The sequence below is a fragment of the Streptomyces sp. NPDC059668 genome, assembly GCF_042734135.1.
In the GTDB taxonomy this organism is placed as follows: domain Bacteria; phylum Actinomycetota; class Actinomycetes; order Streptomycetales; family Streptomycetaceae; genus Streptomyces.
In genome coordinates, this window is record NZ_JBHWEL010000011.1 from 56,926 (window position 1) to 113,919 (window position 56,994).

Annotated in this window: 48 protein-coding genes and 3 pseudogenes (2 of these 51 cut by a window edge); 31 read left to right on the forward strand and 20 right to left on the reverse strand. The window is 72.8% G+C overall.

Translation table 11 applies throughout. From position 1 onward, the window contains the following. The 3 genes from ACFV2J_RS11380 to ACFV2J_RS11390 form a co-directional block, all read right to left on the reverse strand. Positions 1-108: the beginning of an SAV2148 family HEPN domain-containing protein gene (locus tag ACFV2J_RS11380; RefSeq protein WP_385082529.1), read on the reverse strand. 1,131 nt of this gene lie to the left of the window's left edge; only the first 108 of its 1,239 coding nucleotides appear in the window; the start codon lies at positions 106-108; its stop codon lies off the left edge, out of view. Between the two features lie 114 nt (positions 109-222). After that, entirely contained in the window at positions 223-1,539 is a 1,317-nt protein-coding gene (locus ACFV2J_RS11385) for a copper amine oxidase (RefSeq protein ID WP_385082528.1), read from the reverse strand. A gap of 93 nt (positions 1,540-1,632) precedes the next feature. Next, complete coding sequence (locus ACFV2J_RS11390; RefSeq protein WP_385082526.1) at positions 1,633-2,451, reverse strand: Tat pathway signal sequence domain protein; 819 nt, start codon at positions 2,449-2,451, stop codon at positions 1,633-1,635. 178 nt (positions 2,452-2,629) lie between these two features. Here ACFV2J_RS11390 and glgX point away from each other — a divergent pair, with 178 nt between their 5' ends. From glgX to ACFV2J_RS11405, 3 genes are all read left to right on the forward strand, one after another. Continuing rightward, positions 2,630-4,747 (forward strand): glycogen debranching protein GlgX, encoded by a 2,118-nt coding sequence (glgX, locus tag ACFV2J_RS11395; RefSeq protein WP_385082525.1) that lies wholly within the window; start codon positions 2,630-2,632, stop codon positions 4,745-4,747. Between the two features lie 292 nt (positions 4,748-5,039). Continuing rightward, positions 5,040-7,490, forward strand: coding sequence for a malto-oligosyltrehalose synthase (gene treY, locus ACFV2J_RS11400; RefSeq protein WP_385438271.1), 2,451 nt, complete (start codon positions 5,040-5,042; stop codon positions 7,488-7,490). Positions 7,491-7,865: 375 nt separating this feature from the next. After that, the gene (locus ACFV2J_RS11405; RefSeq protein ID WP_385082028.1) at positions 7,866-9,116 is read left to right on the forward strand and encodes a M14 family zinc carboxypeptidase; all 1,251 of its coding nucleotides are present in this window, start codon (positions 7,866-7,868) and stop codon (positions 9,114-9,116) included. 1 nt (position 9,117) lies between these two features. On the opposite strand, the gene ACFV2J_RS11410 is transcribed toward ACFV2J_RS11405, so the two are convergent. From ACFV2J_RS11410 to ACFV2J_RS11420, 3 genes are all read right to left on the reverse strand, one after another. After that, positions 9,118-9,456, reverse strand: a complete 339-nt coding sequence (locus ACFV2J_RS11410) for an SSI family serine proteinase inhibitor (RefSeq protein WP_385082027.1) — start codon at positions 9,454-9,456, stop codon at positions 9,118-9,120. Positions 9,457-9,758: 302 nt separating this feature from the next. Next, positions 9,759-11,126, reverse strand: a complete 1,368-nt coding sequence (locus ACFV2J_RS11415) for a M14 family zinc carboxypeptidase (protein ID WP_385438274.1) — start codon at positions 11,124-11,126, stop codon at positions 9,759-9,761. A 266-nt stretch (positions 11,127-11,392) separates the two neighbouring features. Next, positions 11,393-11,944 (reverse strand): FHA domain-containing protein, encoded by a 552-nt coding sequence (locus ACFV2J_RS11420; protein WP_385082024.1) that lies wholly within the window; start codon positions 11,942-11,944, stop codon positions 11,393-11,395. 193 nt (positions 11,945-12,137) lie between these two features. On the opposite strand from ACFV2J_RS11420, the gene treZ reads away from it, so the two are divergent. Further along, entirely contained in the window at positions 12,138-13,895 is a 1,758-nt protein-coding gene (gene treZ / locus ACFV2J_RS11425) for a malto-oligosyltrehalose trehalohydrolase (RefSeq protein ID WP_385082022.1), read from the forward strand. Between the two features lie 300 nt (positions 13,896-14,195). On the opposite strand, the gene ACFV2J_RS11430 is transcribed toward treZ, so the two are convergent. The 3 genes from ACFV2J_RS11430 to ACFV2J_RS11440 all read right to left on the reverse strand — a co-directional run bounded on the left by ACFV2J_RS11430 (position 14,196) and on the right by ACFV2J_RS11440 (position 17,164). Then, a complete protein-coding gene (locus ACFV2J_RS11430; protein ID WP_385082021.1) occupies positions 14,196-15,125 on the reverse strand; it encodes an aminoglycoside phosphotransferase family protein in 930 nt (309 codons plus the stop codon). 29 nt (positions 15,126-15,154) lie between these two features. Beyond that, a complete protein-coding gene (locus ACFV2J_RS11435; protein ID WP_385082019.1) occupies positions 15,155-16,270 on the reverse strand; it encodes an aminopeptidase P family protein in 1,116 nt (371 codons plus the stop codon). Between the two features lie 219 nt (positions 16,271-16,489). Next, positions 16,490-17,164 carry a PDZ domain-containing protein gene (locus ACFV2J_RS11440; protein WP_385082018.1) on the reverse strand — a complete coding sequence of 225 codons (675 nt, stop codon included), beginning with the start codon at positions 17,162-17,164 and terminating at the stop codon, positions 16,490-16,492. 190 nt (positions 17,165-17,354) lie between these two features. On the opposite strand from ACFV2J_RS11440, the gene ACFV2J_RS11445 reads away from it, so the two are divergent. Continuing rightward, positions 17,355-18,896, forward strand: a complete 1,542-nt coding sequence (locus ACFV2J_RS11445; protein WP_385082016.1) for a hypothetical protein — start codon at positions 17,355-17,357, stop codon at positions 18,894-18,896. Here ACFV2J_RS11445 and ACFV2J_RS11450 read toward each other — a convergent pair. Further along, on the reverse strand, positions 18,861-21,341 hold the full coding sequence (locus ACFV2J_RS11450) for a germacradienol/geosmin synthase (protein WP_385438279.1): 2,481 nt from the start codon (positions 21,339-21,341) through the stop codon (positions 18,861-18,863). The two genes, ACFV2J_RS11445 and ACFV2J_RS11450, sit on opposite strands and share 36 nt — an antisense overlap. 179 nt (positions 21,342-21,520) lie before the next feature. Between ACFV2J_RS11450 and ACFV2J_RS11455 the strand changes: the two genes are divergently transcribed. Further along, positions 21,521-22,321, forward strand: a complete 801-nt coding sequence (locus ACFV2J_RS11455; RefSeq protein ID WP_385082013.1) for an alpha/beta fold hydrolase — start codon at positions 21,521-21,523, stop codon at positions 22,319-22,321. After that, positions 22,318-23,583, forward strand: a complete 1,266-nt coding sequence (locus ACFV2J_RS11460; RefSeq protein WP_385082012.1) for a cytochrome P450 — start codon at positions 22,318-22,320, stop codon at positions 23,581-23,583. The genes ACFV2J_RS11455 and ACFV2J_RS11460 overlap by 4 nt, the downstream gene beginning before the upstream one ends. 24 nt (positions 23,584-23,607) lie before the next feature. Here ACFV2J_RS11460 and ACFV2J_RS11465 read toward each other — a convergent pair whose 3' ends face one another. Then, on the reverse strand, positions 23,608-24,810 hold the full coding sequence (locus ACFV2J_RS11465; RefSeq protein WP_385438282.1) for a damage-control phosphatase ARMT1 family protein: 1,203 nt from the start codon (positions 24,808-24,810) through the stop codon (positions 23,608-23,610). Between the two features lie 363 nt (positions 24,811-25,173). Between ACFV2J_RS11465 and ACFV2J_RS11470 the strand changes: the two genes are divergently transcribed. Next, complete coding sequence (locus tag ACFV2J_RS11470; protein ID WP_385082009.1) at positions 25,174-26,112, forward strand: lytic polysaccharide monooxygenase; 939 nt, start codon at positions 25,174-25,176, stop codon at positions 26,110-26,112. 18 nt (positions 26,113-26,130) lie between these two features. On the opposite strand, the gene ACFV2J_RS11475 is transcribed toward ACFV2J_RS11470, so the two are convergent. Next, positions 26,131-26,781, reverse strand: coding sequence for a Tat pathway signal sequence domain protein (locus ACFV2J_RS11475; RefSeq protein ID WP_385082007.1), 651 nt, complete (start codon positions 26,779-26,781; stop codon positions 26,131-26,133). 661 nt (positions 26,782-27,442) lie between these two features. Here ACFV2J_RS11475 and ACFV2J_RS11480 point away from each other — a divergent pair. The 3 genes from ACFV2J_RS11480 (at position 27,443) to ACFV2J_RS11490 (ending at position 31,086) form a co-directional block, all read left to right on the forward strand. Further along, entirely contained in the window at positions 27,443-28,102 is a 660-nt protein-coding gene (locus tag ACFV2J_RS11480) for a DUF6230 family protein (protein WP_385082006.1), read from the forward strand. Continuing rightward, positions 28,102-28,521, forward strand: coding sequence for a DUF6114 domain-containing protein (locus tag ACFV2J_RS11485; protein WP_385438287.1), 420 nt, complete (start codon positions 28,102-28,104; stop codon positions 28,519-28,521). The genes ACFV2J_RS11480 and ACFV2J_RS11485 overlap by 1 nt, the downstream gene beginning before the upstream one ends. Positions 28,522-28,698: 177 nt before the next feature. Next, complete coding sequence (locus ACFV2J_RS11490) at positions 28,699-31,086, forward strand: SpoIIE family protein phosphatase (RefSeq protein ID WP_385082004.1); 2,388 nt, start codon at positions 28,699-28,701, stop codon at positions 31,084-31,086. 171 nt (positions 31,087-31,257) lie between these two features. On the opposite strand, the gene ACFV2J_RS11495 is transcribed toward ACFV2J_RS11490, so the two are convergent. Further along, on the reverse strand, positions 31,258-31,437 hold the full coding sequence (locus ACFV2J_RS11495) for a hypothetical protein (RefSeq protein ID WP_385082003.1): 180 nt from the start codon (positions 31,435-31,437) through the stop codon (positions 31,258-31,260). Between the two features lie 268 nt (positions 31,438-31,705). Here ACFV2J_RS11495 and ACFV2J_RS11500 point away from each other — a divergent pair, with 268 nt between their 5' ends. The 5 genes from ACFV2J_RS11500 (at position 31,706) to ACFV2J_RS11520 (ending at position 36,903) form a co-directional block, all read left to right on the forward strand. Beyond that, complete coding sequence (locus ACFV2J_RS11500) at positions 31,706-32,719, forward strand: substrate-binding domain-containing protein (protein ID WP_385082001.1); 1,014 nt, start codon at positions 31,706-31,708, stop codon at positions 32,717-32,719. A 190-nt stretch (positions 32,720-32,909) separates the two neighbouring features. After that, entirely contained in the window at positions 32,910-35,474 is a 2,565-nt protein-coding gene (locus ACFV2J_RS11505) for a nitrate- and nitrite sensing domain-containing protein (protein ID WP_385082000.1), read from the forward strand. An 11-nt stretch (positions 35,475-35,485) separates the two neighbouring features. Then, positions 35,486-35,914 carry a roadblock/LC7 domain-containing protein gene (locus ACFV2J_RS11510; RefSeq protein ID WP_385081999.1) on the forward strand — a complete coding sequence of 143 codons (429 nt, stop codon included), beginning with the start codon at positions 35,486-35,488 and terminating at the stop codon, positions 35,912-35,914. Between the two features lies 1 nt (position 35,915). After that, a complete protein-coding gene (locus ACFV2J_RS11515; RefSeq protein ID WP_385081998.1) occupies positions 35,916-36,272 on the forward strand; it encodes a DUF742 domain-containing protein in 357 nt (118 codons plus the stop codon). Further along, positions 36,259-36,903 carry an ATP/GTP-binding protein gene (locus ACFV2J_RS11520; RefSeq protein WP_385081997.1) on the forward strand — a complete coding sequence of 215 codons (645 nt, stop codon included), beginning with the start codon at positions 36,259-36,261 and terminating at the stop codon, positions 36,901-36,903. The genes ACFV2J_RS11515 and ACFV2J_RS11520 overlap by 14 nt, the downstream gene beginning before the upstream one ends. Before the next feature lie 11 nt (positions 36,904-36,914). Here ACFV2J_RS11520 and ACFV2J_RS11525 read toward each other — a convergent pair whose 3' ends face one another. Next, entirely contained in the window at positions 36,915-37,472 is a 558-nt protein-coding gene (locus ACFV2J_RS11525; RefSeq protein WP_385081995.1) for a cysteine hydrolase family protein, read from the reverse strand. 206 nt (positions 37,473-37,678) lie between these two features. Here ACFV2J_RS11525 and ACFV2J_RS11530 point away from each other — a divergent pair, with 206 nt between their 5' ends. The 3 genes from ACFV2J_RS11530 to ACFV2J_RS11540 are packed head-to-tail and all read left to right on the forward strand — an operon-like array spanning position 37,679 to position 41,357. Then, positions 37,679-38,329, forward strand: a complete 651-nt coding sequence (locus tag ACFV2J_RS11530; RefSeq protein WP_385081994.1) for a hypothetical protein — start codon at positions 37,679-37,681, stop codon at positions 38,327-38,329. Beyond that, the gene (locus tag ACFV2J_RS11535; protein WP_385081992.1) at positions 38,323-40,569 is read left to right on the forward strand and encodes a CHAT domain-containing protein; all 2,247 of its coding nucleotides are present in this window, start codon (positions 38,323-38,325) and stop codon (positions 40,567-40,569) included. The genes ACFV2J_RS11530 and ACFV2J_RS11535 overlap by 7 nt, the downstream gene beginning before the upstream one ends. Beyond that, entirely contained in the window at positions 40,566-41,357 is a 792-nt protein-coding gene (locus ACFV2J_RS11540; protein WP_385081991.1) for a hypothetical protein, read from the forward strand. Before ACFV2J_RS11535 ends, ACFV2J_RS11540 begins: the two co-directional genes overlap by 4 nt. A 97-nt stretch (positions 41,358-41,454) precedes the next feature. On the opposite strand, the gene msrB is transcribed toward ACFV2J_RS11540, so the two are convergent. The 4 genes from msrB to ACFV2J_RS11560 form a co-directional block, all read right to left on the reverse strand. Next, on the reverse strand, positions 41,455-41,862 hold the full coding sequence (gene msrB / locus ACFV2J_RS11545; RefSeq protein ID WP_385081990.1) for a peptide-methionine (R)-S-oxide reductase MsrB: 408 nt from the start codon (positions 41,860-41,862) through the stop codon (positions 41,455-41,457). A 13-nt stretch (positions 41,863-41,875) separates the two neighbouring features. Beyond that, positions 41,876-43,276 carry a UDP-N-acetylmuramate--L-alanine ligase gene (murC, locus tag ACFV2J_RS11550; protein WP_385081989.1) on the reverse strand — a complete coding sequence of 467 codons (1,401 nt, stop codon included), beginning with the start codon at positions 43,274-43,276 and terminating at the stop codon, positions 41,876-41,878. A gap of 111 nt (positions 43,277-43,387) precedes the next feature. Next, the gene (locus tag ACFV2J_RS11555) at positions 43,388-43,861 is read right to left on the reverse strand and encodes an indole-3-glycerol phosphate synthase (protein WP_385081988.1); all 474 of its coding nucleotides are present in this window, start codon (positions 43,859-43,861) and stop codon (positions 43,388-43,390) included. 132 nt (positions 43,862-43,993) lie between these two features. Continuing rightward, positions 43,994-44,830 carry a pyrimidine reductase family protein gene (locus tag ACFV2J_RS11560; protein WP_385438297.1) on the reverse strand — a complete coding sequence of 279 codons (837 nt, stop codon included), beginning with the start codon at positions 44,828-44,830 and terminating at the stop codon, positions 43,994-43,996. Here ACFV2J_RS11560 and zapE point away from each other — a divergent pair. Both zapE and ACFV2J_RS11570 read left to right on the forward strand, forming a co-directional pair. Continuing rightward, complete coding sequence (zapE, locus tag ACFV2J_RS11565) at positions 44,829-45,971, forward strand: cell division protein ZapE (protein WP_385081985.1); 1,143 nt, start codon at positions 44,829-44,831, stop codon at positions 45,969-45,971. The two genes, ACFV2J_RS11560 and zapE, sit on opposite strands and share 2 nt — an antisense overlap. Before the next feature lie 180 nt (positions 45,972-46,151). Further along, positions 46,152-47,063 (forward strand): slipin family protein, encoded by a 912-nt coding sequence (locus tag ACFV2J_RS11570; protein WP_385081984.1) that lies wholly within the window; start codon positions 46,152-46,154, stop codon positions 47,061-47,063. A gap of 368 nt (positions 47,064-47,431) precedes the next feature. Here the strand turns inward: ACFV2J_RS11570 and ACFV2J_RS11575 are convergent, their stop codons facing one another. Next, positions 47,432-47,740 carry a hypothetical protein gene (locus tag ACFV2J_RS11575; protein ID WP_385081983.1) on the reverse strand — a complete coding sequence of 103 codons (309 nt, stop codon included), beginning with the start codon at positions 47,738-47,740 and terminating at the stop codon, positions 47,432-47,434. 852 nt (positions 47,741-48,592) lie between these two features. Here ACFV2J_RS11575 and ACFV2J_RS11580 point away from each other — a divergent pair. The 5 genes from ACFV2J_RS11580 (at position 48,593) to ACFV2J_RS11600 (ending at position 52,591) form a co-directional block, all read left to right on the forward strand. Further along, positions 48,593-49,510, forward strand: a complete 918-nt coding sequence (locus ACFV2J_RS11580; RefSeq protein WP_385081982.1) for a PPK2 family polyphosphate kinase — start codon at positions 48,593-48,595, stop codon at positions 49,508-49,510. Positions 49,511-49,656: 146 nt separating this feature from the next. Continuing rightward, the gene (locus ACFV2J_RS11585) at positions 49,657-50,481 is read left to right on the forward strand and encodes an SDR family oxidoreductase (protein WP_385081980.1); all 825 of its coding nucleotides are present in this window, start codon (positions 49,657-49,659) and stop codon (positions 50,479-50,481) included. Positions 50,482-50,612: 131 nt separating this feature from the next. Beyond that, positions 50,613-51,515, forward strand: a complete 903-nt coding sequence (locus tag ACFV2J_RS11590; RefSeq protein ID WP_385082030.1) for a polysaccharide deacetylase family protein — start codon at positions 50,613-50,615, stop codon at positions 51,513-51,515. Further along, entirely contained in the window at positions 51,512-51,691 is a 180-nt protein-coding gene (locus tag ACFV2J_RS11595) for a hypothetical protein (RefSeq protein WP_385081979.1), read from the forward strand. The genes ACFV2J_RS11590 and ACFV2J_RS11595 overlap by 4 nt, the downstream gene beginning before the upstream one ends. 171 nt (positions 51,692-51,862) lie before the next feature. Further along, positions 51,863-52,591 carry a peptidyl-tRNA hydrolase gene (locus tag ACFV2J_RS11600; RefSeq protein ID WP_385081978.1) on the forward strand — a complete coding sequence of 243 codons (729 nt, stop codon included), beginning with the start codon at positions 51,863-51,865 and terminating at the stop codon, positions 52,589-52,591. A gap of 117 nt (positions 52,592-52,708) precedes the next feature. Here ACFV2J_RS11600 and ACFV2J_RS11605 read toward each other — a convergent pair. Continuing rightward, positions 52,709-52,783: pseudogene (locus ACFV2J_RS11605) on the reverse strand (darcynin family protein); the annotation flags it as partial. Positions 52,784-52,884: 101 nt separating this feature from the next. Here ACFV2J_RS11605 and ACFV2J_RS11610 point away from each other — a divergent pair. The 5 genes and pseudogenes from ACFV2J_RS11610 to ACFV2J_RS11630 all read left to right on the forward strand — a co-directional run. After that, positions 52,885-53,151, forward strand: a pseudogene (locus ACFV2J_RS11610) (LysR family transcriptional regulator); the annotation flags it as partial. Positions 53,152-53,313: 162 nt separating this feature from the next. Continuing rightward, positions 53,314-54,705 carry a DUF692 domain-containing protein gene (locus ACFV2J_RS11615; protein WP_385081977.1) on the forward strand — a complete coding sequence of 464 codons (1,392 nt, stop codon included), beginning with the start codon at positions 53,314-53,316 and terminating at the stop codon, positions 54,703-54,705. A 263-nt stretch (positions 54,706-54,968) separates the two neighbouring features. Continuing rightward, positions 54,969-55,724, forward strand: a complete 756-nt coding sequence (locus ACFV2J_RS11620; RefSeq protein ID WP_385081976.1) for a DUF4142 domain-containing protein — start codon at positions 54,969-54,971, stop codon at positions 55,722-55,724. A 127-nt stretch (positions 55,725-55,851) separates the two neighbouring features. After that, a pseudogene (locus ACFV2J_RS11625) lies at positions 55,852-56,645 on the forward strand (TIGR04222 domain-containing membrane protein). 120 nt (positions 56,646-56,765) lie between these two features. Beyond that, a protein-coding gene (locus tag ACFV2J_RS11630) for an alpha/beta hydrolase (RefSeq protein WP_385438305.1) crosses the window boundary here: on the forward strand, positions 56,766-56,994 show its beginning. 1,436 nt of this gene lie beyond the right edge of the window; 229 of the gene's 1,665 nt are visible here — the first part of the coding sequence; the start codon lies at positions 56,766-56,768; its stop codon lies beyond the right edge, outside the window.

Below are 56,994 nucleotides of genomic sequence, written 5' to 3' on the forward strand. Positions count from 1 at the left end.
TCCCATCTCCATCGGCCGTGCCAGGGACACCGCGCCGGGTGGGACATCTGTGGAGTTCCCCTCGTGACCCTCGTCACCAGGAGGCAACTCCAGCCCTCCCGAGCCCACCCGCGCACCGCCTTCCGCTCCCCCGAGCTCTCCCGTGGGGCCAGCCCCACTCAACGATCAAGGAAGGGTACTCCGGGAGCGGCGGGCGGTGCAGCCCGATGGACAGGCTGTTTCTCAACTACCGTTTTCCACATGCCCGTTCTGGTCGGCCAGCTCCGGCGGAGTGAGCGGATTCATAGCCGTGACGTCACGCGGAGCGATGGAGAAGCCCTGCCAGTGGACCGGCATGGGCTGCTGGTCCTCGTCGCGCGCGATGTGGTGGAAGCCCACGTTGACCCAGACGATGGGGTGGGTGAGGGTCTGTCCGTTGACGTACTTGTCGACGGACTTGCCCGCTCCCGCTCCGCAGTTGAGCAGGTTGTTGCTGGCGAACTGCTCGCACTTCTTGTACTCGGTGAAGTACAGGTCGTGCTTGGTGAAGCTGCGGCCGAGGTACTTGGTGGTCGCGCCCGGGACGATCTCGTAGGAGCGCGAGTGGTTGTCCTTGTTCTTGCCGGTGGCGCTGACCACGCGCCACCAGCGCTGGTTCTTGGCGTCGCCCGCGAGTTCCTTGGTGATCTTGGTGCGGGTGGTCTTGTTGGTCGGGCCCTCGTTGCCGTTGCGGGGCGGGCTGACCACCGAGTCGTACTGCTCGATCTTGTTCTTGGAGGAGCCGTCCAGGCCGAAGTCGAGCCGCCAGAACACGTTGTGGCTGTGGCTGGTGGCGTACGCCTTCGCGCCCTTGCCGATGGGCCAGCCGCGGCCGTCGCCCGCGTCGTAGTCACCGGGCGAGAGGCTTCCGGTGGCACCGATGTTCATGCTGACGGCGCCGTCGTCCTGGAAGCGCCACTCGGTGATGTACTCGTACCAGCCGACCTTGTTGACGGTGTAGATCAGCAGGTCCTTGCCCTGGGCCTGGTAGACCTTGTTCCCGGTGTCGGCCTCCATGCGGTAGGCGTGACCACGCGAACGGGTCGTGGTGCACAGGCCGTTGACGTTCGGGTGCTGCGGGTCCCAGGCGTTGGGGATCTTCACGTTCTTGATGGTGCCGCCGGGGCACTCTCCCGGCGCCATCTTCATCAGGCCCTGGCCGAAGCCGGCGCCCGTGAGGTCGTCGTACTCGGCCTTGCCGTCGTCGTAGGGGACGTGGATCTGGCCGAGCTTGGCGCTGGTGAGGACCTTGATCGGCTGGGCCTCGCCCTTGGGCTGGTACGAGATGTTCTCCAGGACGAGCCCGGCCTCGCTCTCGTAGTGCCAGCACATGCGCCAGGTGGTGCCGGTGGAGAGCTTCTGCTCGATCTTGTAGGCCGTGCTGCAACTGGCGGCCGCCGGGGCGGACTTCGGCTGGGCGACGGCCGGACCCGCGGCCGTCGTCGCGCCGACGGCCAGCGCGGCCACCGAAAGGCCCACCGCCGACCGGCTGCGGGCACGGCTGATTCTGTTCACGCGCATGACGAAGGGACTCCTCGCGAAAGCATGCAGAAGTTGGGAGTTGGACAGGGTGAGGGTGAAGGCGGCGCCGCCTCGGAGCGGCGGACGCGGGCGTCAGCCGAGCGTGCCGACCTTGCGGGCGCTCAGATCGACCACCAGGTCACGGCTGTCGATCCAGGACCCGTTCCTGACCTTCGGGAAGAGCCTCACGCAGCGGTGCTCGCCGCACTTCGCGAGGAGTCCGGGCTGGGCGCCCGGGGTCGCCCGGTAGACCATGCTGTTCAGCGTGAGCTGGTCGGGCGAGGTGAGTTCCTTGCCGGTGGCGTCCTTGTAGTCGGCCCGCAGGCCCGCGCCGAGCGGGTCGGCGATGAGCAGCTTGGCCGCCTCGGTCATCTCGTCACGGCCCAGCGGCGGCTGGGTCCCGTGCTGGGTGTCCGTCCTCTCCACCTTCCCGGTGTCGAGGTTGACGGTCCTGGTGACGAGCGTGTCGTCGCGGTAGTCGTAGAACGTGACGTTCGCGCGGCGCGGTGCCCCGGGGTCGTCGAGTTCGTTCTCCTCCGGCTCGGCGAGGTCGACACCGATGCGCTGCGGGCCCCGGCCTCCCTCGACGTTCTCGGCGGAGCCGGACAACTGCCGGTTCACCGCCATCCGTTCGGCCCGTGCCGTCTCGTCGTCGGTCAGCGGGTCACGGCCGGTGCCCTTGTCGCCCTGCGCCGGAGCCTGCTCGACGACGCCGGGCCGTACGGCCGCCTGTCCCTGTTCCTGTCCCGGTGCCGCCTGCTGCGGACCGGCTCCGCCGGCCGAGCCCCGGGCCGAGTCGTCGGCCCCCGCCGAGCCCGGCAGGGTGATCCCGACCATCACGGCCGTCCCGGCCACCGCGATGGCCGCACCCGCCACCACTTTTCCCAGATGGCGGTGCACTATCTTGCGCACATTTCCCCCTACTCCCCCTGTTTCTCTAGGAGCGACTTGAGTACCTCTGGTTCGGCACACCACGTATGCCTGGTCAGCGGGTAAGAGGGACGTAAGTCATAGGAGGTTCCATCACTTTCGGGGAGACTCGCTTCGGAGTCGCCCCCCGGGGCGCGGCACTACTGGGAGAGTCGTATCCATGCAGGTCTGGCCTGGTGAGGCATATCCACTCGGTGCCACGTACGACGGCGCCGGTACCAATTTCGCGGTCTTCTCGGAGGCCGCCGACCGGATCGAGCTGTGTCTGCTGCACGACGACGGCTCGGAGACGGCGGTGGAACTGCGCGAGAGCGACGCGTTCGTACGGCACGCGTACCTGCCCGGGATCATGCCCGGACAGCGGTACGGGTTCCGGGTGCACGGGCCGTACGCGCCCGAGCGCGGACAGCGCGTCAACTCCGCCAAACTGCTGCTTGATCCGTACGCGCGTGCGATAAGTGGCTCGATCACCTGGGGCGAGGAGGTGTACGGCTATCCCTTCGGGTCCCCCGACAAGCGCAACGACCTGGACTCGGCGCCGCACACCATGACGTCGGTCGTGGTCAACCCGTACTTCGACTGGGGGGACGACCGGCGCCCGCGCACCGAGTACCACCACACCGTGATCTACGAGGCCCACGTGAAGGGCCTCACGATGCAGCATCCGGCGCTGCCCGACGAACTGCGCGGCACGTACGCGGCACTCGCACACCCCGCGATCATCGAACACCTGACGGAACTGGGGGTGACGGCACTGGAGCTGATGCCGGTGCACCAGTTCGTGAACGACCACCGTCTGGTGGAGATGGGGCTCAACAACTACTGGGGCTACAACACCATCGGCTTCTTCGCCCCGCACAACACCTACGCCTCCTGGGGCGACCGCGGTCAGCAGGTCCTGGAGTTCAAGTCGGCGGTCCGGGCGCTGCACGAGGCCGGCATCGAGGTCATCCTGGACGTGGTCTACAACCACACGGCCGAGGGCAACCACCTGGGCCCGACGCTGTCCTTCAGAGGCCTCGACAACGCCTCGTACTACCGTCTGGCGGACGATCCCCGCTACTACATGGACACCACGGGGACCGGCAACTCCCTCCTGATGCGCTCCCCGCACGTGCTCCAGCTGATCATGGACTCGCTGCGCTACTGGGTCACCGAGATGCACGTCGACGGTTTCCGCTTCGACCTCGCGGCCACCCTGGCCCGGCAGTTCCACGAGGTGGACCGGCTGTCGTCCTTCTTCGACCTGGTGCAGCAGGACCCGGTGGTCTCCCAGGTGAAGCTGATCGCCGAGCCCTGGGACGTCGGCGAGGGCGGCTACCAGGTGGGCAACTTCCCGCCGCTGTGGACGGAGTGGAACGGCAAGTACCGCGACACCGTGCGCGACCTGTGGCGCGGCGAGCCCCGCACGCTCGCCGAGTTCGCCTCCCGGCTGACGGGTTCCTCGGACCTCTACCAGGACGACGGCCGCCGCCCGCTCGCCTCCATCAACTTCGTCACCTGCCACGACGGGTTCACCCTCAACGACCTCGTCTCCTACAACGACAAGCGCAACCAGGCCAACGGGGAGGACAACCGCGACGGCGAGGGCCACAACCGCTCGTGGAACTGCGGGGCCGAGGGCGAGACCGACGACGAGAGCGTGCTCGCCCTGCGGGCCCGCCAGAAGCGCAACTTCATCGCGACGCTGATGCTCTCCCAGGGTGTGCCGATGCTCAGTCACGGCGACGAGTTCGCCCGCACCCAGGGCGGCAACAACAACGCGTACTGCCAGGACAGCGAGCTGGCCTGGGTGCCGTGGCCCGAGGACGGCGGCGAACTGCTCGACTTCACGCGCGCGATGGTGTGGCTGCGCCGCGACCATCCGGTCTTCCGGCGCCGCCGCTTCTTCCACGGCCGTCCCGTCCAGGGCACGCACGACGAACTCTCCGACATCGCGTGGTTCACCCCGGCGGGCACCGAGATGACCCAGCAGGACTGGGGGGCGACGCAGACGCACGCGCTGTCCGTCTTCCTCAACGGCAACGCGATCTCCGAGCCGGGCCCGCGCGGGGAGCACATCGCCGACGATTCCTTCCTGCTCATGTTCAACGCCTCGCCGAGACCACTGGAGTTCGTGGTGCCCGTCGACCACGGACGGCAGTGGCAGGTGGTGGTCGACACCGCCCTCCCGGAGGGGCCGGTGCCGGGCACCGGAGCCAAGGTCCAGGCCGGGGACCGGCTGACGCTGATCGACCGGAGCGTGACGGTGCTGCAACGCCCGGCCCAGGACCTCTGACCGATCACGCCGCACCGCCGGGGCGGCCGGGCGCGGCCCGGGGACCGACCGTGCCCGGGGACCGTCCGGCCGATCCCGGCCGGTCGGCCCCTTCGGGCGGTCGGCCCCGGGCGGTTCCGGCCGAGAGCGCCGAGAACGCCGAGGACCCCGCGCACGCGAAGGTGCGCGAGGGCACGCGAAGGCCCGCGAGGGCACGCGCACCGAGCTTCCCGTGTCCGGGAACCGGCGCCGCAGGAACCCGTATGCGGGCGTCGATGTCACGAAACCGGGCGAGAGGGGTACGTAGGTTCCCATGACACCTGAGCGTCCCGAACGGGAGATCCCGGACTCGATGGTTCCCGCCACGCCGACCGCCACGTACCGGCTCCAGCTGCAACCGGGGTTCCCCTTCGCGGCCGCCGAGGCCGCCGTGCCGTACCTCGCCTCGCTCGGGGTCTCCCATCTGCACCTGTCCCCCGTCCTGGAGGCCGTCCCGGGCTCGGCGCACGGCTACGACGTGGTCGACCACACGCGCGTACGGGAGGAGCTGGGCGGTGAGCGGGGACTGCGCTCGCTGGCCCGCGCGGCGCGCGCGCACGGGCTCGGTCTGGTCGTGGACATCGTGCCCAACCACATGGCCATGGCCCCGCGTCACAACCGCCCGCTGTGGGAGGTCCTGCGCGAGGGACCCGCGTCGCCGTACGCGCGCTGGTTCGACATCGACTGGGACGCGCAGGGCGGCCGGCTGCTGCTGCCGGTGCTCGGGGGCCGCCTCGGCACGGAGATCGACCGGTTCAAGGTGGACGGCGACGTGCTGCGCTACCACGACCACGAGTTTCCGCTGCGCGAGGGCACGCGGGAGCTGCCGATGCCCGAGCTCCTGGACGCGCAGTGGTACCGCCCGGCCTGGTGGCGACTGGCCCGCACCGAACTGAACTACCGCCGCTTCTTCAGCATTTCGGAACTCGTCGGGGTGCGTGTCGAGGACCCGGAGGTGTTCGCGGCGACCCACGGCAAGATCCTGGAGCTGCTGGCCGACGGCGTGGTCGAGGGACTGCGCGTCGACCACCCGGACGGCCTGGCGGACCCGGACGCGTATCTGCGCCGCCTGCACGAGGCGACCGGCGGACGCTGGACGGTCGTCGAGAAGATCCTCGCGGACGGTGAGCCGCTGCCCGCCGCCTGGCCCGTCGCGGGCACCACCGGCTACGACGCGCTGCGGCACGTCGACGGTCTCTTCACGGACCCGGCGGGCGCGGAGGAACTCCTGCTCCAGTACCGGCGGTTCGCGGCCCCCCGGGACGATCTGGGCGGCTCCTGGGAAGCGACGGTGCGCCGGGCGGCGTACCAGGTGATCACCCACGAGCTGGCCACCGAGTTCGACCGCCTCACACGGGTGGCGGAGCGCCTGTGCGCCCGCTCCTCCGACCCCGCGCTGCGCGATCACGCCCCCTGGGCCCTGGGCGCCGCGCTGCGCGAGCTGCTCGTGCGGGTCGGTGTGTACCGGCCGTATCCCTCCACGGACGCCGCCGCGGTCGTCACCGAGGAGGCCGCCGCCGAGGCCCGGGCGGTCTTCACCGTGCCGGAGGAGGCGCACGCCGTGGAGGTCGTACGGGACCTGGTGCTCGGGCGCGGCGGGGACGGGCCCGGGCACGCGGAGTTCCGGGCCCGGTTCGCCCAGACCTCGTCCGCGCTGCGGGCCAAGTCCATGGAGGACACGGCGTTCTACCGCTACGTGCCCCTGCTGTCGGCCAACGAGGTGGGCGGCGCCCCCGGCGCCCCGGCCGTGTCCCCGGAGGACTTCCACGCCTACTGCGCGCGCGTGCAGCGCGACTGGCCCGGCACCGGGACGGCCCTGTCCACCCACGACACCAAACGCAGCGCCGACGTACGCGCGGCGCTGTCCGTGCTCACCCAGTGCCCGCACCGGTGGGCCGACCTCCTCACCGAGGTGACGACGCCGGGAGCGGCGGGCGCGGCCGGTCCCCAGGTGGCCTGGGCCGCCTGGCAGACGGTGTTCGGGCTGGGCCCCGCCGACGCGGACCGTGTCCAGGGCGCGCTGCTCAAGCACGTCCGGGAGGCCGGCCTGCACACCGCCTGGACCGAGCAGGACCCCGCGTACGAGGCGGCGGTCGCGGCGTTCGTCGCGGCGGGTCCCTGCGGGGCGCCCGGAGAGCAGGTGGCCGACTTCAGGGCCGGCCTCGCGCCGCACGTCCGGGCGAACGTCCTGGGGGCCGCGCTGGTGCAGCTGACCATGCCCGGGGTGCCGGACGTGTACCAGGGCACCGAGGACGAGTACCTGGCGCTGGTGGACCCGGACAACCGGACGCCGTTCGCACCGCCGCGGCCTTCGGCACGGGGCACCGCGGAGGCCGCCCAGGAAGTCTCCGAGAGCGTCTCCGAGAAGGCCGCGCTCACCACGGCGGCGCTCCGGCTGCGCGGGCGGCGCCCCGACGTCTTCGGCGACACGGCGGCCTACGCGCCGCTGGCCGCGGAGGGTCCGGGTGCCGCGCACTGTGTCGCGTTCGTACGGTCCGGTGAGGTGGTCACGGCCGTCACCCGGCTGTCGTTGCGGCTGGCGGACGACGGCGGCTGGCGGGACACGCGTCTCACGCTGCCCGCGGGACGCTGGACGGACCTGCTCGCCCCGGGACGGGAGTTCACGGGCCACGCTCGCGTGGCGGAGCTCTTCGAGCGGGCGCCGGTGGCGCTGCTGGAGCGCGTCCGTGAGGACGGACCCGCGCACCGGGCGGCGAGCGGCTGACCGGGCCTCGGCGGCGGACCGGGGACCCGGGCCGGGCGAAGGTCCGTGAGCACGGCCGGAAGGGCGCGCCGTTCGGGGCGCGTCGGCGCGTCCGGGAGCGGCACTCGGCCGCCTCCACCGGATCTCGATGGCCGGTGGCGCACGGCGGGCGGCCCGCGTACACCCTTTCGGGTGACGCCTGGGTTTCACCGCCGGGCGCCGGCACGGGCGGGTGTCCCCGGACGCCCCGGCGGGACCTCGCGCTTTCGGCGGTCCGCGCCCCGCCGCCGACGGTGGACGCCACCCGGCGCCGCCGAGGCCACCCCGCCCGCCGCTTGACAGTTGACCCGCTCCGTGGAGTACTGCGGGAAGCGACGCAGGGCGGACGAGTCGGGGGTGAGTCTCCTGCAGGAGCTGCGCTACCCCAGTGTGACCGAAATCGTCGCGTCCGCACGCGCGTTGGCGGTTCACCGCCCCGGTCTGTGCACGCTCAGACAGATCGGTGTCTCCCGCGCGGGCAGACCGCTCCACCTGCTGTCCGTCGGTCACGCGCGGCGCGCGGTCCTCGTCGTCGCGGGCGCCCACGCCAACGAGCCGGCCGGTGGTTCGACGCTGCTGTCGCTGGCCGAACGTGTGCTGTACGACGTGGAGTTACGGACGGACACCGCGTGGCACTTCCTGCTCTGCGCGGACCCGGACGGGGCGAGCCTGCATGTGACGCCGGCGCCGCGCACCCTGCTCGACTACCACCGCGGATTCTTCCGTCCGGCCGGACCCGAGCAGCCCGAGTGGTCGCCGTCGGTCCTGCCGCCCGACCGGCTGCCTCCGGAGACCCGTGCCCTCACCCGGGTCATCGACGAAGTGCGGCCCTACCTCCAGGCGACCCTGCACGGCACCGATCTCGGCGGCAGCTGGGTGCAGTTGACCAAGGACATCCCGGGGCTGGCCGAACCGTTCGCCAAGTCCGCGGCGGAGCTGCACATCCCGGTGGAGACGGGCGCGTCGGACGCCGCGGGCTGGCCGGCCTCCGGGCCCGGGGTGCATGTGATGCCGGCCCCCGGCTCGGACGCGGCCTACCCGAGCATGCCCGACGACGCGCGGCACAGCACCTGGTACCACGCGCACCGGTACGGCGGTCTGACCGCCGTCGTCGAGGTCCCGATGTGGGCCAGCGACCTGGTCGACGACCCCGCGCCGCACCCGGCGCCGGCCGCGGCGATGCGGGGCCTGGCACGGCGGCTGCGACAGGACGCGCGTCAGGTGGAGGCGGTGCTGACGGAGGTCGTGCCACGGCTGCCCGGCCCCGACGGGCCCCTCCTGCGGGCCGCCAAGTGGGCGCTGGAGCTGGTGCCGGGGCTGGCCGACGACTGGGTCCGGACGCCGCCGGCGGACACCACTAGGGCGTACGTCGGCAGTGTGGACGCGTTCGGGCGCCGGCTGCCGCTGCGGGCGGCGGCGATGCTGCTGCGCGTCCTCCAGGAGGCCGACGACCGGTCCGCGCCGCGCCTGGAACGCCTCGTCGCCTCCTGGAGCGACGCCTTCGCCGAGCGCTTCAGCGCCCGCTGGGTCCCCCTGGAGCATCAGGTCGAGCACCAGTCCCGCACGGTGGTCGCGGCGGCCCTGCACGCACGCGACCACGCGGCCTGAGCTACTCCCCCAGGGCGAACACCGCGCCCGTGGCGGCGCCCATCACGCAGGAGTTCGCGAAGGTGTGCGTGTAGGTGACCGGGCGGCCGTTCCACTCGCCGCGCGCGGCGGCGGTGACCGGGGCGTAGATCATGGGGCACAGGGCTCCGGGCGTGGCCGGGATCCGGTCGATGTCCCCCTCGGCGGCGTCGAGTTCGGCGCAGGCCAGCTCCGCGTGGGGGTGGCCCTGGGGCGGATCGCAGAGCAGGAGCGCGCCGCGGGTGCCGGTGCCCGGGGTGACCTCCGCCGGGAAGGCAGCCTGTCGGGGCGCCCGAGGAGAGAACTCGGCAGGAGAGAACACCGGAGGAGAGGACACCAGAGGCGCACGCGAGGACGCGCCCGGGGGTGCTCCCAGGGGGCCTCGGTCGGGGTGCCGGACAGGGTCCCGGAGAGGTACTCGGACGGGTGAAAGGGCTTGGGGAGAGGCCTCGCCACGGGCGACCGTGAGGTGGAGCCAGTTGCCGGGGACGACCCGGTGGGACGTCGCAGGGGCCGGTTCGGAGACCTGTGCCTGCGCCTGGGCCTGTACCGGCGCCACGGCCGTCGTGAGCAGGGCAGCCGTCGCGGCCAGCACAGCTCCGCGCATCGCTTCGGTGGTTCTCGTCATTCCCGGTGCATCGGCAGCGCGGCCTGTGAACTCCACCCCGTCTCACCCGAAGGGGACCCCACCGATGCGTACCGTCCGGCGAGTTCGAACGCGGCGATCACCACGCGCGCCTGGTACTCGACCTGGCGTGCGACCGGGATCCAGCGTGCCCCGCAGCCTTCGCGGTAGTCGGCGCACCATGCGTCGATCAGCCGGTCCAGCTCCGGCAGCGCCCCGCGCGGGTCGCGCCCGGAACGGGTGACGAGCTGGTGCAGCAGCCCGGCCGTGCGCAGGGCGACCCGGCGCCCCGCGAGGCGCAGGGACGTCAGCCGGGCGGTGCCGAGCGACGGCAGGGGCCGGGAGCCGGAGTCCCGCAGGTCGGGGTCCCAGGAGTCCGCGAGGCCGGGGCCGACCAGTAAATAGTCGTCGACGGGCGCGAGGAGGCGGGCCGTGTCCGCAGCGGTGCCGAGACCGGGCCGCACGCGCGCGAGGATGCCCTCCAGGACGCGTGTGTCGTGGCGCAGCGTGTGGCTGACGGAGCGCAGCACCGCGTCGGCGTCGGCGGGCCGGGTGGCGTCCTCCACGGCCGCGACGCCCCACATGGGTGCTTCGACGACCGCCGTGACGGTGCCGTGGCGGTGCGGATGGAACCAGGTGGACTCCACCGCGGCCTCGGTGATCGCGGCGGCCAGGTCGCCGCGGTGGGGCGGCGGGATGCGGTAGACGGCGGGCCCGAGGGGCGGCCAGTAGAGCGTGTCGTACGGCCCGAGCTCGCGCGGGATGCCGAGCCGCGCGGCGGTGTGGGCGACACGCTGGGAGAGACCGGGCAGCTCGCGGGTCAGTTCGACGAAGGCGCCGCCGACGTCGACGCCGTGCAGGGAGCACTGGAAGAAGGGCCGCAGCTCGTCCTGGAGGTCGAGGAGGGCGCGGGTCTCGGGCAGGGTCACGCGGTCCGCGCCCTCGGGCAGCCACTCGGGCTGTTCGAGGAAGCCGGGACGGAAGAAGTGCCGGAAGTAGCGGCCGAGGGTGTACGGGCCGGACAGCCATGCCTCGTTGCGGCGGGAGCCGTCGGGGTCGAGACAGAGCAGCAGGTTCCAGGTGACGTCCGCGCCGTCGCGCAGCCGGGGGTCGGCGAGCGCCCGTTCCGCGAGGCGCAGGACCGTGGCGCCGCCGACCGGCTCGTTGGCGTGCGGTCCGGCGACGACGAGGGCCTGGCGGTGGCCGTGCCCGACGGACAGGAGCCAGAGGGGTGTGCCCGCCCGGGACGTGCCCACGCGGCGCAGCCGGGCGTCCTTCGGACGGCGGGCGACGAGCGCGGCGGCACGGGCGCCCAGCTCGTCGACGGTCGGGTAGCGGAGGAGTGGCGGCAGGGCGCACCTCCACACATGTGGTGCCGTCGCTTCACCTGATGTACACGGTGTACGCACAGTCAGTCACGACTGTGAAGGTACGTCAACACCGCGGAACGTAAGGGAAGGTGAGGAAATCGCTGAGTGAAACCCAGGCCAGAGCTCGGTCCCGCCGTTCCGAGGCGGGGCCCGGGCGGACGTACCGGTCCGGGCGGGGCCGGGGAACCGCGGAGATGTGGAGACGCGGGGACCCGGAGATCCAGGGATGCAGGACGCGGAGATACAGGACGCGGGGGCGGGGATCAGGAGGACGACAGCCGGAAGAACATCCGTCCGAAACCGATCTGGTCGCCGTCCTTGACGACGGCCGCGCCGATCACCCGCCGGCCGTTGACCGTCGTCCCGTTGGTCGACCCCAGGTCGCGCAGCACCCACAGGCCGCTCTGACGGCTCAGCTCGGCGTGGATCCGCGACACCGTCTCGTGGTTGAGCCGCAGTCCGCTGGCCGGGTCACGGCCGATCCGCAACGGGTAGCCGTTGCCCGGGTGGGGCAGCAGCAGCTTCGGAAGCCGCTCGGACTGCCAGGCCCTGCGCACCCGTACGGTGAAGCCGGAGACCGCCTCGACGGTGCCGAACACCAGCCTCGACCAGCGGCCCTCGGTGGCCAGGTCGGCGGTGAGCGCGGCGAGTTCGTCGGACCGGCGGGCGGAGAGCGCGAGCTCCATGCGGCGGATGAACGTGTCGTGCGAGAGACGTCCGAGAGCGACGCCGTCACGGAGGGCCTTCAGCGCCCGGTCGCGTTCCGCGTCGGACAACCGCGCGGGGTAGGTGTGGAACTCGAAAGACGACGTCACGCTGGTGATTGTCGGCCAGGAGCGGCGGGGTGTCCAGAAGACCCGGAAACGGCCGTCGCCACCGACACGTTCCCGCCGCACGTCCATCGCGTGGCGAACGCGCGGCAAATGGGTGGAGAGGAGCCCGAATCGATCTCGTGTGCCGCACCATGGACGGGCGACGTCACGGAGAGCGGACAAGGGGGAACCGTCAGTGCGGTTCGAGGTGTGGGCACCGCAGGCCGGCCGGGTGGCACTCCACTGCGAGGGCGCCACGAGCGCGCTGGAGCGCGATCCGGAGCGCGCCGGGTGGTGGACGGGAGACGCGGAGGCGCGGGACGGGACGCGCTACGGGTTCGCGGTGGACGACGGCCCCGTACTGCCCGATCCGCGCTCGCGGCGGCAGCCGGACGGCCCCGACGGGCTGAGCGCGGTGGTCGCCCAGGACCAGTACGTCTGGCGTGCCGAGTGGGCCGGGCGTCCGCTGCCGGGCGCGGTCCTGTACGAGCTGCACGTGGGCACGTACACCGCCGAGGGCACCCTGGACTCGGCCGCGAAAAGGCTCGGGCATCTCGCGGAACTGGGCGTCACGCACGTCGAGTTGATGCCGCTGTGCCCGTTCCCCGGGCGGCACGGCTGGGGCTACGAGGGTGTCTCGCTGTGGGCGGTGCACGAGCCGTACGGCGGCCCCGAGGCGCTGAAGCGCTTCGTCGACCGGGCGCACGGACTGGGCCTCGGCGTCGTCCTCGACGTGGTGCACAACCACCTCGGGCCGTCCGGGAACCATCTGCCCGCGTTCGGGCCGTACTTCACGGACACCCATCAGACGCCCTGGGGCTCGGCCGTGAATCTGGACGCGCCCGGTTCGGACGAGGTGCGGGCGTATCTCGTCGGCAGCGCGCTGGCGTGGCTGCGGGACTACCGGCTGGACGGGCTGCGGCTGGACGCGGTGCACGCGCTGCGGGACACCCGGGCGCTGCACTTCCTGGAGGAGCTGTCCACGGCCGTGGACAGCCTCGCGGACGAGCTGGGCCGGCCGCTCTTCCTGATCGCCGAGTCGGACCTGAACGACCCCCGGCTGATCACCTCCCGCGAGGAGGGCGGTCTCGGGCTGCACGCCCAGTGGAACGACGACTTCCACCACGCGCTGCACACCACTCTGACCGGTGAGGCACAGGGCTACTACGCGGACTTCGCGCAGCCCCCGTTCGCGGCTCTCGCGAAGACGCTGACGTCGGGCTTCTTCCACGACGGCACGTATTCGAGCTTCCGCGGGCGACGCCACGGCCGGCCGCTCGACCGCACCCGGGTCTCGGCGCACCGGCTGCTCGGCTACTCCCAGACCCACGACCAGATCGGCAACCGCGCCCAGGGGGACCGCCTTTCGGCGTCGCTCTCCCCCGGGCTGCTGGCCTGCGCGGCCGCGCTGACGCTCACCGGGCCCTTCACACCGATGCTGTTCATGGGCGAGGAGTGGGCCGCGGGGACACCCTGGCAGTTCTTCACCGACCACACCGATCCCGAACTGGCGGAGGCCGTACGACGCGGCAGACGCCGGGAGTTCGCGGCGCACGGCTGGGCCGAGGAGGACGTACCCGACCCGCAGGACCCGGCGACGCGGGAGCGTTCCTGTCTGGACTGGTCCGAGCCCGAGAAGGCGCTCCACGCGCGCGTGCTGGCCTGGTACCGCGATCTGATCGCCCTGCGCCGTCGTCACCCCGACCTCGCGGACCCCGACCTCGCGGCCGTCAGGATCGCCCACGACGAGGGGGCCCGCTGGCTCGCCCTGCGGCGCGGGGACGTCCGGGTGGCGGTGAACCTCGGCCAGGAGGCCGCCGAGATCCCGCTCGGCCTGAGCCGCGCGCGCGTGCTGGCCGCGTGGGAGCCGGTGCGGACGCCGGACGCGGACGGGGACGGGGACGGGGTGCTGAGCGTGCCCGGCGAGTCGTGCGTGGTGCTGACGCAGGCGTGAGCAGGCCGTGGACGCCGGCCCGCGCGGACGCCGGAGCGCGGACGGTGGCGTGCGGACGGTGGTGTGCGGACGGTGGTGTGCGGACGCCGGATTCGGGACGCCGAAGCACGGACGGTGGCGTGCGGACGGTGGCGTGCGCGTGATGTGACGTGCGGCGGGGTGCCTCCGACCGCACGGACCCGGCGTCGCTCGCTGCCCGGCGTCGCTCGCGGGTCTACGCCGCATACCGGACCGGCGCCGCACGCCGGCCCGGCGTCGCACACGGGTCCGGCGGACCGCGGGTGGCCGGCAGCCGGTGGCTCAGTCGTCGCCCGGCAGTTCGGTGACCCGTTCCAGGAGGATCGGCTCCCAGGCGCGGCGGAGTCGGCTCCGCAGCGGCGGCAGGGGGCTGTCGTCACCGCCCGCGAGCCGGTCCGCGAGCCGGATCACCGTGTCGCAGCGGGCCAGCCACAGGCCGCGCAGGCAGGGGCGGGCGCCGTACCCGGCGAGGGTGGCGGCGCGTACGGCGGCGGGGGCGCCGACGGAGACGGCGAGGCCGGCGATGTCCTCTGCGGGGTCGCCGAGGACCGCGCCGGTCCAGTCGAGGACGCCCCGCACCCGTCCGTCCGCGCTCATCACCAGGTGTTCGCCCCTGAGATCGTGGTGCACGAGGACGGCGGCACCGGTCTGGGCGGCGAGCTGGACGGCGGCGGCCCCGGTGAGCTGGGCGAGGCTGCCGGGGTCGAACTCGTCCTCGGGGGCCAGGTGCCCGGCGGCCCGCTCGGCGGCCGTCCGCAGCTCCTCCAGGGAGCGCGGCTCCGCACGGGGCACCCCGAGCGCCTCCGCCTGCCGTACGGGCACCTCGCGCAGCCCGGTGAGCAGACCGGCCAGGTCCGCCTCCCCGACGGCCGAGACGTCCTGCACCTCGCCGGAGCGCCCCGGCAGTCTGGTGTCCAGGGTGTAGGCCAGTCCGGCCGCCCAGTCCCCGTGCGCGACGCTCTTCGGCACGGCGACCCCGACCAGCGGGCGGACCAGGTCGCGCACCCTCAGCTCCCGGCGTCCGCGCATCGCGGCCTCGCGGTCCCGGGTGAGCCGCAGCACATACCGGTCGCCGACCCACCAGGCCGAGTGGCCGCCGCCCTCGGTCACGGGCCGCACCCCGGGCCCCGCGCCGGCCGGCCCGCTGTCGGCGCTCAGTGAACGGAGCAGCCGGCGGACGGTGTCCGCGGTCGGTGCCGGTGCCCGGGTCATGGTCGCGCCATGGTGCTCCTGGTGGCCGGTCAGTCGACGATCGCCATCTCGCGGGACGTGGTGTTGAGGCGACATCCGCCCTCCTCGGTCACCGTCACGATGTCCTCGATGCGCACCCCGAAGCGGCCGGGCAGATAGATGCCGGGCTCCACCGAGAAGCACATCCCGGGTACGAGGGGCTGTTCCTCGCCCTCGATCATGTAGGGCGGTTCGTGCGTGGTGACGCCGATACCGTGCCCGGTGCGGTGGATGAAACGGTCCGCGTACCCGGCCTCGGCGACCACCGCACGGGCCGCCCGGTCGACGTCCTGGCAGGCGGCCCCCGGCCTGACCGCCGCGACGCCCGCCTCCTGGGCCGCGCGCACCACTTCGTGGACCTCGCGCTCCTCGGCGTCCGGCTCGCCGACGTGGACCGTGCGGGAGGTGTCGGAGCCGTAGCCGTGCTTGAGGCCGCCGAAGTCGAGGACGACCATGTCGCCGTGGCCGATGACCCGGCCGCTCGCCTCGTGGTGCGGGTTGGCACCGTTGGGCCCCGAGGCGACGATCGTGAAGTCGACCTGCGAGTGCCCGAACTGCCGGAGCAGATCGGCGATGTCGGCGGCGACGTCGGTCTCCCGGCGTCCCCCGAAGGGAACCTTCCGGATCTCCTCGTAGGTGGCGTCGGCGGCCTCGCCCGCGGCCGCGAGCCGCTCCAGCTCCGCCGCGTCCTTGACGGCGCGCAGCATCGGGAGGGCTTCGGTGAGGGCGACGTAGCGCGAGTCCGGCAGCCGCTTCTGGAGGCCGAGCAGGTGCAGTGCCCAGCCGTTGTCGCTGACGCCGAAGCGGCCGTCGGCGTCGACGAGGGACGCGGTGGCCTCGTACGGGTCCTTGCCGTCGGTCCAGTCGCGGAGGGCCAGCGTGGGTGCCGCCGCCGCCGCGTCCGGGGCCTCCAGGGTGGGCACCACCAGCACGGGGTCCTGTCCGGCCCGCAGCACCAGCAGGGTGAGCCGCTCGGTCTCCACCGGCCGGTAGCCGGTCAGCCACACCAGGTCGGGCCCGGGGGCGACCAGCAGACCGTCGAGTCCGGCCGCCGTGGCGGCCTCGGCCGCGCGCCGCATACGGGCCTCGTAGTCACCGGCGGTGAAGGGCGTGGGCGTGCCGGTCATCCATGCCTCCGCATGTCCGAATCTCCGAGGTCCCCCAGGGGCTACGGGCACCATCCCGCCCTGTCGCCGTGGTCCCCGCGAGCCGCTCGCGACGGCCACGGAGCCGTCCGGGGTCTCATGGACGATGGTATGCCTCCGCGACCCGGGACCCGATGGTTCGCGACCGTGCCCGCAGGGCCGGGCCGCGCCCCGGGACGAGCCGGGCACGGCCGGTCCGGGTCAGGTCACGATGCCCGGGACGGCCGTCAGCTGCCGGTGGCCGCCGCCGGTGTGGCGCACACCGAGTGTGACGGAGCTCCCCGGGTCCGCCGCGGCGACGGCCCGCGCCAGGTCGGCCGCCGAGCCGAGGCGGGTCCCGCCGAAGGTGTCGAGCACGTCCCCGCGGACCAGACCGGCGGTGAAGCCCGGGCCCGGCGTGTGGACACCCGTGATCAGCGCGCCGGCGCCCTCGGGCGCGTCGACGGCCTCGACCCCGAGCGTCGCCGTCGTGACCGCCTCGACGCCTCCCCGCGTGGACCCCGACCCGGCCCCGGACCCGGGCGCCGCGCTCGAACCACCCGACGTGTGTCCCGGGCTCCGCCCCTGCCCCTGCCCGGCCTTCTGTCCCTGTCCCTGTCCCTGTCCCTGTCCCGGACCTTGCGCGGTCTTGGCGTCGGCCGCCTGCTTCTGCAGGTCCGCCAGCTTGCTCATGCCGATCACCGTGGCCCCCACGGTGCCGAGCCCGACGCCCGACAGGACCAGGACGGTCCCGACGAAGAGACCGAAGAGCAGGGACATCAGCCTCCTGCCTCGGCGCCGCACCGCGTGCGGGCGCCGGACGGCGGGCGTCGGACGGCTGTCGCCGCCCGGCTCCTGACCGGGCATCGGTTTGGGACGCAACGCGGTCTGTTCCATGGATCGCCTCCGGCAGCTGCTCTACGGACCGCCCCCGGCTGTTGCTCTACCCCGCGCCCCGGCGCACGACGATTCACGAACGAGTGAGACTGACACCCTTGTGCGAACCGGCCGCGGGAGCCACCGCCCGGGCGGCACCCGGCCGCATCCCGAAGTCCCGTTGTCGGTGGCGGCTGTTACGTTCGGTGACATGACCGATCGTGCTCTGCGTCTGCTGCGGGAGAACCCGCACCTGGCCGAACTGGCCGCGTTCCCCTTCTCCTTCGACCTCGGCCGGGCGGTCCACGGCGAGGAGGTACGGCTCGCCTCCGGCGGTCCGCTGGAGCCGATAGCGGGCGACGACACGGGGGGCACGTACTTCGTGTGCGGGGACGGCTCCGTGCTGTACGCGAGCTCCGAGGGCTCGGCCGGAGTCATCGGCGACAGCGTGGACGAGGCCCTGGAGGTCCTGGTCGGGCTGCCCGGCTGGCACGACCACCTGCGGCTCGCGCCGTCCGACGGGGAGGAGGAAATCCTCGCGGCGGTCGCCCGGACGGAGGAGGAGATCCGGGAGTCCTACGGGATCGACGCCGAGCGGAGCGAGCTGCGGGCCGGGCTCGGCCTGCCCGAGCGCTCTCCCGTGGAGCTCGTCGGGCTGCTGCACGCCGCCCTGCTGCGGACCGAGCCCGACTTCCTGCTGCTGGGCGCCGAGGAGGGCGGCGCCCACGACCTGCTGGACCCGCACCCCCGTCCGCCGCTGTGGGAGACGGTCCTCGCGCGGGGCCGCGCCGACCTGGCGCTGCTGCGGGCGGGCACCGCGTGGGACGGGGTGGCCGGGGACGGGACGCGGCGCGCGCTCGCGCTGCGGGCCGCCCAGTTCGACCGGCGCGAGAGCGACCTGCCGCTGCTGCGGCACCTGCTGCGCCACGAGGCCGAGGCGTCCATGACCGACGAACTGCGCCTCGCCGCCGTCCTGGTGGGGCTGCACGGTCTCGCCGATGACCTGCCGCTGCTGCTGGAGGTGCGGGAGACGGACTTCGACACCTGGTGCGGACTGGGCGGCGTGCCCGAGCCCGGCGCGGAACCGGCCGAACTGCTGAGGTGGGCGCGCGATCTCGACGACGCGTTCTTCGGCACCGATCCGGCGGACGAGCCGCTGTTCACCTGGACCGGCCTCGCCCGCGAGCAGGGCCTGGTCGAACTCGCCCGCGTGGCGCTGATCCGGGCGCTGGACGATCTCGACCTGCGTGTGTACGCCGCCGAGCGCGCGGGCGGGGCCCCGGACCGCCGGCTCGCGGACCCACTGGGTTCCTCGCCCGCGAGTTCGAGCGGTTGGGCGACGGCTTCCAGGCCCTGCGCGCCCGGCGTCTGCACGTGCCGCTCCGGGCCGAGGCCCACGACCGTGTCTCGGCCCTCCTCGGACTCGCCCGGCTGGAGCGGGAGGAGGGCCAGTTCGGGCAGGCGGCCCGCACATTGGCGTCGCTGCGTGACACCCTGGCGAACCCCGGCGACGACACGACGGCACGGTGGCGGGACACCAACCTGGGCGTGTACGTCGTCCGGGAGCACGACGCGCTCGCCCGGGCCGCCACCGTCGACGCGACGCTCACGGAGGAGGTCCGAGGCGTCACCGCGGCCGCCGATGAGCTGCTCACGAGCCTCTCCGCGGCGGCCAGGGCGGCCGCCGAGCGGAGCCGTGCCGAGGAGATGGCCGGTGTCAGCTCGGCTGCGGCACCGCCGGGGCGGACGGTGACGTCCGGTCCGTCATCCGATCCGTCGCAGCCGTCGGACTCACCGGACCCTTCGCCTCCGGCGGACGCGGTGAGTCCGTAGCGTCCCCGGGGTCCGGCGACAGGGTGAACTCGGCGGCCGCTCCCGTTCCCCTCGGAAGCCTGAACCCCCCTGTGCCGCCGGCCACCACCCCGGCGGGCGGTCGGAACGCGGGCACGGCCCCGGCCGCCGGTGCCGGCACCGTGGGAAGGACGGGGACGAGCGCGGGGAAGCCGGCGGGAGCGGCGGGGACCGGTGCGGGGCCGGCTCCCGGACCGCCGAAAGGCACCCCGGGTACCAGGTCCGGTACGAAGCCGTGGGCACGGCGGGCGAGGTCCTCGGCGCCGTAACGGCGGCAGTCCTGGTGCCACTTGAGGATTCCGGCCAACCAGTTCCGCAGTTCCCCGACATACCCCTCCATGATCTCGCGCACCTCCCCCGAGAGCTTGAAGTCCTCGTACAGGACGGGCAGTTCATGGGCGGCGACATGCTGGAACTGCTGCATGCGCTGGGTCATCAGGTCATGGACGACACCGAGTGCGGTCGGGTAGTCGCAGCCGAAGAAGTTCTGGACGACGAGGATGCCGTTGTGGATCTCACCCTCGTACTCGATCTCCTTCTGGTACGAGAAGACGTCGTTCAGGAGCATCGCGTAGTCCATCGCCGCGTTCTCCAACGACCGGACGGGACCGCTGCGGTAGACCTCGGGCGGGACCTTCCGGCCGTGGCTCAGCCGGCACAGGCTCATGGTGAGCTCCGAGCCGAAGGTGGCCCGGCGCATCTCCAGGTAGTCGACCGGATCGGGGATGCGGTGCTGGATCTGGTTGGACAGCTCCCACACCCAGCTCTCCGTCATCGCGTCGACCGCGGACCGGAACTGCCGCCGCTCGTCGGTGTCCATCCCCGCGGCGGTGCGCCGCCAGAGGTCGATGAGGCCGCGCTCCATGCCGTTGGCGGGGACGGGGACCTCCTCGCCGTCGACGGGCATGCAGGCCGACAGACGCGCGGTGACCACTTTGGCGGTGGCCAGGTCGCGGCGGTTGCCGAAGACGAGCGGGTAGTAGTCGTCCCCGTACGTGCCCCAGGCCAGCCACTGCGAGCTGATGTCGAGGGCGTCCGCGGCGGCGTCCGGATGGATGCCGGCCGCGCACAGCGGGAGGTCGTACGCGTCCAGCTTGTCCTCGTCCCAGACACCCTCCTGGAGCATGCCCATGGCGTGCATCCAGTCGGTGAGGCGGCGCCGGGCACCGTCGAGGTGGGTGCTGAGCGTCACCTCGAACGGCATCAGGAAGTCGGGCAGCAGCGACGGGCCGACCTTCTGGAACGGGACATGGGTGTACGCGCGCAGTCGCTCCGCCCCGGCGGCGGAGAGCAGGGCGCCGACGTCCACCGCGGAGGTGCCGAGGCTCCCGGCTCCCCACGGCCGGTTCTCGTCCAGGGCGCCCGCGTTCATGTACCGGCTGGAGCGCATGTGCCACTCGTGGCCGCCCGACTGCCAGTCCTGGAGACCCTGGGTGTACGCGGCGACCGCCGCGACCTGGTCCGGGGTGAGCCCGTTCTCCACGGCGAGCGCGGGGACCTCGGTCAGGGCCGTGTGCTCGAACTGGTGCAGACGCGAGGTGAGGATGTCGTTGACGGTCTCGGCGGCCTGCTGGGTGGTGCAGCCGAAGAAGGTCTCCAGGACGAGGACGCCGTTGCTGAGTTCGCCCTCCTCCTCCACCTCCCGCTGGTAGGAGAACAGGTCGTTGCGCAGGTGCACGCCGTCCGAGAACGTCTCCATCAGGACCCGCAGCGGCCTCGACCCGGCGACGGGGGCGGGCACTTCGGCGGTCGCGTACTCGACGAGCCCGGCCGACCAGGGGGCGCCGCCCACCTTGCGGCGCATCTCGATGTACTCGACGGGGTTGGCGACCCGCCCCTCGTTGATGTTGGACAGCTCCCACATCGACTCGTTCAGCAGGTGCTCGGTGGAGACCGCGAAGCGCTCGCGCCACCCGAGGGACATCGAGGGCACCGTGCGCGCCCACAGGTCGGCCAGGCCCGCCTCGACCGGGTTCCGCGGTTCCGGCACGGGGGTCGAGAGGTCCAGCGGCATGAAGAGGGGCAGCCGGTCCAGGTAGGCCTTGCCGCCCCCGCGGTCCTGGGTGCGCTTGAAGGTCTCCAGGAAGTGGTCGTCGAAGAAGAAGACCCACACGTACCAGTCGGTGATGAGCGACAGGGCCGGGCCGTCGCAGTCGGGGTGGGTGTACGCGCACAGCAGGCCGTAGTCGTGGGCGTCGAGGTCGGACTGTTCCCAGATGCCGGAGCCCTCCAGCATGCCCATGCCCCGGGCCCATTCGACCGTGTGGGCACGCGCCTCGTCGAGATGCGGGTTCAGCCGCGCGGGGTACGGCATGTAGAAGTGCGGGAGTTCGAACGGCTGCGTCATGGCCGGGCCCTACCCATGGCCCTCCGGGCACATCCACCCACCAGGACATGATCACACCATCGCGTGAATCCCTACGAAATGCCGCCTCCCGGCGGCCCCGGTCGGAACGGCGGATCCAGCGGGGGCGGGCGTTCGTGGGTGGTCTTGCCGGACGGGGCGGCCGGCGTCACCGTGGGCGCATGACCTCCTTCGTGCTTCCTCATGAAGTGCACGGCGACGGCGCCCACAAGGTGATCGCCGTGCACGGCTGGTTCGCCGACCGGTCCGCGTACGCGGCGGTGCTGCCCGACCTCGACCGCGCCACGTTCCAGTACGCGCTGGTCGACCTGCGCGGCTACGGGGAGGCGAGGGACGTCGGGGGCGCGTACACGACCTCCGAGGCGGCCGCCGATGTCGTCGCGCTGGCCGACCGGTTGGGGTGGGCGCGGTTCTCGGTGATCGGCCACTCGATGGGGGGCGCCGTCGCGCAGCGCGTGCTGACGCTCGTCCCGGACCGGCTGCGCCGGCTGGTCGGAGTCTCGCCGGTGCCCGCGTCGGGGCTGCCGCTGCCGCAGGACCAGTGGGAGCTGTTCGCGAACGCGGCGCACCGGCCGGAGAACCGGCGGACCATCATGGACGTCACGACCGGCGGCCGGCTCCCCGCGGCCTGGCTGGACCGGATGGTGGCGCGGTCGCTGGCGCTCAGCGACGCGAAGGCGTTCCGTGCCTATCTGGACTCATGGGCCGGCGCGGATTTCCACACCGAGGTCGAGGGCGCACGGGTACCGGCGCTGGCCGTGACGGGCGCGCTGGACCCCGCCCTGTCGGCGGCCCTGATGCGGGAGACCTGGATGCGCTGGTACCCGGGCGCCGAACTCCACGAACTGGCGGGGACCGGGCACTACGCGATGGACGAGAGTCCGCTCGACCTGATCGGCGTGGTGGAGGCGTTCCTGCGCGCGGAGGAAGCGGACGCCGACAGGGCCGGGAGCGGGGCGTGACCCTTCGGGAGGCCGCACCGCCCGTCCCCGACGTCTTCGACCCCCGGCGGTACGCCGACGGGGTCCCGCACAGCGCCTACCGCACGCTGCGCGACCATCACCCCGTGGCCTGGCAGGACGAACCCGAGGTGCTCGGCTGGCCCGCCGGTACCGGGTTCTGGGCGGTGACCCGGCACGCGGACGTCGTCCGGGTGCTCAAGGACCCGGCGACGTACTCCTCGTGTCTCGGAGCGACCCAGATCCGGGATCCCGACCCGGACGACCTGCCGTTCATCCGGCGGATGATGCTCAATCAGGATCCCCCGGACCACGGCCGGCTGAGGCGTCTGGTCAGCCGCGCCTTCACACCCCGCCGGATCGAGCTCTTCACGTCGGTCGTCCGCGCCCGGGCCCGCGCCCTGCTCGAGGGCGCCGTCCGCGAGGCGCGCGCGGGTGACGGACGCTGCGATCTCGTCGCCGCCGTCACCGACGACTACGCCCTGCTCAACCTCGCGGACCTGCTCGGCGTTCCGGAGAGCGACCGCGGCCTGCTGCTCCACTGGACGCGCCGCGTGATCGGCTACCAGGACCCCGACGAGGCGGGCGAGCCCGTCCTCGACGCGCAGGGCAGGCCCGTGGATCCGCGCTCCCCGGCCCTGCTGGGGGACATGTTCGCCTACGCGCACCGGCTGGCCCTCCACAAAAGGAACCGTCCCGGCGACGACGTGCTGACCACGCTGGCCACCGATCCCGAACTCGCCCCCGAGGAACTGGAGATGTTCTTCTTCCTGCTCACGGTCGCCGGCAACGACACCGTGCGCAGCGCGGCGCCGGGTGGTCTTCTGACGCTCGCCCGGCATCCGGACGCGTACGCCGCCCTGCGCGCCGGGAAGGTCGGACTCGACACGGCCGTGGACGAGTTGCTGCGTCTGCACCCGCCCGTCCTCACCTTCCGCCGTACGGCCGCCGTCGACACCCGACTGGCGGGGCAGCGCATCCGCGAGGGCGACAAGGTGGTCGTCTTCCACGCCTCGGCCAACCACGACGAACGTGTCTTCACCGACCCGCACCGGGTCGACCTGGCCCGCTCCCCCAACCCCCACGTCTCCTTCGGCGACGGGCCGCACGTCTGTCTGGGCGCGCACTTCGCGCGGCTGCAACTCCGGGTGCTCTACGAGGAGTCGCTGCGCGCCCTGCCGTCCCTGTCCACGGCCGGAACCCCGCGGCGCCTGGTCTCGAACTTCATCAACGGCCTCAAGTCACTTCCCGTGCGGGTGGGATGAGGACGAGGTGGAGCCCCGGGGGTCTCAGCGCCGCACCTGGATCAGCGCATGGGTGCCGCCGGTGCGCCAGCGCTGCTCCTGGGCCGCGACGAGCGCGGTCTCGGTGCGGGGGTCGAGGCCGACGACCACGTCGGACTTGAGCGTGCGCAGGGCGGCCACCGGGCCCGGGAAGTAGGCGGTCGTCGTGGCGAACGGGGTGGTGGCCGGGTAGTGCCGGTCACCGACGAGGCGACGGTAGTTCAGGTCGCCCTTCATGACGGTGACGTCCGCCTCGGCGAAGTCCCGGCGCAGGTCGTCCGGCATGTCGGCGTAGGGGAGCGGCGCGCAGGAGAAGGGGTGGGCGCGGACCGCGAGGCGGCCGTCGGTCATCGCCGACCACAGACGGTGGCCCGCCGCTCCGGCCGCCCCGGACGCGGCGGTGAGGCGGCGCAGGGCGTCGATCACGTCGGCGGTCGTGGCGTCCGAGACGTAGTACGGGTACGGCTTCACGTGCAGGACGGCCCGCTCGACGCGACGGCCGCGCAGGAGGTGGTCGATGAGCAGCAGATCGGGGACGAGTTCCCGGCCTGAGTTGTCCGCGACCACGCAGAGGGTGCCGCCGGCGAACAGGGAGCGCAGCGACTCGCTGTCGTTCACGACCAGTTGGGAGTCGGGGGCCGCGTCGTCGTCCGTGGCCGCGAGACGGAACCCGAGGTCCGCGCGGTTGCCCCACAACGAGCCGAGCAGCAGCGCCTCCTCCTGTTCCGCCGCGGGCCGGCCGGCGAGCCCGTCGAGTGCGGCGAGTTCCCCGTCCGCCCCGGGGGTGTCGAGCTCGGCGAGCTTGAACGGCCGGAAGGGGTCGACGCCCTGCCAGGGACCGGGTTCGAAGTAGCCGACGGCATCCAGGAGTTGGCGGTAGAAGTAGCTCTCGGACCAGAGGAAGGGCACCTCGTACCAGGACCGGCCGAAGTACTCCCGGCCGCCCCAGACCTCCCACTGCCCGTGGTCCCGCGCCCGCGCGCCGAGCGGTTCCATGACGCCCTCGGCGGAGTTCTTCAGCAGGGCGTCGAGCGCGCGCTGCCGCTCGGGGCCGTACGGGAAGGCGTCCCGCACCTTCCGGATGAGCGCCGGGTGCCGTTCGGCCAGCACGCTCCGGGGGAACGAGCCCGGTACGTCGCCGAGAATCACGGGGGCGTCGGCGAGAGCGGCGGGTTCGGCGGAACGGGAGGAATCGGCGGGCTCAGGCATGCGGCTCACCGTACCGGCTGGGTCCGCGGTACCGGCCGAGCCGTCGGCGGGCCGCGGCAACGCGTCGCCGCTCCCCTGCCAGGCGGCGGCCCCACCCGCGGGTGTCCCCTCCCCGACCGGCAGCACACCCCCCGCAGCCCGGACCGGGACCCCGACCCGGGCACCTGACGAACCACCCCGCACCCCGGATCCGGACACCCGGCCGCCCGCCCCGTACGGCGGGTCTGAACACACGGCCGCGCGCCGCCGTACTTCACCGTGCAGTGCAGCTCCGCGGCCATCGCGCGAGGCAGCCCTGTGGCCGTCGCCGCGAGAGGCGGCACGGCCGCACCCGCATCCCCAGCCGTCGAGGAGACCCACCGGATGACCGCACACCGCACCGCCGTCGCGGCCGCTGTCGCCGCGGCGGCCCCGCTGTCCCTGCTGACGTGGGCCGCGGGACCCGCCCAGGCGCACGGGGCGCCGACGGATCCGGTCAGCCGGGTGGTGGCCTGCTCCCCCGAGGGCGGCGCCGACAACCGCACCGCGGCCTGCCGGGCGGCGATCACCGCGAACGGCGCGCCCTTCACCGCGTGGGACAACCTCCGGGTCGCCGGCGTCAACGGCAGGGACCGGCAGCTGATCCCCGACGGGAAGCTGTGCAGCGGAAACCTGCCCGCCTACAAGGGGCTCGACCTCGCCCGCGCCGACTGGCCCTCGACCCGGATGACACCGGGCGCGGCCTTCACCCTCTCCTACAGTTCGACGATTCCGCACACGGGGACCTTCAAGCTGTATCTGAGCAAGCCGGGTTACGACCCGTCCAAGCCGCTGACCTGGTCCGACCTGCCGACGAAGCCGTTCGCCACGGCCACCGACCCGGCGCTGGTGAACGGCGCGTACCGGATCAGGGCCACCCTGCCGTCCGACCGCACCGGCCGTCAGATGCTGTACACGATCTGGCAGAACACGAGCACGACGGACACCTACTACTCGTGCTCGGACGTGGTCTTCCCCGCCGCCGCCCGTGGCGCGGGCGGCAAGACGGCGCCGACCACGGCACCGGCGCCGCGGACGACCGCACCCGGCCGTGCGACCGGGAAGACCGCGGAGCCGACGAAGTCCGCGGCCGCACAGTCCCCGACGCCCTCGCGGTCGGCCGTGCCGTCAGCGGCGCAGGTGTCCGCGCCCGACCACCTCACTCCGGCCGCCGACACCTCGTCCGGGGGCAGCGGTTCGCTCCCCCTCGTCGCGGGGGCGGGGGGAGCGGCGGCCCTCCTGCTCACCGCGGGCGTCGCGATCACGCTGCGACGCCGGCGGTGACCGGGGCCCGGTGGCCGGTCAGTTGACGGTGACCACCGGGCTGCCCGGCTGGGTGGTGTCGGTGACGGGCGCGTACTTGGCGGTGAAGTAGCCGTTGCCGAAGCACAGGGACGAGCCCGAGGCCTTCGCGAACTGCTGGTTGGTGAAGGTGATGCTGTTGTCGGTGTTGCTCGCCGTGCCGGTCAGGCTGGGGGCCTGGTAGACGCAGGTGATGCTGCCGAGGAGGGTGCGCAGCACGACGGTGGTCTGGATGGTCGAGCCGGCGGCCGGGGTGACGGTGACCGTGCCGTCGGAGGCGACCGTGGTGGTGTACGGGAGGTTGTTGACCGTGACACCGGTGACACCGAGCACGCCGATGACGTTGCTGGTGCAGCTGCCGAAGGTGTGGGCGGTGAGCGACTCGGTGGCGGTGCCGGGAGCCGTCGGGTTGTCGGTGGCCGTGGCCGTGAACGCCGACGCGGCGCAGGAGACACCGCTCGTGCCGGTGCTGCTGGAGTAGAGGGTGGCCTTGGTGCCGCTCGCCAGCGAGGCGGTGAGCACATCGCCGGTGCCGACGGCGGCGCCGCCCGCGGTGAGCACGGGGGTGTCGTCGGCGGAGGCGGGGGAGATCGCGGAGACCGAGAGGGCCGCGGCGACACCGACGAGGGCGAACAGGGATCGCGTACGCATGGGGGTGCCTCTTTCTGATCTGACGGGGGTGCGGGGCCTGGTTTCGGAGAGAGGTGCGGTCCCGGGCTCACCGGGGGGCATGGTCCTGGCCGTCCCGGTGGACGTGGAGCCGGCGGCCACTGCCGGCCCGTGACGTCTTCTCCGTACGCGACGGACCGGCAGCGGCGAGGGGCTACCGGGCACGGCCCCGAGGGGGAAGGCGGCCGTGTCGGTGCCGTGGGGGGGTGGGGGGTGGACGACGGTGACGAAGGTGCGCACGGGACGTTCGGAGGTGTCACGCACGCCCCGCCGCGGGGGGCGGGGGCCGGGAGGGTGACATGCGCCGTGCTGACGGACCCGGCGCCACGGATCCATCGGAAACAAGGCTGAGTTGTAGACCTGATGGATAGTCAACGTCAAGGCCCGGTACGGAAGTTGGAGGTCAGCGGGCCGGCCGTGGGAAGCCGTGCACACAGATGCCACACAATCGACATCCGCTTGCCACAACTCCCTTGACCCACGAATGTAACCCCCGGTAACTTCCAGGAAGGCTACTGCCGCGTAACGAGAAAGCCCTTGCGACCGCCGGGAGTTGCGAGGAGGCGTACGTGGCAGCCCTGTCCGCGCCAGGACACGTGCCGCTCAAGCCGCACCTGCGTTGACTATGTCCAGGGAGCAGAACATGGCCTCGTCCTCGGACGCCACGGCGTCCACCGGTCCCACCCCCGAGAACCCCGAAAGCGGTTCCGACCGACGCGGGCGGGTCCGTCTGCGCCGCGCCGCGGTGATGGCGGTGCCCGCCACCGTGATCGCCGCGGGACTGATGATCCTCACCGCCCAGGGCGCCCTGGGCGTGCAGTTCGCCATCTCCGGCATGCCGTTCGTCGTGACGGCCACGGAGCTGAACGGCACCGGCTTCGAGCAGTTCGGGAACCTCGACAACATGGCCGAGGACAGTCCGAACGCCGGCGACACCGGCGGCCAGGTCCTGGTCGTCACCTCCGCCATCAAGAACGCGACGCTCACCAAGCTCTGCCAGAGCGTCGACCTGGGCGGCACCAACCTGGTCATCACCGCGGGCGGCGGCTCGGACAAGGTGCAGGCGACCGACCTGACCACCGACTCGACCGAGCTGTCGGGCGACGCGTCCTTCGGGAACATCGAGATCGGCAACGACGCGAGCACGCTCGACAAGGCCGGCGTCCAGGGGAACAAGGGCGTCTTCAGCCAGCAGGCGGACACCGTCCACATCGGCAACCTGCGGCAGACCAACTACGCGACCACCGCCGCCGTGTTCAAGCTTCCGGGCCTCAAGCTCCGGTTCAGCGGCACGGGCTGCTGATGTCCCGGCTCCGGGATCCGAGGGCGGGCTTCCGGCAGTGGCGCGCGCGCCGCCCCTTCTGGGGCGGGCTGCTGCTCACCCTGGGCGGGGCGGAGATCCTCCTGACCGAGAAGGCGTCCCTCAAGGTCGTCATGCACATCGGCATGCAGGGCGTGGCGGGCTACCTGCTGCCGACGGTCATGCTCGTGTGCGGTCTGCTGATCCTCTTCAACCCGGCGCAGCGCCTGTTCTACTCGCTGCTCGGCATCCTCCTCTCGCTCGGCACCTGGCTCACCTCCAACCTCGGCGGCTTCTTCCTCGGCCTGCTCCTCGGAGCGGTCGGCAGCTGCATGGCCTTCGGCTGGCTTCCGGACCAGGAGCCGCGCCGGCGCCTGCTGCGCGGGCGCCGGCAGCGGCACACCACGGCGACGAAGGCGTAGGCCCGACGGCCCGGAAGGGCCCGGTGACCACGCCCGCCCCGGCCGGCCCCAGGACGGCGGACGGCCGGGGCGGGCGCCGGGCGACCGAGCCGCGGCCGAGGGGGGAGCCCGGCCCGACCGATGCCCGCTCCGGTCCCTGGGTTGATGCGACTGCCCGATCACCGCATCCTTGTACATATGGTGACATTGCCGGGCGATGCGGGGCGCGCGGCCGCGAGAGGCGACGCCATGGTGGTGGTCGATGCCCACGGCGTCGTCAGGGGCTGGAGCGAGGGCGCCCGCCTGTTGACCGGCTACGCCGCAGCGGAGATCGCCGGACGTCCGGTGTCGGCCCTGGTGGACGGGGACGCCGCCGCGGCCTGGCAGAGCCTGCGCACGAGCCGCGGCGCGATCGTCGCCGTACGGCACTGGGACGGCCGGCGGAGCGAACTGGACCTGCGGGTCTGCCCCCTCCAGGGCGAGCACGGGGAGCAGCGGGGATACGTCATCACCGCCGCGCCGGACGAACTCGGCCGGATGCTGGGGGAGCTGGCCTTCACCCAGTCCTCGATGCCGATGTCGGTCTTCGACACCGAACAGCGGTACCTGCGGATGAACGACACGGCATGCCGGATCCTGGGGGTCCGGGAGGCCGAGGTGCGCCGCCGCTTCTTTCCCGACACCGTGGAGAACGCGGAACTCAGCCGCGGCTTCCTGCACCATCTGCGCAAGGTGGTCGAGACCGGACGGCCGGTCCGCTACGAGAGCTGGACCCGTTCCCCCTCCGGGCCGCGCACGCACGCCTGGAACGTCGAGATGTGGCCGCTGCGGGAGCCGGGCGGCGAGCTGCTCGGGGTCGGGCTGGCCGCGTTCGACAGCACCGAGCAGTACGGGGCACGACAGCGGCTCGCCCTGCTGAACAGGGCCGCCACCTGCATCGGGACCAAGCTGGACGTGATCCACACCGCCCGGGAACTGGCCGAGCTGACGGTGCCCAAGCTGGCGGACTTCGCGAGCGTGGACCTGCTGGACTCGGTGCTCCGGGGCGAGGAACCGGCCGTGGGGCCGGTGGACGCCGCGGTGGAGCTGCGCCGCGTCGCCCACCACTCCCGCACCCCCGGGGTGCCGGAGGCCGCGATCGACCTGGGCGCGGCGGACGTCTATCCGCCCTTCTCCCCGCCGGCCCGGGCCCTGGCCAGCGGTCGTGCGGTGCTCGCCGGGAGTGGCGATCCGGGTGTCGACACCTGGCTCGCGCAGCACGGCTCCCGGTCCACCAAGCTGCACCAGGCGGCCCACCGCGCCTTCTCGCTGATGGCCGTACCGCTGGCGGCGCGGGGCACGACCCTGGGGGTGGCGGTCTTCGCCCGGCTGCTCACCGCCGAGAATCCCGACCCCTTCGACCACGACGACGCGACGCTGGCGCAGGAGCTGGCCGGCCGGGCGGCCGTCTGCGTGGACAACGCCCGCAGGTACACCAAGGAGCGCGCCACCGCGCTGGCCCTGCAGCGCAGTCTGCTGCCGGGGGCGATGGCGGGCCAGGCGGCGGTCGAGTTCGCCTCCCGTTATCTTCCGGCGCTGTCCCGGGCGGGTGTCGGCGGCGACTGGTTCGACGTGATCCCGTTGTCCGGGACCCGGGTGGCGCTGGTCGTCGGCGATGTCGTCGGGCACGGCATGCACGCCTCGGTGACGATGGGCCGGCTGCGCACGGCGGTGTGGACGCTGGCCGACGTCGATCTGCCCCCGGACGAGCTGCTCACCCACCTCGACGACCTGGTCGGGCATCTGACGGGCGACGACGACGCGGTGGGCGGCGAGATCGGCGCCACCTGCCTGTACGCGGTCTACGACCCGGTGTCGCGGCGCTGCACGGTCGCCTCCGCCGGGCACCCGCCGCCGGTCGCCCTGTTCCCCGACGGAACCGTCCGGGCCGTCGAGGTGAGCGCGGGACCGGTGCTCGGGGTCGGCGGCCTCCCGTTCGAGTCCACCGAGCTGGTCCTGCCGGAGGGAACCGTGCTCGCCCTCTTCACCGACGGTCTCGTCGAGGCCCGCGACCTGGACGTGGACACGGCCACCACCGCCCTGGGCGAGGCGCTGGCGACGCCCGCCGGGAATCTGGAGGACGTCTGCGACAACGTGCTCAAGGCCCTGCTGCCCCAGCGTCCCACCGACGACGTGGCCCTGCTGCTGGCCCGTACCCGCGCCCTGGACGCCGAGCAGGTGGCCCTGTGGGACCTGCCGGCCGATCCGGCGGTGGTCGCCGACGCCCGGAAGTACGCGACCGAGCGGCTGGCGCGCTGGGGACTCGACGAGATCGCCATGGTGACGGAACTGGTCGTCAGCGAACTGGTCACCAACGCCATCCGTTACGGCGGCACGCCGATCCAGCTCCGGCTCATCCGCGACCGCGCCCTGATCTGCGAGGTCTCCGACGCCAGCACCACCTCTCCCCATCTGCGCAGGGCCCGCACCTACGACGAGGGCGGTCGCGGTCTGCTCCTGGTCGCCCAGCTCACCGACCGCTGGGGGACCCGGACGACCTGTGCCGGGAAGACGATCTGGGCCGAGCAGGCGCTGCCGGTCCCCTGACCGGGGCGGAAGGGCTCGGGAGGGTTGCGGTGGTGGACCGCCGGGCCGTTCACGACGCGGCGGACCGTGTCCTCGTACGCCCCTCCGCGCGGAAAGACGTGTTCTGGATTCTCATCGCCCTGCCGACGGGTGACCGTCGGGACACCCGCGCCGATCAGCCGGAGCGGGGCCTCACAGGCATGTGCGGACGAGCCACTCGTTCTCGTCGTACGCGTCCCGCGCCGGATCCGGCGCCGTGGCCGGACGTTCCTCGACCGTGTCCTCCAGGCGTATCCGCTCCGGAAGCGCGCCGAACCGAGCCCGCCGGACCGCCGCCTCGGCCGTGCCCGGCCCCTGCTCGCCACTTGTCATCCCGGCCTCCCCGTCATGAGCGTTTCGGCCGATCCTCGCAGGCCGCCCGTCACCTGTCAAGACGGTGACGAAGTGGGCTCCTGGGAGGCCTGGACTCGACCGTGCGCACTCCCCGCTCATGACCGCTCACTTGACGGCCGCGCGTCACACACGATTGGCTCCGGCCCAACGAAAGTCCGACAGTCGGCGCACAACAGCCCGATGACCGCGCCGACTTCTCTCACCCCCCGTCCGTCTGCCGGGCCGCACAGCGAGGTGCCGCACTCCGATGAACACGCCCCCCACACCTCACCACTCCCCCGGATCCACGCACGGCACCGTCCTCGTCGCCGCCGTCGCCGGCGCGCTGCTCCTGGCGGCGTGCTCCGGCGGACCGGAGACCGGCACGAGCACCGGAGCGGCGGGGAAGGCGGGCACGGGCCACATCAAGGTCGCCCTGATCACCCACGGCGCCGACGGAGACGCCTTCTGGGAAATGGTGCGCAGGGGCGCGCAGGCGGCGGCCGCGAAGGACGACATCGCCCTCACCTACGCCAGCGACTCCGACGCCGCGGGGCAGGCGAGCCTGGTGCGGGACGCGGTCCGTGACCGGGTCGACGGCATCGCGGTGACCCTGGCCAAGCCGGAGGCGATGAAGAGCGCCGTCACCGAGGCCAAGGCGGCGGGCATACCGGTGGTCGGCCTCAACTCCGGTATCGACGCCTGGCGGTCCGAAGGCCTGTTGGAGTACTTCGGCCAGGACGAGAGCGTCGCGGGCCGGGCGCTCGGCGACAAGCTGGACGAACTCAAGGCCAAGCACGCCCTGTGCGTCATCCACGAGCAGGGCAACGTCGCCCTGGAGGCGCGCTGCGCCGGTGTGAAGAAGGCGTTCGCCGGCGACACCGACCTGCTCTACGTGAACGGCACGGACATGAAGGCCGTCACCGCCTCCGTCACCGCCAGACTGCGGCAGGACCCGGGCATCGACGAAGTCGTCATGATGGGCGCGCAGTTCGCGCTCGGCGCGGTGAAGTCGGTGAAGCAGGCGGGCAGCAGAGCCGCGGTCGCCACCTTCGACCTCAACAGCAGCCTGGTGAAGGCCGTGCAGAGCGGGGACGTGCAGTTCGCGGTGGACCAACAGCCCTATCTTCAGGGCTATCTCGCCGTGGACTCGCTCTGGCTCTACAAATCCAACGGCAACTTCAGCGGCGGCGGAACCGCGCCCGTGCTCACCGGACCGGCCTTCGTCACCAAGGAGAACGTCGCCTCGGTGGCCAAGTTCGCCGCCGACGGCACCCGTTGAGCCGGCCCCGCCGCTCGTCCGCGGCGGTCCGGGCGTCACCACGGGCCCCCAGGTTTTCGGACACTCACGGTACGTGCGGGCACTTGTACGGATAGCATCCTGCGCACCCCCAGCCGTACCGGACACGCGGTCACCCGCCGCCCGTCCGCCGAACCGCTCCTCCCCCCTCGCTGATCGCACTAGGACGACGATGTCTCCACGGACAGGTGCCCGGCGCCGTCTCGGCTCCATACGTCTCTCCCTGATCCTGCTGGCGCTGGTCCCCAGCGTGACCCTCGCCGCGATGTGGGGGGTGACGACCACACAGATCTTCTCGGAGGGGCTGCGGCTGCGGTCGCAGACCGAACTGAGCCGGTCCACGGGCGCGATGGGCACCGACGCGACGCTCGCGTTGCAGCAGGAGCGCAGTCTGTCGGCGGCGTGGCTGGCCTCGCCGCACGGTTCGCGGACGGCGCTGGACCGGCAGCGCGCGAGGACGGACGAGGCCGTCGCGAAGCTGGTGCGCCGCTCGGACGACATCAAGAACGCGCCCGCCCGGATCGGGGAGCGGCTGTACTCGGTCCTGGCGTCGGTGGGAAGCCTGGAGTACTACCGGGGACAGGTGGACCACCCCACCGACATCACCGCCCAGCAGGTGCTGGACCAGTACACCGGGATCATCGACGGCCAGATGCACGCCTTCCAGGAGCTCTCCCAGGTCGACGACGGCGACCTCACCTCGCAGGCCGGCCCGCTGATCGCGCTGGGCAGCGGCGCGGAGCTGGTCGCCCAGGAGGACGCCGAACTCGCGCTGGCCTGGCCCTCGGGGAAGCTCGGTGAGAAGGCGTGGACACAGTTCGCGCAACTCGTCGACGTACGCCGCTGGGTCTTCCGGGGCCAGGTCCTCTCCTCCCTGGACGGCGCCGTGAAGGCCCGGGTCGAACGGATCCTGCAGAGCCAGGACTGGAAGACGCTGGAGGCCGTCGAGGACCAGGTGATCGCGGCCCGTACGGCACACGGCGCGGTGGCCCGGACGGTCGAGCTGCCGGACGCGGGCCGGCGCTGGAACGCCGCGCTCACCAGGATCTCCGGCCAGTACGCAGACCTGATCCGGCAGCAGACCTCGGGACTGCTGGACCGCAGTGCCGACAACGCGGACGGCCTGCTGGTCAAGGCGGCCGCGCTGAGCGCCGGCGGACTCGTCGCCCTGCTGCTGTGCGTCGTGATGTCGTGGCGCATCACGCGTTCCCTCTCCCGGCGGCTGCGCGGCCTGCGGCTGGCCACGCTCAGCCTGGCACAGGAGCGGCTGCCCGACGTGGTCTCCAGGCTGGACCGGGGCGAGAAGGTGGACGTGGACCTCGCCACCCCGCCGCTGGACTACGGCGGGGACGAACTCGGGCAGGTGGCACAGGCCTTCAACATCGCGCAGCGCACCGCGGTGCACACCGCGGTGGAACTCGCCGACACCAGACGCGGTTTCCAGAAGGTGATCCTGGGCATCGCCCGGCAGAGCCAGAACCTGGTCAACCTGCAGCTCAGCAAGCTCGACGCGCTGGAACGCGAGCACCAGGACCCGCGGATACTCAAGGGGCTGTACGAACTCGACTCCACGGCGAGCCAGTTGCGTCGTTACGAGGAGAACCTCGTCATCATCAGCGGAGAGCAGCCCCGGCGCAGCTGGACCGAACCGGTCGCGCTGATCGACATCCTGCGCAGTGCCGTCGGCGAGGTCGCCCAGTACCAGCGGGTGGAGGTGCACGCCGACGACGAGGTGTACCTCACCCCGCCCGCGGTCGCGGACGTCATCCACCTGCTGGCCGAGCTCATCGACAACGCCACCGCCTACTCCCCCGCGCCCAGTCCGGTGGGCGTGCGGGCCGCGATGGTGGCCAAGGGACTGGCCGTGGAGATCGAGGACCGCGGTCTGGGCCTGTCCGAGGAGGACTACGCGGCGTTCAACTCCCAGTTGGCGGTGGCTCCCCAGTTCGACGTGGTGGCGCTCGCCGACGACCTGCGGCTGGGCATGTTCGTGGTCGCCCGGCTCGCCACCCGGCACGGCATCGGCGTCACCCTGCGGTCCTCGCCGTACGGCGGGACCACCGCGATCGTGCTGATCCCGCACGAGATCGTGGTGTGCGAGACAGCGGGACCGTCCGCTCCGGACACGGACCCCGCGGCTCCGGCGGACGCCGGCGGACCCGAGCCGGCGGAGACCGCGACGAGCCCGGACGGCGCGTCCGTCGAGAGCCGGCCCTCGCACGAGCGCACGGGAGAGGCACGGCCCGCCGCCCGGGTCCGCACCGCCGACCCCACCGCCTCCCGGTCCGGCACCGCCACGACCGCGACCGCCGTCCGGCGGGATGGACTCACCCCGCTGCCCCGCCGGGTTCCCCAGACCAGCCTGGCCACCGAACTGCGCGAGGACGCCGGGCCGGCGGACACCGGCGCCCAGGACGCGGACGGCTCGACCGACTTCACCGCGGAACGGGCGGCCTCGTCACTCGCCGGCTTCCAGCGCGGCACGCTCCGAGCCCGTGACACCGACGCCGACGCCGACGCCGACGAGGCGGCGTACGGCCGTATCGCACGCGGCACACGCGGCGCACGCACCGCACAAGGAGGGCAGGAGAACACGTCCGAGGAGCCGGGTGACCGGGTGCCCGCCGTGGACCGCTCCCGGACCACGCCTGCGGAGCGCGCGTCGCCCCCGTCCGCGGGCCACTCGCCGGGCCCGCCCGCAGACCGCTCGTCGACTCCGCCCGCAGACCGCTCCTGAAGGACTGAGACATGACACGCCCCAGCCCCGCCACACACAGCCAGCTCGACCAGCTGCTCACCGGACTGGTGGAACGGGTGGCCGACGTGAACCACGCCGTCGTGCTGTCCGAGGACGGACTGGTCGTCAGCAAGTCCACGGCGTTCGTCCGCGACGACGCCGAGCGGCTGGCGGCGACCGCGTCCGGGCTGATGAGCCTGAGCAAGGGGGTCAGCATGGACTTCCGCGGCGGACCCGTCCGGCAGGCGCTCATCGAGATGCGCGACTGCTATCTGATCCTCACCGCCGCGGGACCCGGCGCCCATCTCGCCGTGCTCACCAACAAGGGCGCGGACGTCGGCGTGGTGGCGTACCAGATGAACATGCTGGTGAAGAAGATCGGCGAGCACCTCAGGGCAGCGCCGCGTGCGGGCATCTCCGCCGCCGACGACGGCGAGTGAGGTGAGCGAAGGCGACGCGGCCGGCCGTCTGGTACGGCCGTTCACGCTGACCGGAGGCCGAACCCGGCCCAGCCGCGCCGACTTCACCCTCATCACGTCGGTGACCGCCGTGGACCCGCCGCCCGAGGGGTCCGCCCGGTCGCAGCCCGAGCACCAGCGCATCGTGCGGCTGTGCGCGCGGCCGGTCGTGGTGGCGGAACTCGCCGCCCAGCTCGACCTCCCGGTGAGCGTCGTCGTCATCCTGCTCTGCGATCTGCTGGAGGCGGGCCGGATCACGGTCCAGGCGCCGCGTCTCGTCTCCCGCACCCCGGATCCGGACCTGTTGCAGAAAGTGAGGGACGGCCTTGGCCGGCTCTGACCCCGCCACGCGAGGGACTTCGGCACCCGAAGTACCCACAGCGACCGAAGGACCAGAGGTACCCGCGGCACCCGAAGCGCCCGAAGCGGTCAAGATCCTGATCGCCGGAGGGTTCGGGGTCGGCAAGACCACCATGGTGGGATCGGTCAGCGAGATCGTGCCCCTGCGTACCGAGGAACCCCTCACCTCGGCCGGTCTGGACGTCGACGACCTCGACGGCATCGAGGCGAAGCGGGCGACCACCGTGGCCCTGGACTTCGGCCGCATCACCCTCAGCCCCGAACTGGTCCTGTACCTCTTCGGTACCCCCGGCCAGCAGCGGTTCTGGTTCATGTGGAACGACCTCGCCATCGGTGCCCTCGGGGCCGTGGTCCTCGTCGACGTGCGCCGGCCCGAGTCGAGCTTCGCCGCCGTCGACTTCTTCGAGCGCCGCGGTATCCCGTTCGTCGTGGGCGTCAACGGCTTCCACGGACGGCATCCGTACACACCCGAGGAGATCCGGGACGCCCTGGCCCTGCCGGAGGGCACCCCCGTGCTCCTGTGCGACGCGCGCGAGCGGGGGTCGTGCCGGGACGTGCTGATCACCCTGATCGACGAGTTGATCGCCTCCTCCGCGCGGGACCGGCGGTAGCGGCGCGTCGCTCAGTACGCCGCGAACGTCACCTCGGCCGTGTCGACGGTCCCGCCGCGACGACCGGGCGCGAGCTCCCCGCGCCAGTAGAGGTTGGTGTGCGCGATCACCTGGTCCGGGGGCGGTGCGCCGTACGCCGTGAGGTCCTCCGTCGTGTGCGCGTCGCCGACCAGCGTCACGTCGTACCCTCGGACCAGTCCGCCGTGCAGGGTCGCGCGGATGCACGCGTCGGTCTGCGCGCCCGTGACCACGATCCGGCCCACACCGCGCTCGGCGAGCAGCTCCTCCAGCTCGGTGCTCTCGAACGAGTCGCCGTAGAGCTTGTGGACGAGCGGCTCCCCGTCCCGCCGGACCAGCTCCGGCACATACCGCCAGCTCTCGCCGCCCCGCACGAGGTGCTCGTCGGAGTGCTGCACCCAGACCACGGGCACGTCCTCCGCACGGGCCTTGTCGACCAGGGTGTTGATGTTCGCGATCACCTCGTCGCGCGCGTGTGTTCCCGCCATCACCCCGTTCTGGACGTCGATGACGAGCAGCGCGGTGTGCGGCCGATCGGGCAGGTTCGTCATGGGAACCTCCTGTCTCTCGTCGTGGATCTCCCGCTGCATCACAGTAGAGCCCGCCACTGACACCGGCCCGGCTGCCGTCGCCCCGGCACCGAGCGCCTCCGACTGTCCTGACTCCCCTTCGTCCAGGCGACGTTGGGCTACCGTTGCTGCACCACCGGACCTGGGGGGCAGTGGGGTTGGAAGCGCCGGGGAACCGCCGTGTGTGCGTGGCGTACGACGTGGAGGGATACAGCGGGCTCGGCCAGGAGGCGCAGTTCGACGTGCAGCGCCGGCTCCAGGCACTTCTCGACGGCGCCTGTGGCCGGGCGGGTCTGTCGCCGGGCGAGTACGAGGTGCAACCGCAGGGGGACGGCGGGCTCGCGCTGCTGCCGACCGGCGACAAGGTGGACGAACCGCTCCTGCTCGCCTCCTTCCTGCGGGCGGTGACGGCCGAGCTGGGCGGGGTGAACGGTCCACGGGACCCCGGAATCCGGATCAGACTGCGGATGGCCCTGCACGAAGGGGTGGTCTACCGCGCGGACCACGGCTATGTGGGGGACGCCGTCGTGGAGGCGTTCCGGATGTGCGACGCCGGACCGGTCAGGGACGCGCTGCGCCGCAACCCAGCCGCGGACCTGGTCCTCGTGGCGGCGGACCGGCTCTACCAGGACGTACTGCGCCACGGCCATCACGGTCTTCCCGGTGACTCCTTCGTACGGCACCTGCTCCGCGTGAAGCTCTTCGAGGCCCCCGGCTGGCTCTTCGTGCCCGGCGGCGACAGCGGCCCCGCCCCCGTGGACGAACGGATCCCGGACGCCCCCTCCGTGACGCCGGTCGCCGACACGCTCGACGGCGACCGGCCCTACGACCTGTGGTGAAGCCGCACGGAGACGGGACGGCCGGGGACGGGACGGCCGGGGACGGGACGGCCGGGGACGAGGTGTCGTACACGGTCCTGATCCGGCCCGAGCTGGACGGGACGGCGCTGCCGGAACTCCCCGGCACACTGATCCTGGGCGGGGTGTTCACGCTCGCGGCGGAGGGTGAGGCCCGTCCTGGGGCACCGTTCTGGATGGTGGCGGGAGCCGGTGACGGCGAGGTGCGGTACTCGCCGGGCGCTGTCGGTGTCCGGGTCGGCCCCGAGCACCGGGACGGTGTGCTGCCGCACTGGATGATGTGGCCGGACGCCGAGGCGTGGCCCGGGCCGGACCCCGTGCCGCACCTGCTGCTGCCCCGCGAGGCGGACGCGGGCACCGCCGAGTTCCGGCTGCACGGCGACTCGGTGACCGGGACCGTACGCCTGTGGGCGAACCCGAAGGCGGGGTGGCCGGGACCACGGCGGTACACGGCGACGGTCACCGGGAGCCGCACACCGCCGAGCCGTACACCGCCGGACGTCACGGCTCCGCCCCTCGCGCCGGCCGTCCCCGCCGTCCCTGTCGTCCCCGCCGTCCCCGACGCCACCCCGCAGGTCCTCACCGACGACCGCGCGGAGGCGCGTTCGCTGGCCCAGACGCTGGTCTTGGAGCGCCGGTACGCCGAGGCATGGCCCCTGCTGACCCGCACGGCCGCCTTGTACGCGGCGTCCGCGAGCCGGCCGGACGCGTGGTCGGGAGGGGTCGTGTCCGATCTGACGAGCCTGGTCTTCATGACCCCCTACCAGGCCCTGTGCGCCCTCGAACTCGGCGACTACCAAGGCCTGTTGGACTGCCTTCTCGCGGCCGTGGAGGTGCGCAGGACGCTGACGGCGACGGCGGCGGCGTCCGGGTACGGCCCGGAGTACGAGGAGGAGGTGCGCGCCGGTGCCCGGATCCTGCCCGGGTTCCTGGAGGCCTGGCGGTCCCGGCTGGCGGAGGACACCGCGCGGATCGACGCCGTCGACGCGAGCCGCCCGTTCTACGCGGCCCTCACCCTGTACCTCTTCGACCAGGGCGCTCACGAGGACGCCCTGGTCGCCTCCGAGGCCGGCCGCGCCCGTGCCTTCGCCGACCTGCTCGGCCCCTCCGGTGCACGGTGGCCGTCACGGGCCGGGGCGTCCGCCGCGCCGCGGCTGACCCGGGCGGCGCTGCGGTCGGTACTGGCCGGCCACGGCCGCACGGTCGTCGAGTACGCCGTGCACGGTGACGTCCTGCTGATCTGGGTCGCCCGGCCGGACGGCACCCTGCGCGCACTCGGACCGCTGCCCGCCGCGGGACTCGGGGCACTCGCCGCGCGCTGGCTCGCTCTCGCGCCGGGCGCGGTCGACGACGACTCGGTCCGCGAGCTGGACGAGGTGCTCCGCGGCCTCGGCGCGCTGCTGTGGGACCCCGTCCCCGGCTCCTGGCTGCCGTCGGCCCCCGACGAGACGGTGACGGTGGTGCCGCACGGGGACCTTCTGCGGGTGCCGTTCCCGGCGCTGCGGACGGCGGACGGACGGTACCTGGTCGAGCGGCACCCGGTCGCGCTGCTCCCCGCGCTGGCGCTGCTCCCCGCGCTGCACGAGCGACGGGCGTCCGGGCCGGGGCCGTCGCCGCGGCTGCTCGCACTGGTCGACCCGGAACCGCTGCCGGATCCGCCCGACGGCGGTACCGCCTTCGCGCCCCTGGGCTGGACACGGCGTCGCTTCCCCGCGATCGCCGGCCTGTATCCGCAGGCCGAGGTGCGCACCGGGGAGGCGGCCGCCGTCACGGCGCTCGGCGGTCTCCTTCCGCCGCCCTCCGTCGTGCACTTCGGCACCCACGCGGTGGCCCTGGACGACTCCGCCCTCGACTCCTTCGTGGCGCTCGCCGCGACCGGCGGGCACGACGGCAGACTGCGCGCGCGGGAAGTCCTGGGGCTGCGGGTCCCGGGGGACGTCGTCGTGCTGTCCGCGTGCCGGACGGGCGCCGGACGGGTGAGCGCGGACGGCGTGATCGGGCTGTCGCGGTCCTTCCTCGCCGCCGGGCCGACGACGCTCGTCCTCACCCTGTGCGAGGTGGAGGAAGCGGCCGCTTTCGAGATCTCGCACGGGTTCCATCGCCGTCTCGCGGCCGGTGGATGTCCTCCCGCGCTCGCCCTGTGCCGGGCGCAGCGGGAACTGGCCGCCGAGGGGTACCGGCCACACGAGTGGTCACCGTTCCTGCTGTACGGACTGGGGTGAGCACGATGACCGAGGACGGCTCCACGGGGGCGGACTCCCCGGAGTGGCTGCGGTTCCTGCGCGAGGAGACCCCGCCGTCCGAGCCCCGCGGTTCCGACGCGGCCCGCGGGGACGGCCCGGCGGTCGCCGTACGGGACCTGTTCGTCGGCGAGGCGCTGCTCGGCGACCGCAGCCGCTTCGTCCAGGAGGGTGGGGTGACACTGCTGAAGGTGGACAACTACCGCCTCACCACGGCCGACTTCCCCGCGATGGCGGACAGACGGGCCGGCTCCGGGCGGCGACGGCTCGAACTGCTCAAGTTCACCTTCATGCTGCGCGAACTGCCCGCGGGGCGCCGCTACGAGACGGCCCGGGTGCGGATCGTGCTGCGACCGCAGCCGCCCCTCATGCTGCTGCGTCCGCATCTGACGTACGCCGATCCCCCCGCGACGCGGGGCTTCAGTTCGGAGTTCCGGACCGCGCTGACCAGGCTTCTCGGGGTGGGTGCCCGGCACACGCGTTCCGGCAGCGTCAGCCGTGCCGACCGGCTCCCCGTCGTCACGGGCGTCGACGAGGGCCCGGCGGGCTTCGGCTGGACCTTCCAGGCCCGGGACGGCGCGCCTCTCGTACCGCAGCGGGCGCAGACCGTCGTGGTCGCCGAACTCCCCCCGGGCAGCGCCGGTCTGGCGGGCACCTTCGACGCGGAGGCTTTCGTGGCGCGCCGGGTGGCGGGGATCTACGAGCCACGCAGGGCGCTGCCGCGGACCCCGCCGGCCACGTTCCGGGTGGACCTGCCGACGGCCGGCTGACCCGGCCCCACGGACACCGGTCGGGCCGATCGTCTCCGGCCGGACGCCGAAGGGGCCGGCCAGCCGGGCCGGCCCCACACCGCGAGGAGGGTCGGGCTCAGCCCTCGTCCTCCGCCAGCCGCAGCGAGATGCTGTTGATGCAGTACCGCTGATCGGTGGGGGTCGCGTACCCCTCACCCTCGAAGACGTGCCCGAGGTGCGATCCGCAGCGCGAGCACCGCACCTCGGTCCGCACCATCCCGTGCGAGCGGTCCGCGATCAGCTCGACCGCGTCGGAGTCCTTCGGGTCGTAGAAGGACGGCCAGCCGCAGTGCGACTCGAACTTCTCGTGGGAGGTGAACAGCTCGGCACCGCAGGCGCGACAGGAGTACACGCCCTTGGTCTTGGTGTCGGTGTACTCCCCGGTGAACGCCGGCTCCGTGCCCGCGCGGCGCAGAACGGTGTACTCGGCCGGGGTCAGCTCCGCGCGCCACTGCTCGTCCGGCTTTTCGATGTCGTACGACATGAAGCTCAACCCCTTACAAACGCTGTGACTGCTTCGACAGACGGGCCAGGATCCCGGGGCCGAGATCGGTCACGTCACCCGCGCCCATGGTGAGAACGAGATCACCGGGCTTCGCCATTCCCGCGACGACCGAAGGGGCCTCCGCCTTGTCGTGGACCGGCGTCACGTCCGCGCCCGCGGCCCGCGCCGCCTCGACGATCAGCTCGCTGGTGACGCCCGGGATCGGGTCCTCGCGGGCCGGGTAGATGTCGAGGACCACGGATGCGTCCGCCAGCGACAGGGCCTCGCCCATCTCCTTGGCCAGCTCCTGGGTGCGGGAGAACAGGTGCGGCTGGAAGAGGACCAGGATGCGTCCGGAGACGCTCGCGCGCATGGCCTCCAGGTCCGCCGTCATCTCCGTCGGGTGGTGCGCGTACGAGTCGACGACCTGCACGCCCGCCTCCTCGCCCTTGAGCTGGAGGCGGCGCTTGACCCCGGTGTAGGAGGCGAGCGCGGGGGCCAGCTCGGAGGCCGGGACGCCCAGCGCCGCGCCGGCCGCCAGCGCGGCCACCGCGTTGTGCGCGTAGTGGCGGCCGGGGACGGAGACCGTGAAGGTGAGTACCGAGCCGTCGAGCTCCACCCTCACCTCGCTCTTCAGGCCGTGGGGGACGACGGACAGGACACGCACGTCCGCGTCCGCCGACTCGCCGTACGTCACCACGCGCACGCCGGCCGGCAGCCGCCGCGTCAGCTCGCGCGCGCCCTCGTTGTCCGCGGAGATCACCAGCGTGCCGCCGGGGACGATCCTGTCCGCGAACGTCTCGAAGGACTCGTAGATCTCGTCCATGGACGCGTAGTTGGCGTGGTGGTCCAGCTCCACGTTGAGGACGATCGCCACCTCGGGCGCGTACTTGTGGAAGCTGCGGTCCGACTCGTCGGCCTCCGCGACGAAGATCTCGCCCTCGCCGTGCAGCGCGTTCGAGCCCGGGGCGTCCAGGTCGCCGCCGATCGCGTACGAGGGCCGCAGCCCCAGCTCCGAGAGCGACACCGCCAGCATCGACGTCGTCGTGGTCTTGCCGTGCGTGCCCGCGACCGCGATCGGGCGCAGGCCGTCCATCAGCCGGGCGAGGGCGTCCGAACGGTGGACGACCGGGACACCCAGCTCGGCGGCGCGGGCCAGCTCCGGGTTGTCGGCGCGGATCGCGGACGAGACGACCACACAGGTGGCGTCGGAGGCCAGGTGGTCCGCGGCGTGCCCGATGTGCACCGTCGCGCCCAGCGCGCGCAGGGCCTCGGCGGTCGCGGACTCCTTCGCGTCGCTGCCCGCCACCTTCGCCCCGCGCTGCGCCAGGATCTTGGCGATGCCCGACATCCCGGCTCCGCCGATCCCGATGAAGTGCGGTCGGTCCATGGCGGTAGGAAGGCCGGGTGCCATGCGTGTCTCTCCCCAGGTGGTGCGACAAGAATTGCGACAAGAGGTGTGGCGACGGGGTCGTGCGACCGCCGCCGCGGTGCGTCCGGCGCGGTACGCCGGTGAGGGCCCAGCCTATGCCTTGCTGTGCGAGAACAGTTTCAGCACCGGGACGCCGACCTTGTGGCGGGCGCGCGAGGCCCAGTCCCGGTGGAAGAACTCCTCCACGTAGTGCGGGTCGGTCAGCACGATCACCTCGTCCGCGTCGACCTCGTCGACCAGCCCCTTCAGCGCGTCCAGCGGGTGGTCCTCGATGAGCCGGCCCTCGGCCTCGCTGCCGGAGGCGCGCAGTGCCACCAGCGACACCTCCAGTGCCCGCTGTCCCTGGCCGGCCGCCTCCTCGCCCTCCGGGGTCTCGCGCTCGTGGGCCGCCTCGTCCAGCTCGCCCAGCGCCACGTCGTCGATGGCCCGCAGCAGCCGGTCCGCCTGGTCGCCGCGCGGCTGGAGCAGCACATGGAAGGCAACCGTCTCGTCACCGTGCAAGGTGGTGACGAATTCGATGTCGGCGGATGTCAGGGCTTTCTCGATCATCAATACGCTTGTGAACACGACAGACGCCCTTCTCCTCCGTGGGACTCCCTGGCCCCCTGCGGAAACCATCCTGCCCCGTGATCGCACGGGGTCTGCGCGATTTGGTGTGCGAACCGGAAGATAACCGGAACTGGATCTTCCGACGACTTGTCAGGATCGACGGTATCGGGTGAACAGGAACCCGGCCTCTTCCAGCAAGGACGCCAGTTCGAACCGCTTCGGAACCTCCGTCGCGGGCCCGCCCGCGATCCGCTGCGCGCCGCCGGCGGTGAGGGTCGGGGACACCGTCAGGCACAGTTCGTCGAGGACCCCGGCCGCCACCAGCTGGCCCAGCAGCCGCGGGCCGCCCTCGGTGAGCAGCCGGGTCAGCCCGCGGTCGGCGAGGACCCGTACCGCCCGGGCGGGGTCCACCCCGGTGCCCTCCCCGGCGAACACCACCTCGGCGCCCGACTTCTCCGCGGCCGCCACCCGGTCCGCAGCCGCCGCGGAACCCGTCAGGACCAGCGTGGGCACCAGGGGCGAGGTGAAGAGCGGGAGCGAGAAGTCCAGGTCCAGGCCCGCCGTGACGACGGCGATGGCGGGCGCGGGGCCCTGCCCGGCCGCCTCCCGCGACGCCGCGAACTCGCCGCGCGCGCGTGCCGGGCGGTACCCCTCCTGGCGTACCGTCTCCGCTCCGACGACCACGACGTCCGCGAGCGCCCTCAGCACCCCGAAGATCCGCATGTCGGCGGCGCTGGAGATGCCCTGGGACTTCCCCTCGTGCTGGGCGGCGCCGTCGAGCGTGGAGACCATGTTGGCGCGCAGCCAGGGCGTACGGACGCCGTCGGCGCGGGCTTCCGGGTAGGCGTACACCTCCGCCAGCTCCTGGAGCCCCCACTCGCGGTCCGTCACATCCGCACCGCGTACAGCGGGCGCACCAGGGGCAACGGAGGCCCCGGCCGCGCCCTGGACTGCTGTTTCGTAGGTCACAGGGAACAGGCGTCGCATGACGTGCAGTGTGGCACGGCGCTTAGAGTGGTTGACCGTGTCGTCCTCCTCCGCCGCCTCCGGGATCGATCCGATACCCGAAGCAGCTCCCCTGTCCCTATGCGCCCGCGCGCCGCACGTGCCCGCGGACCGGCTCGTCGCCGAGATGGTGCCGCCGCCGCGCTTCGACTCGGTGCGCTTCGAAACGTACATTCCGGACCCGAACCAGCCGAGCCAGACCGAGGCCGTACGCGTCCTCGCGGACTTCGCGGCCGGGCTCGGCGGGGCACACGCCGTGGGCGGAGCGAAACGGGGTTTCCTCGGCTTCGGCAGGGCCAGGGCACCGCGGACCCCCGCCGGCCCGCGCGGCGTCTACCTCGACGGCGGCTACGGGGTCGGCAAGACCCATCTGCTCGCCTCCCTGTGGCACGCGACCCCGGCGGAGCCCTCCCTCAAGGCCTTCGGCACCTTCGTGGAGCTGACGAACCTGGTCGGCGCGCTCGGCTTCCAGAAGACCGTGCAGACGCTCTCCGGCCACCGGCTCCTGTGCATCGACGAGTTCGAACTCGACGACCCGGGCGACACCGTCCTCGTCTCCACGCTGCTCGGCAAGCTGGTCGACGCGGGGGTCGCGCTCGCGGCCACGTCGAACACCCTGCCGGGCAAGCTCGGCGAGGGCCGGTTCGCGGCGGCCGACTTCCTGCGTGAGATCCAGGGGCTGTCGGCGCACTTCCGTCCGCTGCGCATCGACGGCGAGGACTACCGCCACCGGGGGCTGCCCGAGGCCCCCGCGCCCTTCACCGACGAGCAGGTCACGAAGGCCGCGTACGCCACCGCCGGCGCGTCCCTCGACGACTTCCCGCAGCTGCTCGACCACCTCGCCCGCGTGCACCCCAGCCGCTACGGCGCGCTCACGGACGACCTCAGGGCCGTCTGCCTCACGGACGTCCGCCCGGTCGCGGACCAGTCGACGGCGCTTCGGCTGGTGGTGCTCGCCGACCGGCTCTACGACCGCGAGGTGCCCGTCCTCGCCTCCGGAATGCCCTTCGACACGCTCTTCAGCGAGGAGATGCTGAACGGCGGCTACCGCAAGAAGTACTTCCGCGCGATCTCCCGGCTGACCGCCCTCGCACGGGACGCCAAGGGGCTCGTGAGGGCGTAGTTCCCGGCGGCCTCCGAGGGACGACGAGGCGTCGACCCGCCACGGACGGTGCGGGGCACGCCCGGCGCACGGCGCGACCACACCGGCTCCACCGGCACCGGCCCGACACCCACCGGCGTAAAATTCGGGTATCGGGCTTGGTGCGCTCAGGCGCAGCGGGCGACTCGAAAGGGGGTCGTCATGCTCCAGGAAATCCTGGTGGCCGGCGTGGCGGTCGGCTCAGCGGGGCTGGTGTACGTCGCGGCGGCGGCCCGGGTCGTCAAGCAGTACGAACGGGGCGTGGTCCTCCGGCTCGGGCGGCTGCGCGGCGGGGTACGCCCACCGGGGTTCACCATGGTCGTCCCTGGTGTGGACAAGCTGCGCAAGGTCAACATGCAGATCGTCACGATGCCGGTGCCCGCGCAGGACGGCATCACCCGGGACAACGTCACCGTGCGGGTGGACGCGGTCATCTACTTCAAGGTGGTGGACGCGGCCGACGCGATCATCCAGGTCGAGGACTACCGCTTCGCGGTCTCGCAGATGGCGCAGACGTCGCTGCGTTCGATCATCGGCAAGAGCGACCTCGACGATCTGCTCTCCAACCGCGAGAAGCTCAACCAGGGCCTGGAATTGATGATCGACAGCCCCGCCATGGGCTGGGGCGTGCAGATCGACCGGGTGGAGATCAAGGACGTCTCGCTGCCGGAGACGATGAAGCGGTCGATGGCCCGGCAGGCGGAGGCGGACCGTGAGCGGCGGGCCCGGATCATCAACGCGGACGCGGAACTCCAGGCGTCGAAGAAGCTGGCGGAGGCCGCCGGGGTGATGTCCGAGCAGCCGGCCGCGTTGCAGCTGAGGCTGCTGCAGACGGTGGTGGCGGTCGCGGCGGAGAAGAACTCCACGCTCGTACTGCCCTTCCCCGTCGAACTGCTGCGGTTCCTGGAGCGGGCCCAGCCCCAGCCGGGATCACCGGCACCGGCACCTGACCCGAACCCGGCCCCGCCCCCGCCCCCGCCTCCCGCCGCGGCCCCGAATCCAACTTCGGCGCCGGCACCTGAACTTCGCGACGAGTCCGGCGAACTCCCCCACGAGGTCCGCGACATGGAGTGACGCGGGGTGACGTCGAGTGACGCGTGCGACAGGCGTGGTTCCGACGGCCCGTCGCGGGATCGCGCCCGCCCCACCTCCCTCCGGCCGCGGACCGTTCGCCCGCCGTCCGGCCACCGGCCGTTCCAGCACCGACCGTTGAACCTCAGACCGTGCTGAGCCACAGACCGTTCGGCCTCAGACCGTGCTGAGCCACAGACCGTTCGGCCTCAGACCGCGCTGAGCCACAGACCGTTCGGCCTCAGACCGGTGCGGACCCAGGCAGGCGAACACTGACAGGCGGACACAGGCAGGCGGACACAGGCAGGCGGACACAGGCAGGAGCCGGAGTCGTCGCCGACTCCGGCTCCCGGTGCGCTGTGTCTCAGGTGTCAGCAGTCGCCGTAGCCACCGCCGCCCCAGCCGCCGCCACCCCAGCCGCCTCCCCAGCCGCCGCCGTAGCCGCCGCCACCCCAGCCGCCGCCGCCGTAGCCGCCGCCGCCCCAGCCGCCACCGTGGCCGCCGCCGCCCCAGCCGCCACCGCCGCCGCCGTGGCCGCCCCAGTTGTAGTCGGATGCCACTGCTTGGGTGTGGCTGGTGGTGGTGGCGGCGCTGGCTATGCCCGCTCCACCGATGGCCAGAGCCAGAGTGGCGAACAGGCTGGCGAGCAGCCTGAAGATCGTTACTTTGCTTACCCGCATGGTGCTATCCCTTCCAGGGAGCGTTGACGGGTCCGTGTCCTGGTGACCGCGAAGACGCCGGTGCTCGTGAAGCACTGATTGCGTCCGCGAAAGGGCCCGGTACATGGCCATGGAATGAACGGGAGTTGCCGTCGTCGACTCGCACGCGACAAGCGTGGCATCGGGCCCACCGAAGCTGCCGCGTCAGCAGACCCCGCGGCGGGGCACCCGTCCGTCGAACAATTCGGCGACCGGCTGGCCGTCGATCTGGAGATGAAATTGTCCGCCTCATACCAGGTAAAAGGCGCCTATCTCGTTCGATCTCCATCCAACCTAGACATACGGGAGATGTAAGTCAAACCGAGCGAATCCGTCTCCGGTGTCACGGAGCGGCCCCGGCCGCCCACGCCTAATTCACCTGCGCCGTCGCCCATTTGAGGCGTGCCGGCCGAAGCCGGATCCGATGTCCCCGCCACGCCCTCATCCACCGCTCCCGGCCACGCAGCCACCGCGAACCGCCCCTGCGCGGGGCCGAGTTGGGTGGCATGTACGGCTCGGAGCCGTCCGGCGCACTCACGGCGGCCGCACCCCCGTGCGGGCCATCCGCTCGACGACGTCCACATCCTGTGCGGCGCGGACCAGGCGGCCGGGGAGGCTCACGCGGCAGTGGAGTTGAACCGCCGGGCCTACGACGCGACGGGCATCCGCGCGGCGCGATTCCGGCTGTCCTCGCCGGGCCGGGTCGCCCCGCGCCTGCGCGGCGACCGGTCTCCCGACGTCGCACGTAGCGCCACGTCGCACGGCCCGGCCCGTGAGTAGCGGGGCCCGGGCTCCCGACGCACCATCGAGGGACGGAGCCGGAAGGGGTGCACGGTGGGTGAGAAGGACGGCACACAGGGCAGCAGGCCGGAGAAGGCGGACGGGCCGGAGCTGGACGAGGAGCTCACCCGGCTCGGTACGCTGCTGCGCGTCCCGGACGGTACCGGCGACGGCGTCGACCTGGCCTCGTACGACGCCCGGGACACCCCCGGTCGGCGAGGCGGCAAGGCCGCCGGTCTGGCCGCCATCGCGGACATGCGGGAAGGCCTCGCCGACCTGCAGGAACGCCTGTGGGCGGCGAGCACGGCGGGCGACCGGCGACGGGTGCTGCTGGTCCTCCAGGGCATGGACACCAGCGGCAAGGGCGGCACCGTGAAACACGTCGCCGGGATGCTCAACCCGGCCGGCTGCCGTATCCGGGCCTTCAAGGCGCCCACCCACGAGGAGCGCAAGCACTCCTTCCTGTGGCGGATCAGGCGGGCGCTCCCCGAAGCGGGCGAGATCGGCGTCTTCGACCGGTCGCACTACGAGGACGTCCTGGTCGCCCGGGTCCGCGGGCTGGCTCCGCACAAGGAGATCGCCCGCCGCTACCGGGAGATCAACCGTTTCGAGGAGTCCCTCGCCGACGACGGCGTCACCGTCGTGAAGTGCTTCCTGCACATCTCCTACGACCAGCAGCGCCGCCGCCTGCTGCGACGCCTCGACAACCCGGCCAAGCACTGGAAGTTCAGCGCCGGCGACATCGAGGACCGCGCGCTGTGGCCCGAGTACCGCAAGGCGTACGAGATCGCGCTGGAGCGCTGCTCCACGCCCCGGGCGCCGTGGTACGTGGTTCCCGCCGACCGCAAGTGGTACCGGAACTGGGCGATCGGCACGCTGCTCCTGGAGCACCTCGAGGCGCTGGACCCGCGGTACCCGAAGGCCGACTTCGACGTGACCGAGTACCGGAGACAACTGCTGAAGAGCGTTTGATCCACACCCGCGGGGGCTACTCGGCGCTTCCGGAGCCGCCCACCGCGGCCGGAGTTGCCATGGAGCGCACTCCAGGGTGTTCGCTGGCGCGGGAAGCACCACGGCGCCTCGGCAGAGCGGGCGTCGGGTCTCACGAGGAGGACACCATGACGCAGAAGAACTGGTTCATCACCGGTGCCTCACGCGGCTTCGGCCGGGAGTGGGCGATCGCGGCACTTGAACGCGGCGACTCGGTGGCCGCCACGGCCCGCGACCTGTCCACCCTGGACGATCTCTCCGCGGCCTACGGCGAGCGGTTCCTGCCCCTGCGGCTCGACGTCACGGACCGGGAGGCCGACTTCGCCGCCGTGCGTCAGGCCCACGAGCGGTTCGGGCGCCTCGACGTGGTGGTCAACAACGCCGGTTACGGGCACTTCGGGATGGTCGAGGAACTCACCGAGGCGGAAGCCCGCGCGCAGCTGGAGACGAACCTGTTCGGGGCACTGTGGGTCACCCAGGCGGCGCTGCCGTTCCTGCGCGAGCAGGGCGGCGGCCACATCCTTCAGGTCTCCTCCATCGGCGGCATCAGCGCGTTCCCGCTGGTCGGCATCTATCACGCGTCGAAGTGGGCGCTCGAAGGGATCAGCCAGTCGCTGGCCCAGGAGGTGGCGCCGTTCGGCATCAAGGTGACCCTGATCGAGCCCGGCGGGTTCGCCACCGACTGGGCCGGTTCCTCGTCGAGCACGTCGGAGCAGTTGCCGGCCTACGCCGAGTACCACGAGCAGGTACAGGTGCAGCGCCGCGAGCGCGTGGGCACCCCGGGTGACCCGCAGGCCTCCGCCGCGGCGGTGCTGGAACTCGTGGACGCCGACGAGCCGCCCCTGCGCTGCTTCTTCGGCACGGCGCCGCTGGGCATCGCGAAGGCCGACTACGAGCAACGTCTGGCGACGTGGGAGAAGTGGCAGCAGGTGGCGGAGCTGGCCCAGGGCTGAGCGGCGCCCGACCGGCCCCGGGTCGCCGGACGGCCCGGGCAGCCGGACGGGTGGCCTGCGCGTCGCATCCACTCGACGCGCGCGCACCATCGACCAGATGGTCACATTTACATCGATATCTTCGTCCCGTGATGATTCCAGTGCGCCGCATCGTCGCGACCTGCGCCCTCGGGGCCGCCGGAGTCGCCCTCGCAGCCTGCGGAACCTCCGGGGCGCCCGGAACCCCGAAGCCCGCTCCGCCGGGCCCCCCGGCGTCGGTCTCCGGCAGCGCCGTGCCCTCCTCCCGGCCGCCCACACTGGCCCCGGGCCCCAGCGGGCTGACCCCGGTCTTCATGAACGGTCCGCGCACCCGGGACAGGGTCGTCGCCCTGACCTTCGACGCGGACATGACGGCGGACCAGGGTCGCCGGGCGGCGGGCGGAGAGCACTTCGACAATCCGCGGCTGATCAACACGCTCCGCGCGTTCAAGGTGCCGGCGACCGTGTTCATGACGGGACGCTGGGCCGACCAGTACCCGGCGGAGGCGCGGGCCATCGGGCGTGACCCCCTCTTCGAGGTCGCGAACCACTCGTACAGCCACTACGCCTTCACCAAGGACTGCTACGGGCTGCCGACCGTCTCCAGGGACAGGATGCGGGCGGACGTGGAAAGGGCGTACACCGCGTTCGAGAAGGCGGGCGTGCCCCACCCGATGCCCTACTTCCGCTTCCCCGGCGGGTGCTACGACCAGCAGGCGCTGCGGACCCTGAGCGCGGTCGGGGTGACCGCCGTGCAGTGGGACGTGGTGAGCGGGGACGCGTTCGCCACCGACTCCGGCGCCGTGGCACGGCAGGTGCTGGAGGGCGTGAAGCCCGGGTCCGTCGTCGTCATGCACTGCACGCGGAGTGCGGCCCCGGTGACCGAGCGGGCTCTGCGCACGATCGTCCCCGAACTGCGGAAGAAGGGTTTCCGCTTCGTCAAAGTGTCCGACCTGATCGGGGCGGCGAACCGGCACCACCAGGGACCGGCGGTCCGCCGTACGCTGGGCCCATGAGCGAGGACCACCGCTGCACGCCGGGGGCGCCGGCCGCCTCCGCCGAGGCCGGACCGCCGTTCGCCGAGTGCGTGCTGTGCCGGAAGCCGACGGAGTACCCGGAGTCGCACAAGGGGATCACGCTGTGCCCCGTCTGCGCGTGGCAGGAGGCGCAGCGGACGGCCTGCTCCGGGTGACCGGCGGGTCCACCTGAGCGCCCGGTCCACCTGATCGCCCGCTCCGGACGACCATCGGGCGCCGCGTCACCACGCGCGGCGGCGAGCCCGGCGCCACCGGCGCGAGCGGGACGAAGCCCTACGGGCCGGCACGCGCCGAAGAACGGATCTTCCGCCTGGCACACTGGGGAGGTGAGCAGCGACCCCACCACCTCCGGCGACAGTCCCTTCCGCGACGAGCGCGTCGCCCGCGACGAGGCACCGCAGTTCGTGCTGCCCATGGTCGTGCGCATCGAGAAGACCGCTCCCCCGGCGCGGACGGACGCGCTGGAGACCGCGGCCCGCGCCGTGCTGACGATCCTCGCCGACGAGCGGTCGCTGGGGGACGGCGAGTGGGCGCGGGCGATGCGGGACTGGCAGGACGCCCGGATCCGCAAGGTCGTGCGGCGGGCGCGGGGCGCGGAGTGGCGGCGGGCGGAGGCGCTGCCCGGCATCACGGTGACCGGGAAGTCGGCCGAGGTACGGGTCTTCCCGCCGGTTCCGCTGGACGGCTGGCCGAAGGATCTCGCCCGGCTCCAGGTCTCGGGTACCGAACTCGACGATCCGGAGCCACCGGTGGACGCCGACACCACCGCGCCGACGCTGTGGCTCAACCCCCATCTCGCCATGTCCGCCGGCAAGACGATGGCGCAGGCCGGGCACGGTGCCCAACTGGCCTGGTGGGAGCTGTCGGACGAGGAGCGGGCGGCCTGGCGCGACGCCGGTCTCCCGCTCGCGGTCCGCACCGCGGACAAGGCCCGCTGGGGTGAACTCGTCGCATCCGGGATGCCGTTGGTCCGCGACGCGGGCTTCACGGAGATCGCGCCCGGGGAGACCGTCGTGGTCGAAGGGGTGGACCGCGTCGGGTCCCTCCAGGGCTGACGACGGTCACGGACGGCCCGCTCCCTCGCGTCGCGCCCGCCGCGTGCCGACGCCCTCGGCCCCGGTGAGACGGAGGGCACGGGCATCGCTTCGCGGACGGAGTGTCCGGACGGTGTGTCAGGTGCTGATGGTGGCGACCGGGTCGAGGCCGTAGGTCCGGGCGTAGCCGTTCTCGGTGCCGACGAGGAGGTCGTCGGGGGACAGGTCCTGCGGCCGGCGGGACGACGTCGGTGAACACACCCCTGTCCCGGATCGATGCGGCCTCCTCCAGGAGGTTCTCGAAGAAGGAGGGGCTCCCCTGTCACCTGGCCGCGATGACCCTCGCGGCCCGCAGCGACGTCGTCTGCCTCGCCCCGACCGCACGCCCTGGTGCCGCCCCCTCCCCCCTGACCGACGCCGCCACCGCCCTCGGCCTGGTCCTCCTCGACATCCCGCTGCCCCTGCCGCCCCTGGCCATCGGCATGGCATGGCACCCCCGCCACGCGGCCGACGGAGGCCACCACTGGCTGCGTGACGCCGTCCGCCGAACCCTTCACGGGTCCGGCGACCCGACCGCCTGAAGCGGCCCGGCGGCTCCGGTGGAACCTCAAATGTTGCTCTGAACGTCCGCCCTGTCGGATTGGGCCCACGGTCCCGGGGCCATGACCCCGTCACAGCACGGGACGGGTCCGTCATGGGGAGACGACGGGCGAGGCCGGGCAGGGCGTGACGGAGGAGGGGACATGACGCGACCGGGGTGGCTGGGAACGGGAATCGGGTGGCGGCCGGAGATCGCCGAGGCGGTGGAGCACATGCCCGGCATCGACTGGGTCGAGGCCGTGTCGGAGAACCTGTGTCCGGGGCACCTGCCCGACTCGCTGCGGCGGCTGCGCGAGCGGGGCGTCACGGTGGTGCCGCACGGCGTCTCGCTCGGCCTCGGCGGCGCGGACCGACCCGACGAGTCGCGCCTCGCCGCCCTCGCCGAACGTGCCGAGTTGCTGGGCGCGCCCCTGGTCACGGAGCACATCGCGTTCGTACGGGCCGGCGGCGCCCTCACCGCGTCGCCGTCGCTGGAGGCGGGGCACCTGCTGCCGGTGCCGCGCACCAGGGACGCGCTGGACGTGCTGTGCGAGAACGTCCGGATCGCGCAGGCCGCGCTTCCCGTCCCGCTGGCCGTGGAGAACATCGCCGCGCTGCTGTGCTGGCCGGGCGAGGAGATGACCGAGGGGCAGTTCCTGTACGACCTGGTGGACCGCACCGGCGTACGCCTGCTCATCGACGTCGCCAACCTCCACACCAACCACGTCAACCGCGGCGAGGACCCCGCCAAGGCCTTGGACGAACTGCCCGTCGAGGCCATCGCGTACGTGCATGTCGCCGGCGGCTTCGAACGCGACGGCGTCTGGCACGACAGCCACGCCCACCCCGTGCCCCGCCCGGTCCTCGACATCCTGGCCGACCTGGCGTCCCGGGTGACCCCGCCGGGGGTCCTCCTGGAACGCGACGAGAACTTTCCCGGGCCGGGCGAGCTGGAGAGGGAACTGACCGCGATCAGGGCGACGCTGGAGAAGGCCGGAACGGCAGCGCCGGTGAAAGGTGCCGCGGCGAGCGAGCCGTCACCCGAGCCCGCCCCCGCCCCCACGCCGTCACCGAAGCCCGCCCCCGCCCTCACACCGTCACCCGACCCCACTCCGTCACCCGACCCCGCACCCGATCTCGCGCCCGCCCGTCAGCGACTCGCCCTCGCGCAGGCCGCCCTGCTCTCCGCGCTCGTCGCGGGGACCCCGGTGCCCGAGGGGTTCGACCGGGTGCGGACGCGTGTGCAGGCGCGGGCCCTGGCCGCCAAGCGCGCGGATGTCGTCGCGAAGGTGGCGGCGGAGCTGCCGGAACTGCTGGGCGACGGCTACCGGGCCGCCTTCCTCGGGTACGCGCAGGGCCGTCCGATGACCGGGGGCTACCGTCGTGACGCCCTGGACTTCGCCGAGCACCTGCTGCTCGCCGGGCACCCGCGTGACGCTCGGACACGGCACCTGTTGCGCGACTGGTGGCTGGAGCGCTCCGGTCCCACACCCCCCTCACGGCGGCCGGCGGCCCGGCTGGCACGCGCCACCCGCCGGGTGCTGCTGCGCCACTGACCGTCCTCCCCCACTCGCCACCGCTGCCACGGCCCGTCCCCTGGAGTGTGACGGGGTTGACACCGCATCCGGGCCGATCACGCTGCGCGCCGGATTTCCGGGCCTATCGACCGGTTCGGACCCGGTCCGAGACGTCCCGTCCGACGCCATTCCTCCCGATCGTCAACCCTTCCTTCCCGTACGGAAGTCGGCGTGGTGCCCGAAGTACCATGCCAACCCGTACCCGAAGCGCACCAGCGTGCGGTGCCACGACTGGAGGCACCTTGCGATCCATCGACCGCACCGCATCGGTCAGTGGGACAGGACTCGTCGTCGCCGCCCTGACGGCGACCCTCATCGCGCTGGTCTTCCCGATCTGGTCGTACGCGGACCGCTCCGGCACCGGCCTGGACTCCCTGAACGCCCAGACCGTGCCGACGCGGTCCGGTCCGCTGTCCGGGCTGGACCGCGAGTTCGTCACCAAGGTCAGACTGGCCGGCCTGTGGGAACTGCCCGCGGGCCGGCAGGCCGAGGAACGCGGCACCACCACGGCCGTACGGACGGCCGGCGCGCACCTGGTCGAGGGCCACACCTTCCTCGACGCCCGCGTCCGCGACGTGGCCGCCCGGCTCGGTCTCGAACTGCCGAACCGGCCCAACGCGCAGCAGCGCGGCCGGCTGGCCACCCTGGAGGCGGCCCACGGCACGGACTACGACCGGAAGTTCGCGAACCTCCTGCGCGCGGCGCACGGCAAGGTCTTCGCCGTCGTCGCCCAGGTCCGCGCGAACACCCGCAACTCCCTCGTACGGGGCCTCGCCGACGACGCCAACACCACGGTGCTCGACCACATCAAGGTCCTCGAAGCCACCGGGTACGTCGACTTCGACGCGCTCGCCCGGGACGCCGCGACGGCCGCGCCGCCGCCGCTCACCGCCACTCCCGCCCCGCCGGGCCCCACGGACGCTCCGGGCACCCCCGTCCCCGTCACCCCGTCGGCGCCCTATCCCCTCCCCCCGGCCGCCTCCCGCGGCAGGAGCTGACCCTCCGTCGCGACGCGGTCCGCCGCGTCCGCGGACGCGGCACCCGAACGTCACAGACCCACAACGCTCCGTCCACATCGTGAACAGACCGTGGCGCCCGACCGCCCGGGTCGCATAGAAACACGCCATGTTCTGGGTCCTTCTCCTGCTCCTGGCCTGGGCCGCGGCCGGCACGTCCTGCGTCCGGCTGTGCCTGGCCGCCGTGCGGGCCGCGGCGGTCGACGCCGACACGGCCGGCGGACACCACCTCACGCTCTACGAGGCGGCGTTCCTGTCCGGCGGCCCGGCCCGGGTCGCCGATCTGACCCTGGTGTCCATGGCCCGTCAGCGGCGGCTGCTGCTCGCGCACACGGGCTGGGCGACGGTCGTGGACCCGCGCGGGCGGGACGACATGGAGCGTTCGGTGATCGGCGCGATAGGCCCGGAGGGCCAGTCCCGGATAGCGCCCGTCCGGGCCACGGCGGCCGCCGCGGACTCGGTGCGCCGCCTCGCGGACCGTCTCGTCGCCGCCGGGCGGGGCGGGGCCGGCGGGGCGCCCCCCCCCCCCCCCCCGCGGCCGCCCCCCCCCCCCGCCAGGTCCAGGCCGCCTCGGCGGCCGTCCTCGCGCTCGGCGCCGTGGCCGTCCTGATGCCCTCTCAGCCGCGCGCCGACGAAGTGCCGGTCGCCGTCTGGTTCGCCCTCCCGCTCGTCCTCACACTGAGCTGCCTGGCGATCGCCCGCATCGAGGTCCACCCCTACACACGGTGGGCCTCCCCGGCCGGCCAGCGGCTGCTCGGTACCCTCGCCCGGCACACCGACGCCACCGCCGACGACCGCACCTACCTCACCTCGGTGGCCGTACGCGGCATCCGCGCGGTCGGCGAACCCGGACTGCGCGCGGCCTTCGCGCACCGCGACCGCGCGGCCGGACGGCAGCGCTGACCGGCGCCCGAGGGGGCGCATAGGAGTCATTGGCGCCGACACCGGCACCCGGTGCTTTACTTCACCAACCACCGGACGAAACATCCCCTTTGTCGCTGCCGTGCGCTGAAGGGATACGCGATGAGAGCTGCCGTCCTCCGCGGAACCGCCGGGTCCTTGCTCCTGACCGCCCTCACCGGCGCCCCCGCGGGCGGCGCCCAGGCCTGGCCCGGCCCCGCCGGCCGCACGGCGTCGGACCTGACCCGCGGTACCGCCGTCGCCGCCGCGCGCGCGGCCGCCGCCGGCATCCGCTTCGGGACCTGCGCCAAGGAGACGGGACTCCCCGCCGGCGTGCGCTGCGGCACGGTCG

Excerpts from the sequence above, each read along its gene's own strand:
- ACFV2J_RS11385 (WP_385082528.1), bottom strand. The coding sequence starts at position 1,539 with ATGCGCGTGAACAGAATCAGCCGTGCCCGCAGCCGGTCGGCGGTGGGC.
- glgX (WP_385082525.1), top strand. The coding sequence starts at position 2,630 with ATGCAGGTCTGGCCTGGTGAGGCATATCCACTCGGTGCCACGTACGAC.
- treY (WP_385438271.1), top strand. The coding sequence starts at position 5,040 with ATGACACCTGAGCGTCCCGAACGGGAGATCCCGGACTCGATGGTTCCC.
- ACFV2J_RS11430 (WP_385082021.1), bottom strand. The coding sequence starts at position 15,125 with ATGACCCGGGCACCGGCACCGACCGCGGACACCGTCCGCCGGCTGCTC.
- ACFV2J_RS11435 (WP_385082019.1), bottom strand. The coding sequence starts at position 16,270 with ATGACCGGCACGCCCACGCCCTTCACCGCCGGTGACTACGAGGCCCGT.
- ACFV2J_RS11440 (WP_385082018.1), bottom strand. The coding sequence starts at position 17,164 with ATGGAACAGACCGCGTTGCGTCCCAAACCGATGCCCGGTCAGGAGCCG.
- ACFV2J_RS11445 (WP_385082016.1), top strand. The coding sequence starts at position 17,355 with ATGACCGATCGTGCTCTGCGTCTGCTGCGGGAGAACCCGCACCTGGCC.
- ACFV2J_RS11450 (WP_385438279.1), bottom strand. The coding sequence starts at position 21,341 with ATGACGCAGCCGTTCGAACTCCCGCACTTCTACATGCCGTACCCCGCG.
- ACFV2J_RS11455 (WP_385082013.1), top strand. The coding sequence starts at position 21,521 with ATGACCTCCTTCGTGCTTCCTCATGAAGTGCACGGCGACGGCGCCCAC.
- ACFV2J_RS11465 (WP_385438282.1), bottom strand. The coding sequence starts at position 24,810 with ATGCCTGAGCCCGCCGATTCCTCCCGTTCCGCCGAACCCGCCGCTCTC.
- ACFV2J_RS11470 (WP_385082009.1), top strand. The coding sequence starts at position 25,174 with ATGACCGCACACCGCACCGCCGTCGCGGCCGCTGTCGCCGCGGCGGCC.
- ACFV2J_RS11475 (WP_385082007.1), bottom strand. The coding sequence starts at position 26,781 with ATGCGTACGCGATCCCTGTTCGCCCTCGTCGGTGTCGCCGCGGCCCTC.
- ACFV2J_RS11480 (WP_385082006.1), top strand. The coding sequence starts at position 27,443 with ATGGCCTCGTCCTCGGACGCCACGGCGTCCACCGGTCCCACCCCCGAG.
- ACFV2J_RS11485 (WP_385438287.1), top strand. The coding sequence starts at position 28,102 with ATGTCCCGGCTCCGGGATCCGAGGGCGGGCTTCCGGCAGTGGCGCGCG.
- ACFV2J_RS11490 (WP_385082004.1), top strand. The coding sequence starts at position 28,699 with ATGGTGACATTGCCGGGCGATGCGGGGCGCGCGGCCGCGAGAGGCGAC.
- ACFV2J_RS11495 (WP_385082003.1), bottom strand. The coding sequence starts at position 31,437 with ATGACAAGTGGCGAGCAGGGGCCGGGCACGGCCGAGGCGGCGGTCCGG.
- ACFV2J_RS11500 (WP_385082001.1), top strand. The coding sequence starts at position 31,706 with ATGAACACGCCCCCCACACCTCACCACTCCCCCGGATCCACGCACGGC.
- ACFV2J_RS11505 (WP_385082000.1), top strand. The coding sequence starts at position 32,910 with ATGTCTCCACGGACAGGTGCCCGGCGCCGTCTCGGCTCCATACGTCTC.
- ACFV2J_RS11510 (WP_385081999.1), top strand. The coding sequence starts at position 35,486 with ATGACACGCCCCAGCCCCGCCACACACAGCCAGCTCGACCAGCTGCTC.
- ACFV2J_RS11525 (WP_385081995.1), bottom strand. The coding sequence starts at position 37,472 with ATGACGAACCTGCCCGATCGGCCGCACACCGCGCTGCTCGTCATCGAC.
- msrB (WP_385081990.1), bottom strand. The coding sequence starts at position 41,862 with ATGTCGTACGACATCGAAAAGCCGGACGAGCAGTGGCGCGCGGAGCTG.
- murC (WP_385081989.1), bottom strand. The coding sequence starts at position 43,276 with ATGGCACCCGGCCTTCCTACCGCCATGGACCGACCGCACTTCATCGGG.
- zapE (WP_385081985.1), top strand. The coding sequence starts at position 44,829 with ATGACGTGCAGTGTGGCACGGCGCTTAGAGTGGTTGACCGTGTCGTCC.
- ACFV2J_RS11560 (WP_385438297.1), bottom strand. The coding sequence starts at position 44,830 with ATGCGACGCCTGTTCCCTGTGACCTACGAAACAGCAGTCCAGGGCGCG.
- ACFV2J_RS11570 (WP_385081984.1), top strand. The coding sequence starts at position 46,152 with ATGCTCCAGGAAATCCTGGTGGCCGGCGTGGCGGTCGGCTCAGCGGGG.
- ACFV2J_RS11575 (WP_385081983.1), bottom strand. The coding sequence starts at position 47,740 with ATGCGGGTAAGCAAAGTAACGATCTTCAGGCTGCTCGCCAGCCTGTTC.
- ACFV2J_RS11585 (WP_385081980.1), top strand. The coding sequence starts at position 49,657 with ATGACGCAGAAGAACTGGTTCATCACCGGTGCCTCACGCGGCTTCGGC.
- ACFV2J_RS11590 (WP_385082030.1), top strand. The coding sequence starts at position 50,613 with ATGATTCCAGTGCGCCGCATCGTCGCGACCTGCGCCCTCGGGGCCGCC.
- ACFV2J_RS11595 (WP_385081979.1), top strand. The coding sequence starts at position 51,512 with ATGAGCGAGGACCACCGCTGCACGCCGGGGGCGCCGGCCGCCTCCGCC.
- ACFV2J_RS11615 (WP_385081977.1), top strand. The coding sequence starts at position 53,314 with ATGACGCGACCGGGGTGGCTGGGAACGGGAATCGGGTGGCGGCCGGAG.